The sequence below is a fragment of the Cellulomonas humilata genome (assembly GCF_030814415.1).
GTDB lineage: Bacteria > Actinomycetota > Actinomycetes > Actinomycetales > Cellulomonadaceae > Cellulomonas > Cellulomonas humilata_A.
Genome location: NZ_JAUSVB010000002.1, coordinates 339,682 through 397,352, shown reverse-complemented (window position 1 = coordinate 397,352; position 57,671 = coordinate 339,682). Strand labels below are relative to the sequence as shown.

Here is a 57,671-nt window from a genome sequence, read left to right as displayed (position 1 = left end):
CGGTCACCGCGGCGTCGAGCTTGATCACGCCGTAGCTCCACCCTCGCCTGCGGTACGCGACGGACGGCTGGGCGGTCTCGGCGTCGATGAACAGGAAGAAGTCGTGGCCGACGAGCTCCATCTCGTAGAGCGCGTCGTCCACCGTCATCGGCTGCGCCTGGTGGACCTTCTCGCGGATGACGACGGGCGAGTCACCGAGCGTCGTCTCGACCGCGGCGTCCGGGTCGACGGGTGCGGGCGCTGCCGGTTCCGGCTCGGGCGGGCGCACGTCGACGGGCGCGATCGGAGTGTGGTTGCGGTGGTCCTTGCGCCGGTCACGCGTTCGCCGCAGTCGCTCGAGGAGCTTCCCGAGAGCCAGGTCCAGGGCCGCGTACCTGTCGTCCGCGCACGCCTCGGCGCGGATCACGGGCCCGCGGTCGACGACGGTGAGCTCGACACGCTCACTGCTGCCTGCCTGTCGGGGGTTCGTCTCGTGCGACACGACGACATCGATGCGCTGGGCGCGGGGGGCCAGCTGCTCGACTTTCGCGAGCTTCTGCTCGACGTGCGCCCGGTACTTCGGGAGCACCTCGGTGTGCCGGCCGGCAACCACGATCTCCATGTGAGCCTCCTGAGAGGGTCAGGGGCGGGTCATGCCCGCCCGAGGGTGACAGTGCGATGGGCTGCCCCTGGGGGCAGTCGGGCGGCGTCACCTCCTCCCGCGGCGGGCCCGGTCGACCCTGTGGGGGTCGGGACCGTGCGTGCCAACGGCTCAGGACCCCACGCTAACCCCGCACCCGTCCGCGAACCAGCCGCCGAGCCCGGGATCATCCTGTGAACCCTCCTGGACGGGGTGGCAGCCGCGGCGCGCCGTGCGGACCGGGGGTCGACGCGAGCGTGACGGCGCCGACGACCCGGGCTCCGGCACGCTCCAGCGCTGAGCGGCACGCGGCGACGGTCGCGCCGGTGGTCAGCACGTCGTCCACGACGAGGACGTTCCGGTCCGCCAGTCGCTCCGCGTGCCGCGTCGGCACCCGGACGTGGCCGGCGAGGTTGCGTGTGCGCTCCCGGGCACCCAGCCCGACCTGGTCGTGGCCCTGCGTACGGACGAGCACGGGCGCCGCCTCGGCGGGCACTCCCCCGTGCAGGAGACCGTCCGCGACGCCCGCCGCGAGCGCGTCCACCAGGTTGCCGCCGCGGCGTCGGCGCGCCGCGGCCGTCGACGGGCAGGGCACAACCAGCAGCGGCCCGGCACCCACGTCCGAGCGCAGCCCGCGGGCAGCGCCTGCGAGGGCCGCCGCGAACGGACGAGTCAGGTCCAGCCGACCGCGGTCCTTCCAGGCGACGACCGCCCGGCGGACGTGGCCGGTGCAGTCGGCGAGCGTCCACACCGGCAGCGGTCCGTGACCGTCCAGCCGGTCGAGCCGGGGAGCACGGTCCTCGCACCGCCACAGCTCTCCCGCGAGGCGCCGGGCGCACGAGGGGCACCAACCGACGTCGTCGGTCCCGCAGCCCGCGCACTCGACCGGCACGAGCAGGCCGAGCAGCTCACGCAGGAACGTCATGGGCGCAGCATGTGCGCCGACGGCGCCACCCCGTCCGTCGCGTGGGGACGACGGTGGGCTGTGGACGGCTCGTCAGCCCGGGAAGGACGGGTACGACGCACCCGTCACGCCCATGATCTGCGCCCACGTGGAGCCGACGAACCTGCGCAGCTCGCCGTCGGTCGTCGTGACGTAGATGACCGTGCTCCCGGCGAGGTCGGCCAGGTTCGCGACCTCGGGCAGCGCCCTGGTCGGCCCGGCGACCGGGACCAGGTGCACGGCCGCGTTGCCGACGGACCGTCCGACGACCGCGAGCGTCGACTCTTCCGCCCACACCACCGACGACGCGTCCACCAGCGACGCCCCGGCACGCACCGGGGACCCCAGCTGCTGCGGGGCACCCGACTCGTCGCGCGAGATCGCCGCGACGTCGACCTGGACGCCGTCGGCGCCCGCGGAGACGACCGCGATCCGGACCCCGTCGCGCGCCACCCGGACCGCCCGCACCGCCCGGCCCTCGAGCCAGTCGGCGGCGACCTGCACGGGCGGTGCACCGACCCGCGCCGCGACGAGCCCGGTGGACGGCTGGGCCGTCCAGGCCCAGTCGAACCGGTCGACCGAGGGGGCCACCAGGCTCGAGCCGCTGAACAGCTCCTGCGGGCCGACCTCGGTCGTCGGCACCGTGGTGAGCGTGCCTGCGCCGGACAGCATGACGCGCACCGAGCCGTCCTCGTTGCGGGCCGGGCTGCGCGGATCGACGGCGTCGAGGGTGTCCAGGCCGGGCACCGGCTTGATCTCGCCGTCGACGAGCGCGACGAGGCGGTCGTCCTGCAGGAACTCGAGGTTGCCCGGCGGACCCGAGCCGCTCTCGAGGTTCGCCGAACCCTCGAGCGGCACGTCGCGGGCGAACACCTGCACCGTGCTGATGCCCGGCACGGGCTTCAGGCTCGCGTCGATCTGGGCGAGGAGCAGGTCACGGTCGGCGCGGGTCACCGCGAGCGCGGGCTCCAACCGGACCTCTGCCACACCCTCGGCGTCGACGGGCACGGCCTCCGGGTTGAGCTCGACGCCGTCGGGCACGGCCGTCACGACCGCGTCCTGCAACCAGGTCGACGGCCCGGCGAGCAGCCCGAGGACGATGGACGTGCTGAGGTTCTTCGTCGGGAACCAGCGCTCGTCCGGGACCAGGAACTGCTGGTCCGGGGAGAGGAAGTACAGCGACGCCGATCGATAGAGGCGGGCGAAGTCCTCCTGCTGGAGGATCAGGCCGGGCGGCGTCTCGGCGATCCGCCACTCGTCGGCGTCGTTGCGGACCATCCCGAACGTGACCGACTCGCGCCCGTCCGGCGGGGCCTCGGCGTACACCCCCTCCTCGCCCACGCGGGCGACGACGGGGACGTCGATCGTGACCTCGGTCTCGGTCGTGGTGGGCGCGGGCTCGACCGGTCCCGAGACGAGCACGCCGGCAGACGGGTCCCAGGTCGCCTTGGCCTCGCCCGCCAGGTACTCCCGGGCGGTCGAGAAGTTGTCGGTGAATCCCGCGGCCCCGGCGGCGAGGAAGCCGTCCACGATCTCGGTCGGCGTGTCCCCCGGCTGCGGCCCCTCGGCGAGCACGTCGATCTCCGACGGTTCGGTGACCTCGGCATCGCCTTGCTGGACCGGTCCGGACGTCGGGATGGCCGTGCAGGCCGCGAGGACGACGGCCGTGCCGAGGGCGACGACGGTGCCGCGGAGCCGGCGCGCGATCATCGGACCTCCTGCCTGTCGTCGTCGGACAGCGCCTGGTCGAGGTCGTCGGAGCCCATGTCGGGCAGGGCGGCCGGGTCGTTGTGCGGACGGGCGACGATCCGCAGCGCACCGGTGATCGGCGACTCGTCCGGCTGCAGAGGCAGGGGCGACGTGCTCAGCCGGATCCCCGCACGGCGCGGGAGCGTGAGGCGGAAGCTCGCGCCCCGACCCGGCCGCCCCCATGCCTCGAGCCAGCCGCCGTGCAGGTGGGCGTCCTCGAGCGAGATCGCCAGCCCGAGGCCGGTACCGCCCGTCGTGCGGGCACGCGCGGGGTCGGCGCGCCAGAACCGGTCAAACACGTGCGCGGCCTCGCCGGGCGTCATCCCGACCCCTCGGTCCCGGACGGTGACGGCGACGGCGTGCGCGTCCGCGCCGACCGTCACCTCCACCGTGCTGCCCTCCGCGTGCTCGACGGCGTTGACCAGGAGGTTGCGCAGGATCCGCTCGACGCGGCGGGGGTCGATGTCCGCGACGCAGCGCTCCTCGGGCACCACGACGTGCAGCCACGCACTGCGCCGCTCGGCCAGCGGGGACGCGTGGTCGACGGCCTGGATCACGACGTCGCGCACGTCGCGGCCCTCGGCGTCGAGCACCGCGGCACCCGCGTCGAACCGGCTGATCTCGAGCAGGTCCGCCAGCAGGTCCTCGAACCGGTCGAGCTGGGTCTGCAGGAGCTCCGCCGAACGCTTCGCGGCGGGGTCGAAGTCCTCCCGCGAGGCGTGGATGACCTCGCCGGCCATCCGGATGGTCGTCAGCGGGGTCCGCAGCTCGTGCGACACGTCCGAGACGAACCGGCGCTGCAACGTCGACAGCTCCTCCATGCGGTGGATCTGGTCCTGGAGGCTGTCGGCCATCTCGTTGAACGATCGGGCCAGCGTGGCCATCTCGTCCTCGCCCTTCTCGGGCATCCGCTCGGACAGGTGACCGTCCGCCAGCCGCTCGGCGACCTCCGCCGCGCGACGCACGGGTCGGACCGTCTGCCGGGTCACCAGCCAGGTCATGCTCCCCAGCAGCACCACCAGGGCGACCGCCGCGAGCCCGAGCGTGCGCTGCAGGAAGTCGAGCCGGTCCTGCTCGGACTGCATGCTGTACAGGAAGAAGAGCTGGTACGTCCCGTCGACCGGGACCGTCACGTCCTGGCCCACCATCACGCCGGGCGACACCCCGCCGGTCTCCCGGGGGATCGCCACGGACTGCCAGTGCTGCCCGCCGCCCGCCGTCGCCAGGCGCAGCTCGCGGCTGACGAGCGGGACCAGGGCCTGGTCCGACGCCGCACCGGGGATGAACATGTCGCCGCCCTGCTGGCCGGGCGCACGCAGCAGGAACACCTCGCGGCGGTCGGACCCGCCCGTGCGCTGGGCCTCCGCGACGTCACCCTTGAGCCGCTGCACGTCGGTGCCGGTGGTCGCGGTCGAGGAGTCGAACGTCTTCTGCGCCTGCAGCGTCGACCGGGCGCTCTCCTGGAGCACCTGATCGAGCCGGGCGTTGAACAGGCCGTCGGCCATCCGGCCGCTCACGTAGGCGCCGACGAGCGTGAGCGCGACGAGGCCGATCGCCATCGTCGAGGTGATGACCCGGATCTGCAGCGACGAGCGCCAGGCCCGGGTCCACGAGCGAGCCCGGCGTCGCGACCGTGCCCGGACCAGCCGCCAGGCGCCGCTCACCCGCACCATGGGGCAGCTCCTGACGAGCTCACGTCGAGGCCACGCCCGCCTTGTAGCCGACGCCGCGGACGGTGACGACGATCTCGGGCTGCTCGGGATCGTTCTCGATCTTCGAGCGCAGACGTTGCACGTGCACGTTCACCAGACGGGTGTCGGCAGCGTGCCGGTACCCCCACACCTTCTCCAGCAGCACCTCGCGCGTGAACACCTGCCACGGCTTGCGCGCGAGCGCCACCAGGAGGTCGAACTCGAGCGGTGTGAGCGACACGGGCCGGCCGGCGCGCGCGACCCGGTGGCCGGGCACGTCGATCGTCACGTCGCCGATCGTGAGGTGCTCGGGTGCCGGCTCGTCGCTGCGGCGCAGGCGGGCACGCACGCGCGCCACGAGCTCCTTGGGCTTGAACGGCTTCGAGATGTAGTCGTCCGCCCCCGACTCCAGCCCGAGCACCACGTCGACCGTGTCGCTCTTGGCCGTGAGCATGACGATGGGCACGCCCGACTCGGCGCGGATCTGCCGGCAGACCTCGTTGCCGTCCTTGCCGGGCAGCATGAGGTCGAGCAGGACGAGGTCCGGCTGCGTGGCTCGGAACACCCCGATCGCCTCGTCACCGTCCTCGCAGAACACCGGGTCGAAACCCTCCGACCGCAGCACGATGCCGATCATCTCGGCCAGCGCGGTGTCGTCGTCGACCACCAGCACGCGTCCCTTCATGGCGGCATTCTCGCACCGCAAGGGCCCGCACCTGGGCCACCTGGCGCTACGACGTGTCCAGACGGCGACAGATCACCCGGTCGCGCATCCCGGGACCTGGTCGCCGTGGCACGATGATTCCTCCGTGGGGGGCCCGACGACGGTGCCCCCGACCGCCTGCACCACGACAGCCGAGGAGCCGCGCTCGCATGACGAGCCCGCACGACGACGCGCCGCGACCGCCCTCCTGGGCGGCGCCCGCCGGCCCGGCCGCACCGCCGCCGGAGACCGTGCCGCAGCCCGGCCCGCCCGCCGCACCGCCCCCGCCGCCGCCGCCGTCGGGCTGGGGACAGCAGCCGCCCGGCGGGTACGGGTCGTGGGGACCCACCGCGCCGCCGCCCCCCGGGCTGTCCTGGCGCCCGCAGGCGCTCCAGCCGGGGATCATCCCGCTGCGACCCCTGGGGATGGGCGAGATCTACGACGGTGCCTTCCGCGCCGTACGCGCCAACCCGCGCGTCATGTTCGGGCTCGCCGCCCTGGTGGTGACGCTCGCCGTCATCCTCCAGTCCGTCATCCAGTGGTACGTGAAGGGGATCCTCGCGCCGCAGCTCACGGAGCTCTCGGTCGACCTGGACCCGTCCGGGCAGATGGGCTTCGCCGAGCAGGTGGGCTCCTCGATCGGGCTGCTCATCGCGGCACCCGTCACCTCGATCGCGACGACCATCCTCACGGGCCTGCTCATCGTGTCCGTCAGCCGGTCCGTCCTGGGCCAGGTGGCGACGGTCGGTGAGGTGCTGCGCTCCTGGCGCGTCTGGCTCGTCGTCGGCTTCACGTTCCTCAGCGGGATCGCGATCCTGGCGGTGATCTCGGTCCTGGTCGCGGGTGTCACCCTGCTCGCGGTCAACGACCAGGTCGCGCTCGCCGTGCTGGTCGGCCTCGGGGGTTCGCTGGCGTTCGTCGTCGCCGCCGTCTGGTTCACCACCCGGACGCTGCTGGTGCCGCCCGCGCTGATGCTCGAGGGCAAGAAGTTCTGGCCGACGATCACCCGGGCGTGGCGGCTCACCCGCCGGACGTTCTGGCGCCTGTTCGGGATCTACCTGCTCACCACGATCCTGGCCGGGATCATCGCGCAGATCATCGTGTTCCCCGCGACCCTCATCGCACAGCTCGTCCTGCGGGACCCCACCGCGACGTCGTTCGGCTCGGTCGTCGTCATCGGGATCGCCACGATCATCGCGTCCACACTGTCCACCACCTTCGTGTCCTCCGTGGTCGCCCTGCTCTACATCGACGTACGGATGCGCCGCGAAGGACTGGACGTCGAGCTCGCTCGCGCGGCAGAGACCACCGCGTGAACCTGCTCGCCCGGGTGGTCGGCGGTGTCCCCGTCGACCCCGACGCCGCGACGGCCCGGCGGTGGGCCGTCGAGGAGCTGCTCGACCCCGTCTACCACGAGCAGCGCTCGTTGCTCACCCGGCTCGTGGACTGGCTGGCCGAGCTGCTGGCCGGCCTGCGCACCCCGGCCGCGTTCGACCCGTTCGCCGTCCTCGCCGTGGTCGGGGTGCTGGTGGCGGTCGTCGTGATCGCGTTCCTGGTCGCCGGTCCCGTGCGGCTCGGCCGCCGTGGCGGCGCAGACCGTTCCGTCCTGGCGGACGACGACGCCCGGACCTCCGCGGAGATCCGGGCCGCTGCCGACGCCGCTGCCGCCGCGGGCGACTGGGCCGTGGCCGTGCTCGAACGGTTCCGCGCGATCGTCCGTGGGCTCGAGGAGCGGACGGTGCTCGACGAGCGCGCGGCCCGGACCGCGCACGAGGCCGCACTGGCCGCCGCGGCCCGGCTGCCGGCGCTCGCCTCCGAGCTGGTCGCGGCCGGCCGGACCTTCGACGACGTCGCGTACGGCGACGTGCCTGCGACCGCGCAGGACGAGGTCCGCCTGCGCGGGCTCGACGCCCGGGTGCAGGACGCGCGTGCGATGACCGGCTCCGAGGTCACCGACCTGAGCGTGGCGGTGCCCCGATGAGCACGCCGGTCGTCACGGCGCACGAGGTGGTCGTCGGTGACGGCACCTCGGCCCGCAGCAGGTCGGCCCGGCGCTGGCGGCGGGCGCGGTGGCCGCTCGGTCTGCTGGCGCTGGTCGTCGTCGCGGGCATCCTCTCGGCCCTGCCGGAGCCGCGGACGTCGACACTGACCCTCGCTCCGGACAACCCTGGCGACCTCGGCGCCCGCGCCGCGGCGCAGATCCTCGGCCGCGAGGGTGTGGACGTGCGCTACGTGCGCCACATCGCCGACGTCGAGTCGCTCGCCGTCCCCGGCTCGACCGTGCTCGTCGTCGGCGACTACCTGCTCACGGACGAGCAGGTCGAGGCCCTGGGCGCCACGGAAGCGGACCTGGTGCTCGTCGACGCGGGCTGGGCGCTGGGGGTGCTCACCCCCACGCTGGCGTCGAACGGTGGCTACGCGTCCGCACCCGAGGTCCGCTCGGCGCAGTGCGAGGACCCGGACGCGGTCGCTGCCGGATCCATCACCGCGAGCGGCGGACTGATCGCCACCGGCCCCGGTGCGGTCGTGTGCTTCCCCGCCCCGGGCACGACGCCCGACCAGGGCGGCGCCTACGCCGTCGCCGAGTCCGACGGGCGCCGGATCGTCGCGGTGACCGACATGGCGCCCTTCACCAACCAGCACCTCGCCGAGCAGGGCAACGCGGCACTCGTCCTGCGCGCCCTCGGCCGGCACGAGCGGCTCGTCTGGTACATCCCGTCGCTCGACGACGCGGGGGCGGGCCGCGAGTCCGAGGCAGCCCCCGGCGAGCTGCTGCCACCCGTCGTCCCGATCCTCGCGCTGCAGCTGCTGCTCGTCGTCGTGGTCGCCGCGCTCTGGCGCGGACGCCGGCTGGGTCGCCTCGTCACCGAGCGGCTGCCGGTCGTGGTCCGCGCGGGCGAGACCACGCGGGGCCGCGGGCGCCTGTACCGCCGCGGACGGTCCTACGGGCACGCCGCCGCCGCCCTGCGCGCCGGCACGGCCGCACGCAGCGCGGGCCGCCTCGGCCTGCCCCGGTCCGCAGCCGCGCCGCTCGTCGTCGACGCGATCGCCCGCGCAGCCGGCCGCCGCCCGGCCGACGTCGAGGCGCTGCTGTACGGACCCCCACCGACCGACGACCGCGGGCTGGCCCGGCTGGCCCGTGACCTGGACCATCTCGAGAGCGAGGTTCACCGAACGTGAGCGACCAGAGCCCCACGTGGGGCGCGACTGCACCGACCGTCCCGCCGCACCACCAGCCGTCCGAGGAGCTCCGCGCTGCCCTGGGTGCCGTGCGCACCGAGGTCGCCAAGGCGGTCGTCGGTCAGGACGCCGCCGTCAGCGGCCTGGTCATCGCGCTGCTGTGCCGTGGTCACGTGCTGCTCGAAGGCGTCCCCGGCGTCGCCAAGACGCTGCTCGTGCGGGCGCTGTCGGCCGCGCTCGACCTGGAGACCAAGCGGGTCCAGTTCACCCCTGACCTCATGCCCGGCGACGTGACGGGTTCGTTGGTGTACGACGCACGCACCGCCGAGTTCTCGTTCCGCGCGGGGCCGGTGTTCACCAACCTCCTGCTCGCCGACGAGATCAACCGGACGCCGCCCAAGACGCAGGCGTCGCTGCTCGAGGCGATGGAGGAGCGCCAGGTGTCGATCGACGGCACCCCCCGCCCGCTGCCCGACCCGTTCCTCGTCATCGCGACGCAGAACCCGGTCGAGTACGAGGGCACCTACACGCTCCCCGAGGCGCAGCTCGACCGCTTCCTGCTCAAGCTGGTGCTGCCGATGCCCGAGCGCCACGAGGAGATCGAGGTGCTGACCCGGCACGCCGCCGGCTTCGACCCCCGGGACCTCGCCGGGGCCGGACTGCGCCCGGTGGCGACGCCGGAGATGCTCGCGCGCGCCCGGGCGGAGGTCGGCCGCGTGCAGGTCGCTCCCGAGGTCCTCGGCTACGCGGTCGACGTGTGCCGTGCCACCCGGCAGTCGCCCTCCCTCTCGCTCGGCGTCTCCCCGCGTGGCGCCACCGCCCTGCTGGCGACGTCCCGCGCCTGGGCGTGGTTGTCCGGTCGCGGGTACGTGACGCCGGACGACATCAAGGCGCTGGCGCACCCGACGCTGCGGCACCGCGTCCAGCTGCGCCCCGAGGCGGAGCTCGAGGGTGTCAGCACCGAGAGCGTCCTCGACACCGTGCTCGCGTCCGTGGCCGTCCCCCGCTGACATGGCGGTGACCTGGCGCGCGGTCGTCCTGGCCGCGCTCGGCCTGCCGGTGGTACTCGTCGTGCCCGCCGGCGCCACGGTGCTGCTGTGGACGCTCCTCGTGGTGGTCGCGTGCATCGTGGACGTGGCGCTCGCCGCGTCGCCCCGGCAGGTCGCGATCCGCCGCGAGGTGCCGGCCTCGGTCCGCCTGACCGAGCCGGCGACGTCGACCCTCACGCTGACCAACCTGGGCGGTCGCCGGCTCCGGGCGCTCGTGCGCGATGCGTGGCCCCCGTCGACCGCCGCGCAGTCGGACCGGCACCACGTGGACGTGCGACCCGGGGACGGCGCGCGGGTCCGGACCGTCCTCGTGCCCACCCGGCGCGGCGACGCGCACGCGGACCGCGTGACGATCCGCACCTTCGGACCGCTGCGGCTCGCCGGCCGCCAGGCGTCGCTCACCACTCCCGGTCGGCTGCGCGTGCTGCCCGAGTTCGCCTCGCGGCGGCACCTGCCCAGCCGCCTCGCCCGGCTGCGGGAGCTGGACGGGCGGGCGTCCGTGCAGGTCCGCGGCCCGGGGACCGAGTTCGACTCGCTGCGGGAGTACGTGATCGGCGACGACGTCCGCGCGATCGACTGGCGTGCGACGGCCCGGCGCTCCGACGTCGTCGTGCGCACGTGGCGGCCGGAGCGCGACCGCCGCGTGCTGATCGTGCTCGACAGCGGCCGCACCTCTGCCGTGCGGGTGCTGGACGCCCCCCGGATCGACGCGTCGATCGAGGCCGCGCTGCTGCTCGCCGCGCTCGCCACGAAGGCCGGCGACCGGGTGGAGCTTCTGGTGTTCGACCGCCGGGTGCGCGGCCGGGTGGCCAGCGCGACGGGTGCCGGGGTGATGGCGGCCTTCGCGGACACGCTCGCCGTGGTCGAGCCGGAGCTGGTGGAGACCGACTGGCCGGGCATCGTGGCTCAGGTTCGTCAGCGGCTGAGCCAGCGTGCGCTCGTCGTGCTGCTCACCGCGCTGGACCCGTCCGCCATCGAGCAGGGCCTGCTCGGGGTGGCTGGGCAGCTCACGGAGCGGCACCAGGTGGTGCTCGCATCGGTGTCCGACCCCGAGGTGGACGCCCTGCGCACGGCCCGCACCGGCGCCGCTGCGGTGTTCGACGCGGCCGCCGCCGAACGGGTCGGCCTCGAGCGCGCGGCCGTCGCCGTCCGGCTGCGCCAGCGTGGCGCCGAGGTGGTCGACGCCCTGCCCGACGACCTGGCGCCCCGCCTCGCCGACACGTACATCGCGCTCAAGGCGGCCGGACGGCTCTGACGGGTGTGGGCGCGTCCGGGTAGGTTCCGGCTGTGCCCGACCTGCTCACCCGCGCCCACCTCAACCGCGCGCTGCTCGCGCGCCAGCACCTGCTCGAGCGCCGGTCCGGGCCTGCGATCGAGATGGTCGACCACCTGGTGGGGCTCCAGGCGCAGAACGCGTGGTCGCCGTACGTCGGGCTGTGGAGCCGCGTCGCGGGGTTCCGCACGGAGGAGCTCGGTGAGGCGTTCTGGGACCGCACCGTCACCCGGATCGCAGTGATGCGCAGCACGATCCACCTCGTCACGGCGGCCGACGCCCTGCTGCTGCCCGGCCTGATCGCCCCGCTCCACGCCAAGGACCTGCTGGTCAACACCCAGCACAGCGCCGCGCTGCGCACGGTCGACGTCGCCGAGGTCACCGCCGCCGCCCGTGCTCTCGTCGAGGCGGAACCCCGCGTGACCACCGAGCTGGGACGCCTCCTCGCCGAGCGCTGGCCGGGCGTCGGCCCGAGCACGCTCGCCTACGCGGCCCGCGGGACCCTCCCCCTGGTCCAGGTGCCGCCGCGGGGCGTGTGGGGGCGGTCCGGGGCGACGACGTGGACCACCGCGTGGACGTGGTTCGGCCCGGAGCAGACCGCCGCGGCTCCCGACCTGGCCGACCCGGACGTGCTCGCCGTCGAGCAGGAGCGCTTCGTCCGGCGCTACCTCGGCGCGTTCGGCCCTGCGTCCGTCGCGGACCTGCAGAACTGGTCGGGCCTCACCGGGATGCGGTCGGTGGTGGACCGCCTCGACCTGGTCCGGTACCGCGCCGACCCGTCCCCGGGTGCCGTCCGCGAGCGCGAGGTCCTCGACCTGCCCGGGCTGGCGCTGCCCGACCCGGACGTCCCGGCACCCGTGCGCTTCCTGGCCGACTACGACAACGTGCTGCTCGGGCACGCCGACCGCACGCGGATCATCTCGCCCGAGCGTCGCCCGTACCTGGCCAGCCCGAACGGCGTCGTGCCGGCGACGTTCCTGCTGGACGGGCGCGTCGCGGGCACCTGGGACGTCCCCCGGGACCCGAAGCAGCGCGGACCGGTGACCCTCACCGTGCGGCCGTTCGCGCGTCCGACGGCCTCCCAGCGCGACGAGCTCCAGGCGGAGGCCGAGGCGCTGGTCGAGGTCATGGCCTCGACCGCTGACGAGCGTCGGGTCGTCGTCGTCACCCCGGACGGGTCTCAGCCGGCGGTCGCCAGCACGTAGCCCGCGCGGTCCGCCTCGAGGTCGCCCGTGTGTCCCGCCAGGACGGCGCGCCGACCGAGCACGATCGTGTAGGTCCAGAACGCTGCCAGGGCGATCACCCCGATGCCGACCTTGACCACCCACGGCAGGGTCGACCCCGTGACGAACCCCTCGATCAGGCCCGAGACCGCGAGCACGCCCACGAGCCCGATCGCCACAGTGAACAGGGCACGCGCCTCCTGCGCGAGCGCCTTGCCGCGGGTGCGCGGGCCCGGGTCGATCCAGGTCCAGAAGATCCGCAGACCCGCAGCGCCGGCGACGAACACCGCGGTCAGCTCCAGCAGTCCGTGGGGCGCGATGAGCTGGAGGAACACGTCCAGGTACCCGTGCGCGGCCATCATCCCGCCCGCGGCCCCCACGCTGATCGCGTTGTTCGCCAGGAACCACACGGGTCCGATCCCCGTGATCCCGGTGGCGATGCAGACGGCGGTGAGGAACGCGTTGTTGGTCCACACCATCGTCGCGAAGCCCGCGCCGGGCGTGTAGTACTCCGCGAACGAGTTCTCGACGTACTCCTGCTGCTGGCTCGGCGTGCCCATCGACGCGAGCGCGTCGGGTTGCGTCGCCACCCAGACGCCCGCGGTCACGCCGAGCACGAGGAAGGCCACCATGACGCCGACCGTCCACCACCGGATCCGGTAGAGGGCCGCGGGCAGGGCCACCACCACGAAGGCGGTGACGTCGCGCCAGCTCGGCTCGTGCGTCCCCGCGATGGCGGCCCGCGCCCGCCCGACGAGCATCGACAACCGGGTCACCATCTCGGGGTCCGGGGCGGCGGAGCGCACGCTCGAGAGGTCCGTGGCGACGCTCTGGTAGAGACGCACCAGCTCGTCCGCCTCGGCACCGCTGCGGCGGCGCAGCCGGACGAGCTCGTCGAGCCGCGCCCAGTCGGTCGCGCGTGCCCGTTCGAAGGCGTCCAGGTCCATGGCGCACAGCCTGCCATCCCCGCAGCCCGGCACCGGCTAACCTGCCCAGCATGGACGGCATCCTCACCGGCGAAGGCGTGCTGCTCGATGCGCGTCCGACCTCCGCGGCGACGCGTCTGCTCGCGGCGCTGCTCGACCTGCTCGTCCTGGGCGTGGGTGTGGTCGTGCTGCTCATCGCGCTGGGCGCGCTCGTCCCGGACGCCTCGGAGGAGCTCTTCCGGATCCTGGGTGTGCTGCTGCTCGTGACCATCTGGGTCGTGCTGCCCACGACCGTCGACACGCTGACCCGCGGCCGGTCGCTCGGCAAGCTGGCGATGGGCATCCGGATCGTCCGCGACGACGGCGGCCCCCTGGTCTTCCGCCAGTCCCTCATCCGGGCGCTCGTCGGCATCGTCGAGCTGTGGCTCACGTTCGGCACCGTGGCGCTGATCTGCTCGATCGTGCACCCGCAGGGCAAGCGCGTGGGCGACATCCTCGCGGGCACCTACGCGGTGCGCGTGCGCGGCGCCGCCAAGGTGCGCAGCCCCGTCATGATGCCGCCGCAGCTCGCCGGCTGGGCGCACTCCGCGGACCTCGCACGCCTGCCCGACGGCCTCGCCCTGTCCGTGCGGCAGTTCCTGGGCCGGGCCACCGCGCTGCATCCGGCCTCACGCGTGCAGCTGGGCTCCCAGCTGACCACCGAGGTGCAGCGCTACGTCAACCCGCTGCCCCCGCTGGGCACCCACCCCGAGGCGTTCCTGGCCGCCGTGCTGGCCGAGCGGCGGGACCGCGAGCTCACGGCGCGGCTGCGCGCCGGGCAGCGGGACGCCGCGGAGTCGTCGCAGCTGCACCGACTCCCCCACGGCGTCCCCGACCCCGCGAACTGAGGACCGCTCAGTACCGGTAGTGCTCGGGCTTGTAGGGCCCGGCCACGTCGATGCCCAGGTACTCGGCCTGCGACTTCGTCAGCTCCGTCAGCCGGACCCCGAGCGCATCCAGGTGCAGCCGCGCGACCTTCTCGTCCAGCACCTTGGGCAGCCGGTACACCTCGCGGGCGTACTCGTCCGGCTTGGTGAACAGCTCGATCTGGCCGATGACCTGGTTCGAGAACGAGTTGCTCATGACGAACGACGGGTGCCCGGTCGCGTTGCCCAGGTTCAGCAGGCGGCCCTCCGAGAGCACGATGATCGAGCGCTCGGGGCGGTCGTCCGACGGGAACGTCCACTCGTGCACCTGCGGCTTGATCTCGGTGCGGGTGATCCCGGGGACGGCGGCCAGGCCGGCCATGTCGATCTCGTTGTCGAAGTGCCCGATGTTCCCCACGACGGCCTTGTTCTTCATGCGGGCCATCTGGGCCGCCGACACGACGTCCTTGTTGCCGGTCGTCGTGATGACGAAGTCCGCCTGGTCGATGACGTCGTCGAGGCGTGCCACCTGGTAGCCGTCCATCGCCGCCTGGAGCGCGCAGATGGGGTCGACCTCGGACACGATCACGCGGGCGCCCTGGCCACGGAACGCCTCGGCCGCACCCTTGCCGACGTCCCCGTAACCGGCGACGAACGCGACCTTGCCGCCCATGAGGACGTCCGTGGCGCGGTTGATGCCGTCGGGCAGCGAGTGCCGGATGCCGTACTTGTTGTCGAACTTGGACTTGGTCACGGAGTCGTTGACGTTGATGGCCGGGAACAGCAGCCCGCCCGCCTCGGCCAGCTGGTAGAGCCGGTGCACGCCCGTGGTCGTCTCCTCGGTGACGCCCTTGATCTGGGCGGCGATCGACGTCCAGCGCTGCGGGTCCGCGGCGAGCGACCGGCGCAGCGTGCCGAGGATGACCAGGTACTCCTCGGAGTACCCCGGCTCGCCCGGCTGCGGGTCGGACGGCACCGCACCGGCGGCCTCGTACTCGACGCCCTTGTGCACGAGGAGCGTCGCGTCGCCACCGTCGTCGAGGATCATGTTCGGGCCGGTGCCACCCGGCCACACGAGGATCTGCTCGGTGCACTCCCAGTACTCGTCGAGCGACTCGCCCTTCCACGCGAACACCGGCACGCCGGCAGGCGCGTCCACGGAGCCGTGCGGGCCCACGACGACCGCCGCGGCCGCCTCGTCCTGCGTCGAGAAGATGTTGCACGAGGCCCAGCGGACCTCGGCGCCCAGCGCGACGAGCGTCTCGATGAGCACCGCGGTCTGCACCGTCATGTGCAACGAGCCGGCGACGCGGGCTCCCGCGAGGGGCTGCGTGGGGCCGAACTCGGTGCGCAGGGCCATGAGGCCGGGCATCTCGTGCTCGGCGAGGCGGATCTGGTGGCGACCGGCCTCGGCGAGGGTCAGGTCGCGGACCTTGTGGTGGCCGGGGAGCTCATCGAACGAGGACATCTCACTCCTGGGGGTGCGCAGTCGGAAGCGGGCGCGACGCACAAGGGCTTGCGCCCTCGGTCGTTCGCGCCGGCGCGACCCCTCTCGGTCTGCGGGCATCACCCACGCCGTCCGGGCCATGCTAGCCCCGGGGTGAGCGGCGTCACACGTCGTTCGGCAGAGTTGTCAGCCCTGGCGGACCGGCACGCCCTCGTCGACCAGGAGCACCGGGATCCCGTCGCGCACGGGGTAGGCCAGCGGGTTCACCGGGTCGGTCGACACCAGCGTCGGCTCACCGTCCGGCCCCACCCCGTCGACGAGCGTCGCACCCGTCACAGGGCAGCGCAGGAGCTCACGTGCCCACGGTTCCAAGGACCGCCCCGACCCGGCCATCAGCCCTCTCCGTCCTGTCGCACCAGCGCGAGCACGTCGTCGCGGACCTTCTCCATGATGTCCTCGTCGGCCGCCTCGACGTTGAGCCGCAGCAGCGGCTCGGTGTTGGAGGCCCGCAGGTTGAACCACCACTGCGGCTGACCGTCCCAGTGCGACACCGTCAGGCCGTCCAGCTCGTCGACCTGCACCGGCCCGGCACCCTGCTGCGTCACGTACGCCTCGACGACCCGCGCCCGGGCGGCGGCCACGTCGGCGACCCGGGAGTTGATCTCCCCGCTGGCCGAGTAGGGCTGGAACTGCTCCGCCAGCGCGGACAGCGGGTGGGGCTGACCGCCGAGGGCCGCGAGCACGTGCATCGCTGCGAGCATCCCGGTGTCGGCGAAGAAGAAGTCACGGAAGTAGTAGTGCGCGCTGTGCTCGCCGCCGAACACCGCGTCGTTCTGCGCCATCTCGGCCTTGATGAACGAGTGGCCCACGCGGGTGCGGACGGTGGTCGCGCCGGCGGCCTTCAGGAGGTCGGGCACCACCTGGGAGGTGATGAGGTTGTGGATCACCGTCGGCGTGCGGCCGGCCGCACGCTCGCGCTCGACCTCCCGCAGCCCGACCAGCGCCGTGATGGCCGACGGGCTCACCGGGTCGCCGTGCTCGTCGATGACGAAGCACCGGTCCGCGTCCCCGTCGAACGCGAGGCCGAGGTCCGCGTCGTGCTCGACGACCGCTGCCTGCAGGTCCCGCAGGTTCTCCGGCTCGAGCGGGTTGGCCTCGTGGTTCGGGAAGGTGCCGTCCAGCTCGAAGTACAGCGGCACGATGTCGAGCGGCAGCTCGGGCAGCCCGGCACCGGTGCCCAGGACGGCGGGCGCGGTGAACCCACCCATGCCGTTGCCCGCGTCGACGACGACCTTCAGCGGGCGGATGCCCGACAGGTCCACCAGGGAGCGCAGGAACGAGGCGTACTCGGCGAGCAGGTCGCCCTCCTCGACGCTCCCCCGCTGCGCGGCCTCGACCTCGGGCACCGACCCGGCGAGGTAGTCACCGGCCAGCTCGCGCACGGTGGTCAGTCCGCTGTCCTGGCCGACCGGGCGAGCGCCGGCGCGGCAGAGCTTGATCCCGTTGTACTGCGCCGGGTTGTGGCTCGCGGTGAACATCGCACCGGGGATGCCCAGCGAGCCGGACGCGAAGTACAGGCCGTCCGTCGACGCCAGGCCGATCAGGAGGACGTCCACACCCCGGGCCGCGAGGCCGTCGGCGAACGCCGCCACGAGCTCGGGTCCGGACGGGCGCATGTCGTTCGCGACGACCACCCGGGGGCGGGCCGTGGCTTCGGGGAGCACGACGACGTCGGCGAACGCCGCACCGATCGCTCGGGCGACGGAGGGGTTGAGCTCAGCGGGGACGAGACCCCGGACGTCGTAGGCCTTGATGAGGGCAGTCAGATCGACACGGTCGGCTGCAGGGGAGGTCACCCGGGCATCGTACCGGGGCCACCGACCGACGGAGCCGTCGCTCCTGCTGCGCTGCAGGTCAGGCGTCGCCACCGACGACGTCGGCACGGTCGAGCGGGACGCCGGTCCCGTCGAGCGGGAACCAGTTGCGCTGCTCGCACGACGGGCACGAGACGAAGACCACCTGACGACCGTCCGCCAGAGCCATGCGGATCCGGGTCAGCTCGGTCTCGCCGCACTGCAGGCACGCGGAGGTCCCGGGAACACCCGGGCCGGACGGCTGGCTGATCGAGCCGAGCGGCTCTCCCGCGCGCTCGGCACGGGCGCGGGCGGCCTCTCCCTTGCGGCGGGCCATGTCAGCCCTCGCCCCGCAGGACGCGCAGGTGCCCGCGGCGCGGTGCGTCGGCCGGCACGGCACCGACGGCTTCGGGCATTGGCGGCGGCTCCGGCTCGGTACGTCGGCCCGCCTCACGCACGGCGTCCGCGAGCGCGAGCAGGTCGTCGCGGCTGGGCGGTGCGGGCGAGAACTCGGGCGTGAGCCGGACGACCTCCCACCCGCGCGGGGCCGTGAGGCGCTCCGCGTGCTCGACGCACAGGTCGTACGAGTGCGGCTCGGCGTGCTGTGCCAACGGGCCCAGCACCGCGGTCGAGTCGGCGTACACATAGGTCAGCGTGGCCACGGCCGCACGGCCACAGGCCGTGCGCGAGCACTGCCTCACGGATCTCACGCGCTGACCGTACCCCCGAGGGGCGACAGGCCGTGTCCCCCACGCCGTCGCCGGTCCGCGATCTACAGTGCAGTGGTGAGCTCAGCACCGCCCCCGCCCGCCCGCCGACCCGCCGGGATCGGCCGCCGCTCGGTCGCGCTCCCCACGACGGCCGTGGTCCCGGTCCGTCGCCGTGACCGGCGCGGACGCGGGCCGCGGGGGCCGCTCATGCCGAGCACCATGCCCGCGTACCGCACCCGGGCCGAGCGGTTCGACGACCTCGTGCTCGACGCCGTCGAGCGGATCGAGCGGACCTGGGCCCGTCAGCTGCAGGGCACGGAGTTCGCCGTCGAGGACGTGCCGCCGTCCAACCCCGCGCCGTGGGAGCACGGGGGCGTCCCCCTGGGCCGCTACTTCCCGCCGGACGCCGGGCTTCCGGCCCGGGTCGTGATCTACCGGCGGCCCGTGGAGTCCCGCGCGACCGACCCGCTCGACCTGGCCGACCTCGTGCGGGACGTCGTCGTCGAGCAGGTCGCCCACCTGCTGGGCCGCTCGCCGGAGGACGTCGACCCGCGGTACGGCGACGCCGGCTGACGGGTGCAGGTGATGGCCCGCAGGCCCACTACCCTGTCCGCACGATGAGCGACTCCCTCCCCGTCCCGCCGGCGCCCGCCTCCCGTCCCGACGTCCGCGTGGTGTGCGTCGTCTACCACCCCGGCGACGAGCTGGCGGTGTTCGCCCGGACCCTGGCGACCGCGTCGGTGGCGTCCGTCGAGCTCGTGATCGTCGACAACGGGACCGACCCCACGGTCGCGCGCGCGGTGGCCGACGAGGTCGGGGCACGCCTCGTCTCGCCCGGCGCCAACCTCGGCTACGGCGGCGGCGCCAACGTCGGTGCGGCGGGCGCCACGGCACCGTGGATCGTCGTCGCCAACTCGGACATCGAGTGGCAGCCCGGGTCGCTCGACGCGCTCGTCGACGCCGGCCGGTCCGACCCGCGCGCGGGGTCCGTCGGCCCCGCGCTTCTCAACACCGACGGGACCGTCTACCCGTCCGCGCGCGAGCTCCCGTCCCTGACCCAGGGTGCGGGGCACGCGCTGTTCGTGCGGTTCTGGCCGGGCAACCCGTGGACCCGTCGGTACCGGGCGCACGAGCTGGACGCCGGGGCGCGCCGAGCCGCCGGGTGGCTGTCGGGGGCGTGCCTGCTGCTGCGGCGCGACGCGTTCGAGGCCGTCGGCGGGTTCGACGACGGCTACTTCATGTTCTTCGAGGACGTCGACCTCGGCGAGCGGCTCGGCCGCGCCGGGTGGACCAACCTCTACGTCCCGCAGGTGCAGGTCACGCACGTCGGCGGGACCTCCTGGCGGGCGAAGCCGGCACCCATGATCTCCGCGCACCACGCGAGCGCCGCCCGGTACGTCGGGCGCAGGTACCCGCACTGGTACCAGTGGCCCGTGCGCCGCGCGGCGGTCCTCGGGCTGCGGCTGCGCGAACGCGCGGAGCTGCGCGCCGCGGGGTGAGTCAGCGGGTGCCGAGCCGCGGGTCCTCCCGCACGGCGACGTCCGGGGTGGTGCGCGGCACCGGCACCGGGTCGAGCACCGAGACCAGGACGCCGTCGGGCTGGTCGGACTCGGCGACGAGCGCCCAGGCGATCGCCACCTCGGAGCCCTCGTCGGTCACCAGGTCGACGCCGACCACGCCCGCCCGGACCGACGGGTCCAGCGTCGCGGCGGGGTCCGTGACGACGATCTCGCCGGCCGCCTTGGCCAGCTGGTCGACCGACCATGCACCGGTCGTGCCGGCGGCGAGCCGCAGCCGACGCTCGGTGAGCACGGAGCCGTCGGAGCCGAAGAACCGGAGGGTCGCGGTCGCGGACCCGCCCGCAGCCGGGTCCGCGCCTGGGGCGACGGCCCCCACCACGAGCGTTCCCCGGGTTCCGGCCGGAACCGCGACGACGCCGCTACGGCCCACCGCGGTGGACGCCGCCCAGGCGCGTTCGACGCTCGGCACGTCGTCCAGCTCACCGACCGAACCGGGGCGGGTCAGGACGGCGGAGGCCAGGACCGGCTGGTCCGCGTCGACGACCGCCGTGTAGGTGCCGGCCGGGAGCCCGCCCAGGGGGACGTCGGTCACCTCGCCGGGCACCAGATCGACCGACGCCGCGCCCGGCAGCTCCGTGACCCCCGCGGGGCCGAGCAGCGTGACGTGCGCCGTGGTGCCCGTGTCCCCCGGCGCCAGCAGGCGGAGCGCGGGGGCGGACAGGTCACCCACCGCGGAGTCGACCACCGCGAGCCCCGGGACCACCTGACGTCGGGCCGGCGCGGATCCGGGGACCACCAGCTCGGTGCCCGCCGGGGTGAAGCCGTCGATGGCCGAGTCCTGCACGTGCACGCCGACGCGGCCGCCCGTGGCGGACACGTGCAGCGCGAGCCGTCGCTGCTCTGCGGCGATGCCCCCGAGGACCACGACGCGCTGCGCGCCGGGCGCCACCAGGAACCGCTCGCCGGTGAGGTCGGCCGGACCGGACGGACCCCAGATCTCGAGCGTGATCTCGGCCGGCGTCGAGCCGGCGTTGCTCAGCACGAGCTGGGCGGTGCTGGACAGGTCGGTGGCGCCACCGAGCAGCCAGGCGTCGGCGGTGGGCTGCTGGCACGAGGCGGCCGCCAGGCCACGCAGGTCGCCGGCGGTGACCAGCCCTGCGCTGACCGCGGCCACCCGGGCGGGTGCGCTCCCCGGCTCGGCACGGACGACCTGCGGCGCGGTCACGCCCTGCACGACTGCCGCGGTGCCGCCGGGTGCCAACGTCGCGGTCACGGAGGACCGGTCGAGCGGCGCCACCGTCCCGGCGGTGCTGCCGTCGGCGTCCGGGACCGAGGTCACCACGGTGACGGTCGTGACGGGGTCCACCGGGGTCGGGTCGAACGCGGAGTCACCCCGGCCCGTGTCGTCGGGCTGGATGAGCGGGCCGGCGCACACGAGCGTCGACGCCGTCGGTGGGACGGGGACCACGGTCGTCGGCACGCTGTCCGTGCCCTCGGCGGGGAACCGTGCACCGGCGACGACCACGACGACGGTCAGCCCCAGGACGGCCAGACCGGACACTGCCCGGGCGGTCCGCCCGAGCCACACCTGCGAGCGCGTCACGACCGGTGCCGCGCCGGCCGTGCCTGCCTCGCTCACGTGCGCACCCCCCGCCGCCGGCGCACCGGTACCGCCAGGAGGACCGTCACCAGCGCGACGAAGCCCTGCAGCGCGAGCCAGAGGCCGCGGTCGGGGTCGTCGTACCGGACGACCAGCTCGCCCGAGTCGGCCCCGAGCGCGAACGTCTGCCGCCACCCACCGTCCACCGACCGCAGCGAGCGGCCGTCGAGCGAGGCGTGCCAGTGCGGGTCGGCGCGCTCCGCCAGCACGAGGAGCCGGTCCGCGTCGCCGGCGGCGACCACCGTGTCGACCGTGCGGTCCGTCGACGCCAGCGCCACGGCCGGGGCGGCCGGATCGGTCACGTCGGAGGTCGCCGGGAGGGTTCGCGCCCAGGCGGGGACGATCGTCGGGGCGACGCTCCCAGCCGCTGCGTCGAGCGGCGTCGTCGCCTGCACCCGCCACAGCGTCCCGGTCGCGTTCTGCGTCACACGCTCGAGACCGGCCGTCGAGTCGAGCCGGCTGACGAGCTCCTCGCGCTGCGCGGTGGCGACCTGCGGAACGACGCCCGCGAGGTCGTCGGGCAGCGGCGGCACGACGACGTCGGCCACGGCGAGCGCGGCCAGCTCGCCCGCCACGTCACCCGTCGCTGCGGACGCCAGGCGGGCGACGAGCTCGTCGACCTCGCGCGTCGCGGCGTCGGTGGCCGTCACGTCGGGCGTCAGAAGGTCGCCCTGCAGGGTCCGGGTGGTCTCTGCCGCCGCCTGGTCCACCAGCTGCGGACCGTCGGCGCGCATGAGCTGCCAGGTCACCGTCGACGCACCGTCTCCGGAGTCGTCCGTCGTCGGCTCGATGCTCACCGCGAGCACCCGCGAGGAGAGTGCGGAGACCTGCGCCTGCTGGCCGACGGCCGGGACGATCGCACGCTCGACCGCGCGCAGCCCGACGGCGTCACCGCTGCGCGCCTGCCACGTCCACGAGCCGAGCCAGACCGCGGGCACCACGACAGCAACGACCGTCAGGAGCGCGACGAGTGGCTGCCGCCACCCGAAGGTGTAGGCCGCGAGCCGCTCGCGCAGACGGTCCGCGCCGAGGACCGCGGCGGCGAGCAGACCGATGCCGGCGAGCGAGAGCGCGGGGCCTGCCCATCCGTACGCGACGACCCCGTCCGAGACCGCGACCGGGATCGCGACGACGAGCGTCGCGGTGGCCAGACCGAGGATCGCGACCAGCCACGCGGCGCGGACAGCCCGGGCGACCGGTGAGCCGCGCAGGAGTGCGAGCACCGCCAGGACCAGGACGACCGCACCGAGCGCGAGCGGCCAGGCCGCGGCGACGGCGGCTGGCAGGTCGCCCGGCGCGAGCGAGGACGCGTCCGTCGGGACGCCGAGCAGCCGGCTGAGCGGGTCGGCCGCGGGCGACACGCTCGCCAGGCCGGGGTCGGCGACCAGCAGCCGCCAGCCCGCCAGGCCTCGCCCGGCGGCCTCGACGAGCGCGGGACCGAGCAGGACCAGCGCCGGCACGGCCACGAGCAGCACGCGCCCGCGGCGCCTCGGGGCGCACAGCGCCACGACGCAGAGCGCGAGCAGGCCGGGGACGAGCAGGCTGGGTGCACCGGCGACCGTGAACGCGAAGGCGATGGACGCGCCGGCCGCTGCGGCGATGGAGCCCGTGGGGTCCGGCGCACCGACCCGCTCGGGCACGGCCGGCTCGGTCTCGCTCGGCGCGTGCTCCTCCCCGGAGACCCTGGGTGTCGGCACGGTCGGGGTGCCGCGCACCGGCGTCTCGACGTCACCCTGGTCGATCTCGTCGTCCTCGGCACGCCGCGCGGTCGCGACGCCGGACAGGACCTGGTCCACCCGCTGCGCGCCGACGGCACGGGCGACCCCCAGGGCGACCCACGGCAGGGCGACGTGGGCGACGACCGCGCCGAGCCGACCGTCACCGAGGCCCAGGAGCAGCGCCGGTGCACCCGCCCAGACGATCGCGGCCCACGCGCGCACGCCGACCGACCTCGTCGCGGCACCGGCCGCCGCCCAGGCGCCGAGCCCGGCCAGCACGATCGACCCGAGCAGCAGCACCGCCACGGCGGTCGACGACGAGCCACCGGACAGCGCGGTCGGGACGGTCAGAGCGCTCAGCAGCGCGTCAGCCGGCCCCGGTCCGCCCAGCCCGTCGGCGACCCAGCCCGACGTCGCGGCGGACCAGAGGTCACCGAGGCGCGCGGCACTGGGCAGCAGCGCAGCGCCGACGAGTCCTCCTCCCGCGAAGGCAGCGGCCACGAGCGGACCCAGGCCGACGCCCGCCACGGCGACGAGGGCGACCGTGACCACGGCCAGCGAGACGCGTCGGCGCGTGGCGAGGGCGGCCAGCTCGCGCAGCTCCAGCTCGCTCGGCGCCTGCGTGACCCGACGGGCCTCGGCCCGCGCGAGGCGGCGGTCCCGGGCCTGCGACCAGACGTCGCGCCAGCCTGCCTGCAGCGGCCGCAGCGCACGGCGCGGCAGGCGACGGCTCCGGGTCGCGCGCACGCGGGAGCGGGCGACGCCGTCCGGCCGGGCCAGCGCGACGAGCGCAGCCCGGACCTCGTCGACGGCCAGGCCGGGCTGCTTGGCCGCGAGCTGGCCGAAGGCACGCAGCACCGCGCCGAGCAGCGCAGCGACCGCGACGACGGGCACCAGGATCAACGGCGCGGAGATGAGGCGGCTGTGCACCAGCGCTCGGCGGCGGGCGGCGAACGACCGACGGGGGTCGGCGCGGTCGTCCTCGCCGTCGCCGTCCCGGTCGACGGGTCGGCTGCCGGGGTCGATCGCGTCCGTGCGCAGGCCGAGGTAGCCGGCCTGCGCGTGCCGGACCACGGCCGACGGCACGACGATGACCCGGTGCCCGGCCAGCCGTGCCCGGCGGGACAGGTCGAGCCCGTCGCCGAACGGGCCGAGGAGCGGGTCGGTGCCACCGAGCTCGGTCCAGACGTCCCGGCGGACGAGCGCGCCGGCGATCCCGACGCCGAGGACGTCCTCGCGACCGTCGTGCTGGCCCTGGTCCAGCTCGCCCGGCTCCACGTCGGTCATCCGCCGGCCGGACCGGGACGAGCGCACCCCGACCTCGAGCAGGCGCTCCGGATCGGTCCACGTGCGCTGCTTGACGCCGGCGACGGCGACCGACGGGGCGTGGCTGACCGCGCGCACCAGCTCGGCGAGGGCGGTCGGTGCGGGCGCGCTGTCGTCGTGCAGCAGCCACAGCCAGGTGGTCGGGTGCCCGTCGTCGGCCTCCAGGGCGCGACGGACGGCGTGGCCGAAGGTCCGCGCGCCGGGCGTGCGCACGACGCGCAGCGCGGGCATCGAGGAGCCGCCGGCAGCGGTGAACGTGCTGTGCAGGAGCTGCTCGACGGCCTCGTCGCCCGTGTCGGAGACGTCGACGAGCAGGACGCGCAGCGGGCGGCGGCTCTGGGCCGCGAGGGCCGCGACGGTCGCCGCGAGATACGGGGTCCGGCCGCGGGTGACGACGACCGCGGACACCGGCGTCGTCACCGGTGTGGAGGAGGTCGCGGTGGGCAGATCCACCGGCAGGAGGGTGTCAGTCATGCTCGGAACATCATGCCGTCGCGCGGGACGAGCCCCGCGCGCGACACTCCCACCCGGCGCCGTCGGTCAGACGACACGCCGCTTGAGCTTGCGCCGCTCCCGCTCGGACAGCCCGCCCCAGATACCGAAGCGCTCGTCGTTCTGCAGGGCGTAGTCGAGGCACTCGGAGCGCACGTCGCAACCCGTGCACACCTTCTTGGCCTCGCGGGTCGAGCCGCCCTTCTCGGGGAAGAACGCCTCAGGGTCGGTCTGCGCGCACAGGGCGCGCTCCTGCCAGCCCATCGGGCCCTCGTCCTCGAGGGCGCCGAAGATCGGCAGGACGTTGGAAGCGTGCGTCTGTGCACTCTTCCGTGCGTCCGACGGGAAGATCTCGTCGTTGTCGAGCAGATTCCACATGCGTGCCTCCGTGCGGGTTTCGTGCTGGTCCACTGCTCGTTCCAAGGCTCGGCGTGCGACGCTCTCCCGAGAGCCGCGGGTGGTGCTCGCTCATGAATCCGTTCTAAGGAATTACACGCGTGTCGTTCGCGTTGGTCAAGCGGAGACGTGGTAACTGTCCGGTTTTGTCGGGTGAACTTGCCCCGGACGGGTGATTCGGGCGTGTCGATCTAGGGTGGAGCGTGCCTCCGACGACCACTGCCGACCTCCTGCGCCTGCTCACCCGCGACCCTGGCCGGCCACGGCTCACCTGGTACGGCGACGGCGGCGAGCGCGTCGAGCTCTCCGGCGCGGTCCTGGAGAACTGGGTGAACAAGACGGCGAACCTGCTCGTGGAGGAGTTCGACGCCGAGCCGGGGACGCGCGTGCGGCTCGACCTGCCCGGCCACTGGCGAACCGTGATCTGGGCCCTGGCCACCTGGCGGGTCGGCGCGTGCGTGAGCCTCGTGCCCGAGGAGGCGGACGTGGTCGTGACCGACCGGCCCGACGCGAGCCCGGGCGCGACCGAGCTCGTCGCAGTCAGCCTGCCCGCGCTCGCCCGCCGGTACGACGGCACGCTGCCCGCCGGGGCGGTGGACGCCGCGACGGCCGTCATGACCTACGCCGACGCGCTGGGCTGGACGGCGCCGGCGCAGCCGGACGAGACCGCGCTCGTCGGGGCCGAGACCGTCACGCACGCCGACCTGCTGACGACGGCCGTCACCCCGGAACCTGGTCGCGTGCTGCGGGTCGCACCCGACCGGACCGGCACGGTCGACCTGCTGGCTGTGCTCGGCACCCTGGCGGGCGACGGGTCGCTCGTCCTCGTCAGCCCCGAGGTCGGCCGCGTGCTGCTCGACGACCCCGACCGTCGCGCGCGGCTCGTCGGGACCGAGCGGGTCACGACGGACCTGCTCGGGACGGCGGGATAGGGGCACGTTCTCCGGGGCAGCCCGCCCGGAGGAGGCGCGGCCCGCGGTGTTAATGTGCACCGTTTGCACAGCGGGGCGCGCGAGCGGCCGACGGACGACCAGAGAGCGGTGGCTTCCACGATGGCAGGCGACGCGACCGTCCTGGTCACCGGTGCGGGCGGCTACATCGGCCGGCACGTCGTCACCGCCCTGCTGGACCGCGGAGCCCGGGTGGTGGCCGTCGACCGGGCGGCCCGCGTCCCGGGCGGGTCGCGCGTCGACCCGCGCGCGACGGTCCTCGGGGTCGACATCTTCGACGCGGACGAGGCCTCCTACGAGGCGCTCCACTCCCCCGACGTCGTCGTGCACCTCGCCTGGGAGGCGGGTTTCCACCACGGCTCGCCCGCCCACATGTCGCGGCTGTCGGACCACTACCGGTTCCTGACGCGCCTGGTCGCGGAGGGCGCGTCGCACCTCACCGTGGCCGGCACGATGCACGAGATCGGCTACCACGAGGGCGAGATCGACGCGGACACCCCGACCCACCCGCAGACCCTCTACGGCATCGCCAAGAACGCCCTGCGCGAGGCGCTGGAGGTCGAGCTGCGCGGCGGTCCGGTCACGTTCCAGTGGCTGCGCTGCTTCTACATCTACGGGGACGACGAGGCCAACAGCTCGATCTTCACCAAGATCGCCCAGGCGGCCGAGCGCGGTGACCCGACCTTCCCCTTCACCACCGGCGCCAACAAGTTCGACTTCGTCGAGGTCCACGAGCTGGCCGCCCAGATCGCGGCGGTCGCGTCGCAGTCGCAGGAGACGGGCATCATCAACTGCTGCTCCGGGACCCCGGAGTCGCTCGCCCACCGGGCCGAGTCGTTCATCGCGGAGCGCGGCTACGACATCCGGCTCGAGTACGGTGCCTTCCCGGACCGCCCGTTCGAGTCCCCCGCCACGTGGGGCAACGCCGACGTGATCCGCAGGATCATGGCCTCCGCCACCTAGGAGCCCGGGGCGGTCGCGAGCGCCGCCCGGATGCACGTCCGAGACGTCGCATACTGCACACTAGGTTCCCATGCGCGGAATAATCTTGGCCGGCGGCTCCGGTACACGACTGCACCCGATCACTCTCGGAGTGAGCAAGCAGCTCGTCCCGGTGTACGACAAGCCGATGATCTACTACCCGCTCTCCACGCTCATCCTGGCGGGCATCCGTGACGTCCTGATCATCACGACGCCGCACGACGCCGAGCAGTTCCAGCGCCTCCTCGGTGACGGCTCGCAGTTCGGGATCTCCATCACGTTCGCCACGCAGCCGGAGCCCAACGGCCTGGCGCAGGCGTTCGTGATCGGCGCGGACTTCATCGGGTCGGAAGGCGCGGCCCTGGTCCTCGGCGACAACATCTTCTACGGCCCCGGCCTCGGTGCGAAGCTCCAGCGGTTCGAGGACGTCGACGGTGGCGCGGTCTTCGCCTACCGGGTGGCCAACCCGACGGAGTACGGCGTCGTGGAGTTCGACGAGGCCGGCCGCGCGCTCTCCCTGGAGGAGAAGCCCGCCAAGCCGAAGAGCAGCTTCGCCGTCCCCGGTCTCTACTTCTACGACAACGACGTCGTCGCGATCGCGCGGGACCTGGAGCCGTCGGCACGCGGCGAGTACGAGATCACCGACGTCAACCGGCACTACCTCGCCCAGGGGCGGCTGCGCGTCGAGGTCCTGCCGCGCGGGACGGCGTGGCTCGACACGGGGACGTTCGACTCGCTGCTCGAGGCGTCCGACTACGTGCGCACGGTCGAGCACCGGCAGGGGCTCAAGATCGGGTCGCCGGAGGAGGTGGCCTGGCGCCGCGGTTTCCTCTCGGACGACGACCTGCGCGTCCGCGCCGAGAAGCTGGTCAAGTCGGGGTACGGCACGTACCTCCTGGAGCTGCTGGAGGCCGGCTCGTGACGGCGGCCACCACCTCGGAGTCCCCCAGCCTCGCCCTCCCGCCGGCACCGCGACCTTCCGGCCGCAGCCGGCTTCTCACGTGGGGCGCCTCCGAGCTGCAGGGCCGCAACAACGGGCTGAACCTCATCCGCCTCGTGCTGGCCTACTCGGTCCTCGTCGCGCACGGGTGGTACCTGGCGGGCAAGGGCGTCGGCCCGCAGCTCAACGGCCAGAACATGGGCGGCTGGGCGGTGATGGGCTTCTTCGCCATCTCCGGCTACCTCATCACCGGAAGCCGGCTGACCAAGCCGCTCGGTGACTACCTGGTCCTGCGCATCGCGCGCATCTTCCCGGCCTTCCTCGTGTGCCTCGTCGTGACGGCGCTCGTCTTCGCGCCCCTCGCGTTCGTCAAGGCGCACGGGAGCCTCGACGGGTTCTTCACCACGCCGTTCACCCCGGCCAACTACATCTTCGCCAACGCGGGGCTGCGGATCATCGCCTTCGACGTCGCGGGCACCCCGACCGGCGTGCCGTACCCGGCCGCCTGGTCCGGCTCCCTGTGGACGCTCTACTACGAGTTCCTCTGCTACCTCATCATCGCGGCGCTGCTGTGCTTCGTCTGGGTGCGTCGTCGGCCGTGGGTCGTCTTCGTGGCCATGCTCGTCAGCATCGTCGGGTACGGCGGCTGGCCGCAGATCGCCCCGTACTTCGGCGGCAACGCCGACCTCATGTACCTGCTGCAGCTGATCCCGTTCTTCCTGGCCGGCTCGTTCCTGTACATGGTCAAGGACAAGTTCTCGTTCACGTGGCCGCTGGCCCTGCTGGCCGCCGCTGTCGGCTTCCTGATCGTGCTCAACGTCCCCGGCTGGGGTCCGCAGCTGGCGGCACCGCTCCTGGCCTACGTGATCATGTGGGCGGGTGCTGTGATCCCCGCGCCCAGGCTGGTGCAGAAGCACGACGTCTCGTACGGCGTGTACATCTACGCGTGGCCCGTCCAGCAGCTCCTCGCGCTGGCAGGGCTCTACACGCTCAACCTCGCGGTCTACGACCTCCTCGCGATCGTCTGCACCCTTCCGCTCGCCATCGCGAGCTGGTTGCTGATCGAGCGACCGGTGCTGCGACGAGCCCGCAAGGTGACCACGCACGCACGCCCGCCCGCCGTCCTGGCACCGGTGAACGGGTACGCTCCCGTGGTCGAAGAATCGACCGAGAGCACGCCGTCGAGCGCGGCGCAGACGATGACTGGGAGCGGGCAACCCCGATGACGACCACCAAGCGAGCTCTGATCACGGGTATCACCGGGCAGGACGGCAGCTACCTCGCGGAGCTTCTCCTGTCGAAGGGGTACGAGGTGCACGGGCTCATCCGCCGGGCGTCGACCTTCAACACGCAGCGCATCGACCACATCTACCAGGAGTCGCAGGACCCGAACCACCGGCTCTTCCTGCACTTCGGGGACCTGACCGACGGCTCGCGCCTCGTCACGCTGCTCAACGAGATCCAGCCCGACGAGGTCTACAACCTCGCCGCGCAGTCTCACGTGCGCGTCAGCTTCGACGAGCCCGAGTACACCGCCGACTCGACCGGCCTGGGCTCGATCCGCCTGCTCGAGGCCATCCGGGCCGCCGGCATCTCGCCGCGGTTCTACCAGGCCAGCAGCTCCGAGATGTTCGGCGCTACCCCGCCCCCGCAGGACGAGGACACGCCGTTCTACCCGCGCTCCCCGTACGGCGTCGCCAAGGTCTACTCGTACTGGATCACGCGCAACTACCGCGAGGCGTACGGGATCTTCGCCTGCAACGGCATCCTGTTCAACCACGAGTCGCCGCGACGCGGTGGCACGTTCGTCACGCGCAAGATCACGCGTGCGGTCGCGCGCATCGCCGCGGGCCAGCAGACCGAGCTGTACATGGGCAACCTCGACGCCGTGCGCGACTGGGGCTACGCCCCCGAGTACGTCGAGGCCATGTGGCGGATGCTCCAGCACGACGAGCCGCAGGACTTCGTCATCGCGACCGGGACGGCGTACTCGGTCCGCGACTTCCTCCAGTTCTCGTTCGAGCGCGTCGGCCTCGAGTGGGAGAAGTACGTCAAGTTCGACGAGCGCTACCTGCGCCCGACGGAGGTCGACGCCCTGATCGGCGACCCGTCCAAGGCGCAGCGCCTCCTCGACTGGACCCCGAAGGTGCACACCCCGCGCCTCGCCGAGATCATGGTCGACGCCGACATCGCCGCGCTCGAGACCGAGGGTCGCCACTACGTCGACGAGGTCCAGCAGGCCTAGGCGGTCCGCCCGGAGGTCGCCCGCGGGCGTCCCGACGACGTGCTCACCACAGACAAGCTCGGAGGCCGCACGTGCGCGTGCTCTTGACCGGCGGTGCCGGGATGCTCGGCAGCACCCTCGTCGAGGGATGGGCGCAGCAGCGCCCGGACGACGAGCTGATCGTGGTCACCCGCGACGTCGTCGACCTGCGCGACCGTGCGGCCACCCGGGCGCTGCTCGAGCGGGAGCGCCCCGAGGCGGTCGTCCACGCGGCCGCCAAGGTCGGCGGCATCGCCGCCAAGCTCGCAGAGCCGGCCACGTACCTGCTGGAGAACCTGCTGCTCGACACGTCGGTCATCGGTGCGTGCATCGAGGCCGGCGTCCCCGACCTGCTGTACGTGGGGACGGCCGCGGTGTACCCCGACCGGTACGAGCGGCCGTTCGTCGAGTCCGACGCCCTGTCCGCCCCTCTCGAGGGTGCGAACGAGGGCTACGCCCTGGCGAAGGGCGCGGCCGCTCGGCTGTGCGCCTTCGCCAGCCAGCAGTACGGCCGGAACTACCGCGCGGCGGTGCCGTCGAACCTGTACGGCCCGCACGACCACTTCGGGCAGAGCGCGCACCTCGTGGCCGCCGCGATCGGCAAGATCCACCGCGCACACCTGGCGGGCGACCCGACGGTCCCGGTCTGGGGCGACGGCACGGCGCGGCGGGAGTTCACCTACGCGCCGGACCTGGCCGCCTGGCTGATCGACCAGGTCGGCCGGCTCGCCGACTGGCCGGACGCGCTCAACCTCGGGTGCGGGACCGACCACTCCGTGCGCGAGTACTACGAGGTCGCGCGGGACGTCGTCGGCTACCGCGGCACGTTCACGTTCGAGACCGACAAGCCCAGCGGCACGCCCCGACGCCTCATCGACTCCTCGGCGGCGCGCGCGCTCGGCTGGACCACCCCGACCTCCCTGTCGGACGGGATGGCCGCCACGTACGCGGCGTACCTCGCCCACCACGACCGCACGCTGACCCCCTGAGCACCGAGAGAGACCATGCCTGACGCATCCCCCACGTTCCCCCTGGCCACCTCCTCCTGGGACGAGGCCGAGCTCGACGCGCTGCAGCGCGTGATCGCGAGCGGTCGCTTCACCATGGGTCCGCTGGTGGCGGAGTTCGAGCGCCGGGTCGCCGACGCGTTCGGCTCCGCGCACGCCGTCATGGTCAACTCCGGCAGCAGCGCCAACCTGATCGCGGTCGCGGCTGCGGTGCTCGACCCCCGCAGCGACCTCAACGCCGGCGACGAGGTCATCGTGCCGGCGGTGTCGTGGGCGACCACGTACTACCCGCTGCACCAGTACGGGCTGCGCCTGAAGTTCGTGGACATCGACGTCGACACGCTCAACCTCGACCTCGAGCAGGTGGAGGCGGCGATCGGCCCGCGCACCAAGGCGATCTTCGCGGTGAACCTCCTGGGCAACCCGAACGACTTCCGGCGGCTGCAGGCGATCGCCGACGAGCACGGGCTGCTCGTCCTCGAGGACAACTGCGAGTCCCTGGGCGCCACGTTCGAGGGCCGGTTCGCCGGGACCTTCGGTGCGATGGGCACGCTGAGCTCGTTCTTCTCGCACCACATCTCGACGATGGAGGGCGGCCTCGTCCTGACGGACGACGACTACCTGCGCCAGATGCTCGTGTCGCTGCGCGCGCACGGGTGGACGCGCGAGCTGGCCGTCGACAACGTCGTGCACCCGAAGTCCGGGGACGCGTTCGACGACCTGTTCCGGTTCGTCCTGCCCGGGTACAACGTGCGCCCCCTCGAGATGTCGGGGGCGCTCGGCATCGAGCAGATCGCCAAGGTTCCCGGCCTCGTGCAGGGCCGACGCGCGAACGCCGTCTACTTCCAGCAGAAGCTGGGTGGCCTGGATGACGTCCGGCTGCAGAAGGAGACCGGCGAGAGCAGCTGGTTCGGCTTCTCGCTCGTCCTCGAGGGTGCGCTGGCCGGCCGACGTGCCGACGTCGTCGCCGCGCTCACGGGTGCCGGCATCGAGTGCCGCCCGATCGTGGCCGGCAACTTCACGCGCAACCCCGTCATGCGCTACCTGGACGCCGACGTGCCGGACGCCCTGCCCGCGGCCGACAAGATCCACGCGGACGGGCTCTTCGTGGGCAACCACCACTACCCGGTCGAGCAGCAGATCGACCTGCTGCACGACACGCTCGCGGCACTGAGCTGACCGCCGGCGCGGTCTGCCCCCTCGCGGGGGCGGACCGCGTCAGGGCAGGGGCGGCAGCGGCTGCGTGTCGATCCACGCCGCCAGGCGTGCGATCCCCGCGCGCAGGTCGTGCTCCGGGGCCCAGCCGAGGGTGCTCGCCGCGACGGTGACATCCGCCCACGCGTGGCGCACGTCGCCCTCGCGGAACTGCCCCGTGACGTGCGGCGCGGGGGCGTCGTAGTACGCCGCGATCAGCTCCGCCGCCGTGGCGATCGTCTGGTCCTCCCCCGAGCCGACGTCTACGGGCCCCGAAGGCGCCGCCTCGACGGTCGCCGCCAGGTGCACCGCACGCGCGACGTCATCGATGAGCACGAAGTCGCGGCGCACGGCACCGTCCTCGTACAAGGGGATCGAGCGGCCGGCCTTCGCCATGCGGCAGAACAGCGACATGATCCCGGTGTAGGGGTTGATCAGCGACTGCCCGGGTCCGTACACGTTCTGCAGGCGCAGCACGACCGCCTCGACGCCGCGGGCGCGGCACCACACCGTGAGGATGTGCTCCTGCGCGAGCTTCGTGGCGCCGTAGACGCTCACCGGCGCCGGGAACACCGTCCGTGCGTCCATCGCGGTCGCGGTGGCCCCGGGGAAGTCCCAGACGCCGTCCTCGAGGGTCTGCCGGGTGCGCTGCGGCGGGTACCAGGTGTCGCCCGAGCCGGTCAGCCAGGCGCCCTCGCCGTAGACGGCGCGGCTGCTGGACAGGACGATCCGGCGCGGGAGGGTGCCGCGGCGCGTGAACGCGTCGAGCATCTGCGTCGTGCCCACCACGTTGACCGAGGCGTGCCGCGTGGACTCCTCCAGAGACTGGCCGGTCCCCGTCTCCGCCGCGAGGTGCACGACGACGTCGGGCGTGACGTCGGCGAGCAGCCGGTCCCACGTCTCGGGGACCGTGATGTCGCCGACCACCAGCTCGACGCGCGGGTCGAGGCCCGCCGGTCGCGCAGCGGACGGATGGATCTGCGGGTGCAGGTTGTCGACGGCGACGACGCGGTCGAACCGGTCGGCCAGGGCGGTGGAGATGGCCGACCCGATGAACCCGGCGCCGCCGGTCACCAGGGCCGTGCCCGGTCGCTGTGTGGTGCCAGAGCTCACGCTGTGCTCGATCTCGTCGGTGGGTGCCGGCCCGCCGGCGCGAGCCCCGGGCAGTCTCTCACGCAGCCTCGGACGGCCTCAGGCGGAGGTGCGCGTCCCGGCGAAGGCGTGGTGGGCGAGCATCTTGGCGGCATCCGCGTCGCGGTCGACGAGCACGCGCGGCAGCAGCGTGAGCGCGTGCGCACGGGACGTGAGGTGCCACCGGGCGGCGCGCGCCGCCCGTCGCCAGCCGAGCGCCGACATCTGCTCGGCGGCCTCCGCGAAGTAGCGTCGCTCGCCGTCGAACCGCGCCCCGCCCCCCGCGGTCGCCGAGGACGCGCTGGCGCCGTGACGGCGGTACTGGAAGCACACGTCGGGGAGCAGCAGGAGCGGACCGCCGGCGCACACGATGTCGATCTCCAGCGCGAGGTCCTGGATGATCGGGTACCCGTCGCGGAAGCCCGCGGCCTGGATCGCCTCGCGGCGGAACACGATGGACGGCCAGTACAACCAGTTGGCGCGCAAGAGGCTGGACGCCAGCTCCTCGCCGGCGAGCAGCCGCGGCTGGGGCGCGCGCGGCATCGACAGCTTCTGCTTGACCGTGTCCGCGAGGGTGCTGGTCACCGTGCCGGTCTCGTCGATGATGTCCACGCCCGGCTGGATCATGTGCGCCTGCGGGAAGCGGCGGTGCGCGTCCAGGACCGTCGCCACGTACGTCGGCAGCAGCACGTCGTCGCAGCCCAGGAGGACGATGAGCTCCTCCGTGGCCATGCCGACGCAGCGCCGGTAGTTGTCCGTGATCCCGAGGTTCTGCTCGTTGCGCACGTATCGGACGCGCGGGTCGTCGATGCCCGCGAAGTACTCGGCCACGGTCGGGTCCGGGTAGGCGTCGTCCACCACCGTCAGCAGCCAGTCGTCGTCCGTCTGGGCCTGCACGCTGCGCACCGTCTCCTTCAGGAGCGCAGGGTCTCCCCAGAACGGCACGAAGATGTCGAGCGGCATGGCAGGTCCTTGTCGTGTTCGTGGGCTGCGGGGTGGATGGGCCACACTACGACCTCATGCAACCGATTCGCGAAGCGGGCCAGGCGTGACCGACCCGGGAGCCGCCGCCCTGCCGGACCCCGCGCGGACCGCCTCCGAGCGCACGATCTCGGGCGGTGGCGCCGCCGGGGTCGGGATCGCCTCGATCGTCGCCGCCGGCTGCGGCTACCTCGTTCTCCTGCTGGCCGCGCGGTCGCTCGACCCGGCCCGGAACGCGGACTTCCTCGTGTTCTGGTCGCTCCTGTTCGGCGTGTTCGGCGTCCTCGGGGGCGTGCAGAGCGAGTCCACCCGCGCGTCGCACGCCGCGGAGAGCCGCAGCGGCGGAGCCCGGATCCTGCCGTGGGGCCTCCTGCTCGGCGGGCTCGCCGCGGTCGTCGTCGGAGCGACCGCACCGTGGTGGGGCGAGCAGGTCCTCGGCGACGCCTGGATCCCCGGCGTCGTCGCGGTCGGGCTCGGCGCCGTGCTGTTCGCCGGGCACTCGGCCGTCGCGGGCATCCTCGCCGGACAGCTGCGCTGGGGGACGTACTCGGTGCTCGTCGGCGCCGAGGCCGCCACCCGGCTGCTGCTCGTCGTGGTGGTCGTCCTCGCCGGTGCCGCGACGGACCAGCTGGAGCTGGCGGTCGCCGTGGCCGCAGGCGCGTGGATCGTGCTCGCCGCGATCTCGCGGCCGGTCCGCTCCGTCGCCGGAGCCGTCGCCGACGTCGCCGCGCCGCGGCTGCTGGCCAACACCGGCAAGGCTGCCGTCGCCGCCGCGTCGAGCGCCGCGCTCGTCGTGGGGTTCCCGGTCCTGCTCCGGCTCACGTCGGGAGACGTGGAGTTCGCCGACGCGGCACCGCTGATCCTCGCGATCTCCGTCACGCGGGCCCCGCTGCTCATGCCGCTGGCGGCGTACCAGGGGGTGGCCATCACGCACTTCATGGCCAACCGCGACCGCGGCCTCGGCGCCCTGAGCCGCGTGCTCGTGCTCATCACCGTGCTCGGCGCGGGCGCCGCGGTCGCCGCCGCCCTCATCGGGCCGTGGCTCCTGCGCCTGCTGTTCGGCGACGCCTACGGCGTGCCCGGCCCGGTGCTCGCGGGCCTGACCCTGGGCGCGACGGCACTCGCCTTCCTCACGATGACCGGCGCCGCCGTCCTGGCGACCGGGCGGCACACCGTCTACGCCCTGGGCTGGCTCGCGGCGACGACGACCTCGCTCGCCCTGCTGTTCACGCCGCTGAGCATGGAGGCCCGGGCGGTGCTCGCGCTCACGATCGGACCGCTGGTCGGCATCGTGATCCACGCGGTGGCGGTCCAGCGCTCGACGCGGGTGGCCTGACCCCCGTGCACGGGTGCCCGTGACGCGACGGTAGGCTTCCTCCGGCCTCGGACCGTCGTCCCTGGCCGACAACCAGGAGAGGTGACCGTGACGGACGCGCGCAAGCCGGTCCTCTGGCTGCACAGCCATTTCATGCTCCCCTTGGGCGGCACGAAGTTCATCTACGAGGTCACGCGTCGCCTCGCCGAGCGTCGGCCCGTCGAGGTCATGGTCGAGGGCGCCTCCCCGTTGTGGCGCGAGCGCTACGCCGAGGCGGGGATCCCGCTGCGCGAGATCGGCGGCGCGACGTCGCAGTCCATGGCGTACTGGGCAGCCTTCCCGGCCTACCTGGCCCGGGACCGGCGTGCGGTGACCGCCGCCGCGGCGGACGCCAGCGCGATCGTGTCGAGCTTCTTCCCGATGCCCGACGTCGCGACGCACGCCGCCAAGACGCACGGCCTGCGGCACGTGAGCCTGTGCTTCGAGCCGTTCCCGTTCTTCCACGACGCCGAGGTCATCGGCATGTACCCGCGACCGAAGCAGGCGCTCCTCGCCTTCCTCCGGACCGCGTACGGGCGGGTGGACACGCGAGGGATCCAGGACGCCGACGCGCTCCTCACGCTGAACGAGGCCACGGCCAAGCAGCTGGAGCTGACGTACGGCCGCACCGACGCCGAGTGCACCTACGCCGGCGTGGACACCGGGTTCTTCCGTCCGTACGCGGACGACGAGGTGGCGGACCTGCGCCAGCGCCTCGGTGACGGCCCCCGGGTGGTCCACTCGACCGACTTCTCGCCGATCAAGCGCACGGACCTCGCGATCGACGCCTTCGCCGTCGCCGTCCGCTCCGTGCCGGACGCACGCCTCGCACTGACCACCACGCGCGAGGACCCGCCCGAGCTCGAGCGGATGATGGCCCGGGCCAAGTCGCTCGGGGTCGCCGACAAGATCGACTACCTCGGCTTCCTGCCCTTCGTCGACCTCCCCCGGATGTACTCGATCGCCGACGTGCTCCTGCAGACCGGCACGTCCGCCGTGTCGGGCGCCACGACCATGTCGCTGCCGGTCAAGGAGGCCCTCGCCTGCGGGACCCCGGTCGTGCGCTCGGGCGTGACGGGCGAGGACGTCGAGGACGGCGTGAGCGGCTACCTGGTGGACCCCACCGACAGCGAGACGACCGGCGCACGCCTGGCGACGATCCTCGGCGACCGCGCCCAGGCGCACGCCATGGGCGAGGCGGGACGCAAGCGCATCACGAGCACGTACACCTGGGACCGCGTCGTCGACGTCGTCGAGCAGTCGCTGGAGCCCCGGTGACGTCGCCCGTGGCGGGGTGTCCGTCGGGGAGGACGACCGCGCGTGGTCGCTAGGATTCGAGGATGCCCGTGACCCCCGAGCCTCGCCTGCTCATCATCGTCCCGGCGTGGAACGAGCAGGCCACGGTCGCGTCGATCATCGACGAGATCCACACGACCCTCCCCTCCGCGGACGTGGTCGTGGTCAACGACGGCTCCACCGACCGCACCGCCGAGCTCGCCAAGAACGCCGGCGCCCGCGTTCTCGACCTGCCCATCAACCTCGGGGTCGGCGGCGCCATGCGCGCCGGCTATGTGCTGGCCCACCGCCGCGGGTACGACTACACCGTGCAGCTCGACGCCGACGGCCAGCACGACCCGGCGGAGGTGCGCGTCCTGCTGGAGACGATGGTCGCGGAGTCGGCGGACATCGTCATCGGTGCGCGGTTCGCGGGCGTCGGCGACTACACCGTCCGCGGGCCTCGGCGGTGGACGATGTCGATCCTGTCGACCGTGCTCTCCCGGGTCACCGGGACCCGTCTGACGGACACGACGTCGGGCTTCAAGGCCTGCAGCCGGTCGGCCATCGCGCTCTTCGCGTCCAACTACCCCGCCGAGTACCTGGGGGACACCATCGAGTCGCTCGTCATCGCCTCGCGCGCCGGGCTCACCGTCCGGCAGGTGGGGGTGCGCATGCGGCCCCGAGCCGGCGGACGTCCGTCGCACAGCCCCGTCAAGGCGGCGATCTTCCTCGGACGCGCCCTGCTCGCCCTCCTGATCGCCCTGTCGCGGCCCAGCGAGCCCGTCGCCGCCGAGGGAGCACGCGCGTGAGCGGGTACCTGTTCGCACTCGCCCTCTGCGTCCTCGTCGTCGGGCTCCTCTACTACCTGCTGCGGACGCGGCGGATCCGGGAGAAGTACGCCGGCATCTGGATCGCCCTGGCCACGGCCGTCGTCGTCCTCGGGATCTTCCCCCAGGTCGCGTTCTGGCTCTCGGACCTCGTCGGCGTCGAGACCCCCGTCAACCTGGTCTACGCCGGCGCGTTCCTCGTGCTGCTGCTCGTGTGCATCCAGCTCTCCACCGAGGTCTCGAACCTCGAGGAGGAGACCCGGACGCTCGCCGAGGAGATCGCGCTGCTCCGGCTCGACCTGAACGAGCTGGCCGAGCGGGTGCCCGACTCGACCGGCACCGACTCTCCCGTCACCACGGACGGCGCCTGACCGTCTGGGCTGCACCGCCCGGACGGTCACGTCCCGTCAGGGCGCGGGGACCACGTCGTAGATGTAGAACGTCCCGCCGCCCTCACTGATCGACTCGACCTCGTCCACGCACGGCTGGTCGATCGGCTGCTGGCTCAGGACGTGCTCGATGTGCTTCTGCGCCACGGGCCCGCACGAGTCGAGCTTGACCTGCACGACGTCGGCCGTGACCAGCACGATCTCGGGAGCGTCCGGGTTCGCCGTCCAGTTGACGTGCGCGTAGCGGTTCCACGCGTCCTCGTCGCCACCGTCGGGGTCCAGGTCGTCCCACATCTCCTGCGAGGGCCACCCCTGCACGCCGCTGTAGGACTCGACGCCGGTCTCGCGCAGGACGGCCGTCGCCGCGAGGCCGTCCACGGCGACCCACGACCCGGGGTTCTCGGCGTCGACCTCCTCGATCGCCTGCCCGACCGCGGTCTCCCGCATGTCGAAGACGCCCTGGTAGATGGGGTTCACCCACCCGGCCACGACGAGGGCGACCAGGGCGACCAGGATCCCGGGGACCGTCGCCCGACCGCGGGAGAACAGCCCGATGGCGACCGCGAGCACCACGAGCAGCACGACCCAGGCGATCGAGGCCTCGAGCACGGCCGGCGCGTTGCGCACCAGACCGCGGTAGACCACCCAGTGCGTCAGCAGCACCGCCGCGACCGACGCGACCGTGGTCCACACCGGGACCCGGACGTCGGAGAGCTCCCGCAGGCGCCCCACGACGAGGCCCAGCAGCAGGATCGATCCCACGCCCATGCCGATCACGATCCGCGGCATCACGACACGGTCGAGCAGGAGCAGGTGCGCCACCGCGTCCCACCCGGGCACGTAGATGAAGGCGAACATGAGACCGAGCGAGGCGAGCACGCCGACCATCGCCCAGTCGAACCCGGCTCCGCGGCGCCAGCGCGACCAGAGCAACCACAGGGCCGAGGGCACGAGGTACAGGCCGAAGAAGATGAAGCTCGACCCCTCGGAGGCGTTCGCGGCGAAACCGGTGGTGTCCGCCGCGCGCAGTCCGATGCCGAAGATGCCCGCGTACATCGCGAGCCACGAGAACGACCCCGACGCCCCGGTCGGCGAGAGCCGCTGCCCCGGGTAGACCGTCGAGACGACGGCGTCGATGGTGTCCCGTCGCGTCACCAGGAAGACGGCCAGCACGATGCCGGCGACGACTGCCCCCACCGCGAGCGGAGCCATCCGCCGGAGCCGTTCCGGCCACGACAGCGAGCGCGCCATGACGATCCAGCCGACGACGAAGCCCACCGCCGGGTACAGGCACGGGATGAGGTAGGGCGGGTACAGCGCCACGACGGCGACCACGACCAGGTAGGAGACGATCGCCGCGATCACCCACCGGTGCCAGGTGCGGTCGGTGCGCAGCATGAGGATCGTGCCGGCGCACGCCGCGATCGCGCAGGCGGGCGGCCAGAAGCTGCCCGAGCCGAACCACCACTGGAAGAACGGTGCGGCGGCGAACGCGCCCGCGACGGCGAACGACGCCAGCGGACGGCGCCACAGCGTGCAGAGCAGCACGAACAGCGCGGCGGCCATCGTCAGGAAGGGCAGCCACCACTTCAGCGCGTACGCGTTGTCGAGCGGCAGGACGAAGAAGCCCCACATGTGGGGGCGCAGGAGGACGGACCACTCGCGGTACGGCAGGTCCCAGACGATCGTCGTGTCGAACCCGCCGGGGAACAGGCCGCTCTTGTACGGCAGACCCTCCTCGACCTGCGACACCGTCAGCGGTGCGACGACCAGCCACTCGTCGCTGCGGATGGCACGCGGGACGCCGCGCAGGAGTCCCGGGTCGCGCCCTCCGAACATGGCGCTGTACAGCAGGCCCATCGACGAGCCGTTGATGCCGAACGCGACCAGGACGAGGAGCAGGACCGCGTACGCCGCGAGCCCGACCAGCAGCTGGCGCCGCAACGGCGTGGTGCTCGGCTGGATGAGCCGGAGGTACAGCGACAGCAGCGCGTACCGCGCGCGGTCGACCCTGCCGCGCTCCCGCGGTGACTCGACGTCAACCATCAGTTCGTCGACTCCTCGTGGACGGCCGGTGGGCCCCGTGGCGGGCCCCCGCGAGGATACCCGCCGAACGTGGGCGAGAGTGCCGGGTCTGCGAGTGTGCACCACGGTCCGGGGGGTCCTGCGTGGTGGAATGGCGACTGCTGTGTGTCGCGGTCGTGATCAGGGGAGAACCACCATGCTCGGAACAGCCGCACGACTGCTCGTCGTCGCTCTCCTGGTGGTGGGTGGCCCGGTCGTGGCCGCCGACCGGGAGCCGGCCGCCGCCGCTCCACGCGCGAGCGAGGTCTCGGTCGACGAGCTGAACCTCACGGGTGTGGACGACGAGGCACTGGCGGAGCTGCCCGAGCAGGCTCCTCCGGTGGCCGAGGACGCCGTGGTCGAGGACGCCGTGGTCGAGCCGCTCGCGGACGCCGCGACCACCGCCGACGCCGCTGCGCCGTCCTCCGCGGCCCGGATCGTGGGTGCCGCGTACCTGCAGCCGAACCGGCGCACGGGTGTCGCTCCCGATCCGTCTCCCTCCGAGACCCCTGTCCCGACCACGACCCCCGAACCCACGCCGACGCCGGTGCCCAGCGAGTCGAGCAGCCCGGACGCTCCCCCGCCCCCTGCCCCGACCCCGACGCAGCCTCTCGACGACACGCTGGTCCCGGACCCCGACGTGCTCACGGCCGAGCTGGAGGTCGACCCGTTCACCGTCCTCGGCCTCAGCTGGCGGGACACGGCCGAGCTCACCGACCCGGTGATCCGCTACCGCGTCCGCCAGGCGGACGTGTGGAGCGACTGGGAGGCGGTCGGTGAGTCCGACATCGCGCCCGACACGGGGAGCAGCGACGACCGCGGGAGCCGTCGCGGGGCGACCGACGCGATCGTGGCGCTGGACGCCGACGGTCTCCAGATCTGGGCCGAGGCCGCGACCGGCACCATCTCCGGCCTCAAGGCCGTCCTGATCGACCCGGGCACCGACCCGGCAGGCACCGCCGCGACGACGCAGGGCTCGTCCACCGCGGGGGACGCCGTGATCCGCAACGCGGCCGTGCTGCCGGCCGCACCGGCTGCCGGTCCCGCCATCGTGACCCGCGCCGCCTGGGGTGCCGACGAGTCGCTGCGGACCTGCAACGCGGACCTCGCGCCGACGACGCTCGCGGCGGCAGTGCACCACACGGCCTCGACCAACGCCTACAACCCCGAGGACGTCCCCGGCCTGCTGCGGGGCTTCCTCGCGTACCACACGCGTCCCGAGGCGGACGGTGGTCGTGGCTGGTGCGACATCGGCTACAACTTCCTGGTCGACAAGTTCGGCCGTGTGTTCGAGGGGCGGGCCGGAAGCATCACCAAGGCGGTCGTCGGCGTCCACACCGGCGGGTTCAACAGCCGCACCATCGGCGTCGCGGCAATCGGTGACTACAGCGCCGCCGCCCCGTCGGGAGCCCTGCTGGAGTCGCTGAGCCAGGTGATCGCCTGGAAGTTCAAGACGTTCCGGATCCTCGGCGGCAGCACGGTGACCATGGTCTCCGGCGGTGGCGCGTCCAAGTACCCCGAGGGCACGGTCGTCACCTTCCCCACCGTCTACGCGCACCGGGACGCCCAGCTCACCGCGTGCCCCGGTCAGAACCTGTTCGACCAGATGCCATACCTGCGGTCGCGGGTGGCCGACCTCGCGAACGCCGCGGTGTACGCGTCCCCGATCTGGTCCCTCGACAGCTTCGGGTCCAACTCGTCGGGCATCTTCGGCGGCGGCTGGATCCTCGACCCGGAGAGCACCGCGTCGCTCGAGCTCACGGTGACCGTCGACGGCGCCCCCACCCGGGTCGTCGCGGCGATCAACCGGCCCGACCTCGCCGGCCCGTTCCCCGGGAACGGCACCCAGCACGGGTTCAGCTTCGCGATACCGGCCTCGGGGGGCACGCACGAGGTGTGCATCACCGCCGGCAACGTCGGGGCCGGCAACGACGTGATGCTGGGGTGCGACTGGAAGACGGTCGCCAACGGGACGCCGTTCGGCTCGCTCGACGTCGTCTCCACCACCGCGTCGTCCATCCGGATAGCGGGCTGGGCGCTCGATCCGGACACGACCGCGCCGATCACGCTGCACGTGTACACCCGTGACAACCTCACCGCGGTCGTGGCGAACAACTACCGGCCCGACGTCGGCGCGATCTTCCAGCGCGGGGACAACCACGGCTTCGACGCGACGCTGCCTGCGTCGGCGGGCGTCCACCAGGTGTGCGTGTACGCCATCAACCAGCCCGCCGGCATCAACCAGCAGCTCGGCTGCCGCACAGTCCAGGTGGGCACTCCCCCCGTCGGTGTCGTGGACGCCGCCGTGTCGGCGGGCGGTGCGGTCACCATCTCCGGCTGGGCGTTCGACCCCGACACGTCGGCGTCGATCGGCGTCCACTTCTACGTCGACGGCGGGTGGGCCACCGCCACCACGGCGGGCGGCTCCCGCCCGGACGTCAACGCGGTCTACCGGATCACCGGCAACCACGGGTACTCCGTAACGATCCCGCTCGCCGCCGGGCCGCACCTGGTCTGCGCGTACGCGATCGACACCAGCGGGGGCATCAACCCCGAGATCGGCTGTCGCATCGTCACGGTGGTGAATGCGGCTCCGGCAGGCGTCGTCGACTCCGCGGTCGCATCGAGCGGCGCGGTCACCGTGACGGGGTGGGCGTTCGACCCTGACACGACCGCGTCGATCGGCGTGCACTTCTTCGTCGACGGAGGCTGGAGGTCCGCCACGACGGCCACCGGTCCCCGCCCGGACGTCAACGCGGTCTACGGGATCGGCGGGAACCACGGATACAGCGCCACGTTCCCGATGGCCGCCGGTCTGCACCGGGTCTGCGCCTACGCGATCGACACCGGTGGCGGCACCAACCCGGAGATCGGCTGCCAGATGGTCACCGGTCGGTGACCGCCCGGCGGCCGGTCCCCGGTCCGGTCACCAGGACTGGACCCGGTCGCCCCAGCCTCGGCTCTCCATCGCGGCCTTGACCGGGTTCAGGTACTCGGGTCCCACGACGACGATGACGTCGGGGTTCGCGGCGAGCACCTTGCGAACCGCCGTGATCGCGTTGTCGATGCTGATCCCGTCGGGCGCGTCGTCGGGCAGCAGGCGCTGCGTCTCGTCGATCCACCGTCCGGTCAGCGCGTCGAACCACTGGGCCGCCATCATGGGCGGGATCTGTCCGGCCCACGGGTACGGCAGGAAGGTCCGGGGGCCGTCCGACTCGGGGCGCGGTTCGCGGGCCGCGTCGATCAGGTTGACCGCGTCCGACGCCGGGACGGGCGCCAGGGCGAGCGCCACGAAGTCGGCACGCGAGAGCCCACCCGGGGCCACACCGCCACCGAGCGTCGTCGGCAGCTTGGTGGGAAGCCCGTAGACCAGGAGCGCGGCGACGCCGGTGAGCACGAGCGCCGTCCCACCGACGGCGCGGACCGGCAGAGACCGGCGAGGTCCGACGGGGCGCAGGACCATGACGAGCGCGACCACGAGGACGACGGCCGAGACGAGCTGCAGGGCGATCGCGTACTTCCAGAAGTAGTAGGCGACATCGCCCTGCGCCTGGATCTGCGAGATGGCGAGCACCGTGGCGAACACGACCCCGGCCAGCGGGACCAGGCCCACCCATGCGGTGCGCTCGGCGTCGCCGGCCCACGGGCCCCGCGTCCGCCGGGTCTGGACGAACAGGAGGGCGCACGCTGCGACGGCACCGACCGACGTCAGCACCAGCTGCCCGAACGGGACGGACGTCACGCCGCCGCCCAGTCCGAGCAGGTTGCCGAGGCCAGGCTGGTGCCGCAGCATCGTCCAGGCCTGGCCCAGCCCGATCAGCGTCACGACCGTGATGATCGCGGGCGCGACCCAGGTGCGGCGGTCGGTGCTCCACCGGAGCCGGGAGCGCGGGAAGAAGATCGCCACCACGCCGAGCGCACCCATGGACAGCAGCAGCGACCAGTTGTGGGCGATGCCGACCGCCGCACCGCCGAGCGCCGCGAGGAAGACCGGCGACAGCGGCCGGGTCATCTGGATGACGAGCAGCGGGATCGCCGCCACGAAGGTGACGGCGAGGACGAAGTTGGGGAACCCGTCGTGGATGAGCATCCCGCCGGGACCCAGCGTGAACGTCGCCACGACGAACATCACGGCCGGGAAGGCGACCAGGGGCCGGCGGCGCAGCGCGGGCAGCGAGGTGATCCCGGCGAGCACCATGACCACACCGAGGAGCACCACGAGCATCATCGACCGGCCGTAGGCACCGAGGAGCGCGCCGGGGTCCACGCCGGCGTCGGCGGGACCGAGCAGCGCCTCGAGCAGCGTCGCCGTGACGGTGTGGAACCCCTGCGGGTACTGCGCGTACGACCACTGGCCCAACGGACCCGATGGGATGTGGCTGATGACGACGCCGTGGTTGTAGATCATCGCGGCCATGTCGAAGTGCGCCGAGTTGTCCCACCCCCGCAGCAGTCGCGACAGCGTGACCTCGGGGCTCGAGGCGCGCAACGACGGCAGGTAGACCCAGGTGGCGACGAGCGCGCCCAGCACGAGCACGCCGTCGGCCCACCGCACCCGCGGCAGCAGCAGACGCGCGCGGCTCAGGACCCGCGGGCCGGCCACGAGCCAGGCCACGACACCACCGGTCACCATGGCGAGCAGGAGTCCGGCATGCCCGCCCACGCCCGACAGCGGGAGGCGCCACCACCACAGCAGCGGGATACCGCCGAGCAGGACGGGACCGGCGATCAGCAGCCGGCGCGAGAGCTCGCGCGACGTCGGGGCCAGGACGGTGACCAGCGCGAGCAGCCCGAGGAGGAGCTCGCCCGGCACGTCAGCGATCGCGAGCACCCCGAGCACAGCGACAAACGCGACCGCTCCACCGACCAGCGACCGGGCCCAGAACGGGACGTCCAGCGCTCGCGAGGGGCGGACCGGCGCACCATCACCGCGATCTGGCGCGGCGTTGGCGTCGTCGAGGACGGCGGCGGGGGTGGTGTGCACAACGCCCCAGAATAAGGCACTGCCCCCGACCGACCGACCAGCACGCGCTCCGATTCGGGCATCGATGCACGATTGCGACATCGGCGCAAGCGGGTTCGGGTGAGACACGCGGCGGAACCCAGGAAGTGGGCGTTCGATGGCTACCGTGGGTTCGTCCCCGCTCACCCCGACTGCGTCGAGGCACCATGTCCTTCCCCGATCGTCCGCCGCGCGCCGCCTGGCTGCTGCCCGTTCTCGTGCTCGTCGCCGCGTGCACCGGGTCACCGGGCGACAGCGCCGAGCAGTCGGATGGACCGAGCCCGTCGACGTCCGCGTCGCAGCCCTCCACGACGCCCGACCCGATCGCGACGACGACCGCACCGTCGACGCCCTCGGTCGAGCCTGTCCAGACCCCGGTCCCCGGCGCCGAGCCGACGGCCGCGCCGGCGGACCCGCGTCAGCAGGCGACCCTCGTCATCACGTCGCTGGTGTGGAACGGGACGAGCGGTGCCGTCGAGGCCAGCGGGTACGCCTCGGTCGTCGAGAACGACGGCGTCTGCACCCTCACCCTGACGAAGTCGTCGCTGACGGCGACGGCACGCTCGACCGCCTACGCGGACGCCAGCACGACCTCGTGCGACCTCCTGACCATCCCCCGATCGGAGCTCGGCTCCGGCACCTGGAACGCGATCGTCGACTACGGGTCGTCCGCATCGCTCGCAACGTCCGCACCCCTGACGATCGAGGTCCCGTGACCATGCCCCCCACCGCCGCGCACCGCGCGAACCGCATGCTTCGAGCCCTGGTCGTCACCGTGCTCGCCGTCGGCCTCGCGGCCGTCTCCTCCCCCGCTCCCGCGTCGGCGGCCGACACCGGGGCGTTCGACCCGGGCCTGATCATCAGCGACGCGATCTTCTTCGACTCCACGACGATGCGCGCCTCGGACATCCAGGTGTTCCTCGACCAGATGGGGGGATCGTGCGTGCCCGGCGCGGACGGCACCCCCTGCCTGAAGAACTTCCGGCAGGACACGACCTCGCGGGCGGCGACCGACAGGTGCCCCGGTGGATACGTGGGAGCCGTGAACGAGAACGCCGCCAGCATCATCGAGAAGGTCGCCCGGGCGTGCGGGATCAACCCGCAGGTCATCCTGGTGACCCTCCAGAAGGAGCAGGGCCTCGTGCGCGGGTCGGGCTCGGGCCTCTACGCCAACCGGTACCGCAGCGCGATGGGCTACGGCTGCCCGGACACGGCCGCGTGCGACGCGCAGTACTACGGATTCTTCAACCAGGTCTACTCGGCCGCGTCGCAGTTCCGGAACTACGCGCTGAACCCGACGCGCTACGGCCACCGCGTGGGGATCGTGAACAACGTCCTCTTCCACCCGAACGCCGCGTGCGGGAGCGCACCGGTCCTGATCCAGAGCCAGGCCACCGCCGGCCTGTACAACTACACGCCGTACCAGCCGAACGCCGCGTCGCTGCGCGCGGGCTACGGGACGGGCGACTCGTGCTCGTCGTACGGCAACCGCAACTTCTGGAACTACTTCACGGACTGGTTCGGCCCGACCACGCAGCGCGCCCCGATCGGCGTGCTCGACGCCGCCACGGGCGGCCCGTCGACGGTGACGGTCTCCGGCTGGACCCTCGACCCCGACACCACGGCGTCGCTGTCGGTCCACGTGTTCGTCGACGGCGGCTGGGCGGGCGCGGCGACCGCGTCGATCCCGCGGGCCGACGTCGCCGCCGTCTACGGCAAGGGCGAGCTGCACGGCTACCAGATCTCCGTCCCGGCCGCGGCGGGGACCCACCGGGTCTGCGCCGTCGCGGTGGACGGCAACGGCGGCCGGAACACCGAGCTGGGCTGCCGCTCGGCCACGGTCGTCAACAAGCCGCCGCTCGGCGCGCTCGACACGGTGACGGTCAACGGGTCCGAGGTGACGCTCGCCGGCTGGGCGTTCGACCCGGACACGTCTGCGCCGATCGGCGTGCACTTCTACGTCGACGGCGGCTGGGGCGGCGCGGTCGACGCGACCCTGCCGCGGGCCGACGTCGGTGCGATCTACCGCAACGGCGACAACCACGGGTTCTCCATCACATTGACGGTCACTCCCGGGAGCCACTCCGTCTGTGCGTACGGCATCGACACCACCGGTGGACCCAACCCGGGGATCGCCTGCCGGAGCTTCACCACGGCGGCGGCCGTGCAGAAGGCGCCGATCGGTGTCGTCGACGCCGTGACGGTCAACGGTGCGACGGCGTCCGTCTCCGGCTGGGCGTTCGACCCGAACACGGTCTCGCCCATCGGGGTCCGCGTGTACCTCGACGGCGTCGCGGTGGCGAACGGGAGCGCCAATGCCTCCCGGCCGGATGTCGCTGCGGCCTACGGCAACGGCGACCTGCACGGGTACACCGTCGCGTTCCCCGCAACGGCTGGGCCGCACAGGGTCTGTGTGCGCGGGCTGGACTCCAGTTCTGGCGCCGAGACCGAGCTCGACTGTCGGTCGTTCACCGGGGCCGCCCCAGCAGCCGTCAACGCCTTGCCCACCGGCGTCATCGACGCGATCTCGGTCTCCGGCACCACGGCGACCGTCTCCGGCTGGGCGTTCGACCCGGACACCACCGCACCGATCGGCGTGCACTTCTACATCGACGGTGGGTGGGCCGGTGCCACGACCGCCGACATCTCGCGGCCGGACGTCGGGGCGGTCTACGGCAAGGGCGACCTGCACGGCTACACCGTCGCCCTCCCGTCGACGCCGGGCCAGCACACGCTGTGCGCCTACGGCATCGACGCGAGCGGTGGCCCCAACCCGGCGTTCGCGTGCCGGGGCTTCACCGTCGGGTGATCCCGGAGGTTTACGAGGTGGGCGCCAGCACGATCGGCGCCGCCTCGTCCCACCGCTGCGCCCAGTCGCCGATCGGCTCGACGCCGACGGCGCGCAGCGCGTCGTGCCCCAGGACCGAGTAGGCCGGCCGGGGCGCGGGGCGGACGAACGCGTCGCTCGTCGTGGGTGCGACCGCCGTCGCGTCCAGCCCGGCGGAGCGCACCGCGGCAGCGGCGAACCCGTGCCACGACGTCCGGCCCGACGAGGTGCCGTGGTACGTGCCGGCCGGCGCTCCGGCCACGACGAGCCGGTGGATCAGGTCGGCCAGGTCCGCCGTCCACGTCGGCTGACCCAGCTGGTCGTCGACGACGTCGATCGCGCCGCGCTCGCCCAGCACCCGGACGATCGTCGTGGGGAAGCACGGGCCGTGAGCGCCGTACAGCCACGCCGTGCGGACCACGAGGTGGTCGGGCGCGACGCTGCGGACGGCCCACTCCCCCGCGCACTTGGTGCGCCCGTACGCGGACCGGGGGGCGACCGGGGCGTCCTCGGCGTAGGCGGTCGACGCCTGCCCGTCGAAGACGTAGTCCGTCGAGACGTGCACGATCCGGGCCCCCGCGGCGTGCGCCGCGCGAGCGATGTGCTCCGCGCCGACCGCGTTGACCGCGAACGCCGTCGACTCGTCCGACTCGGCCGCGTCGACTGCGGTGTATGCCGCACAGTTCACCACGACGTCGAACCCCTGGGCGATCCCCGCCGTGGCGCCGGCGTCCGTCACGTCGAGCTCGGCGCGGCTCAGAGGCGTGACGTGCTCGCCGCGTTCGCGGAGCATCGTGCACAGGTCCTGGCCGAGCATCCCGGTCGCACCCACGACCAACCAGCGCACGTCGACTCCGTCTCCTCGACCGCCTCGCGCGGTGACCCGGTCGCCCGTCTCGTCGGACGACCCGGACAGGCTAGTCGACCTCGGTGCGCTTCTTGCCGCCGAGGGCCGCCTCGAACGCGGCGAGGTGGGTCCGCGCCGCACGCTGCCAGGTGAACTCGTCGGCGCGCGCGACCGCCGCCGCCGCGAGCTCGGCGCGGTGCTCCGGCCCGTCCAGCAGCGAGCGCAGCCCCGCGGCGATGGACGCGTCGTCGGTCGCGCAGTAGTCGACCGCGTCGCCGCCGACCTCAGGCATGGACAGCTCACGGGTGGTGAGGACCGACGCTCCGCAGGACATCGCCTCCAGCACCGGCAGACCGAACCCCTCGCCGAGCGTGGGATACGCGACGACCTCGGCGCCCGAGAGATATCCGGCCAGGTCAGCCAGCGGCAGGTACCCGGTGCGGCGGACGAGCAGCCCGTCCGGGACCCGGGCGACCTCCGGGTCGACCTCGGCGTCCCAACCGGGTGCACCCGCGAGCAGGAGAGCCGGCGGCTCGGGCCGGTCGCGCACCGCCTCGACCCAGCCGCGCACCAGAGCGGGCACGTTCTTGCGGGGCTCGAGCGTGCCGAGGAACGCCACGTACGGACGCTCGCCCAGGCCGAGCGTCGCCCGGACGCGGTCCTTCTCCTCCTGCGTGACGGGGTGAAAGAGCGTCCGGTCCACGCCGTGGTAGGCGACGTAGAACGCGTCGCGGGAGCTGTGCGTGTAGCGGACGACCTCGTCCCGGGTCGCCCGCGACGGGACGACCAGCGCGGCAGCCCGACGCACCGCGGTGCGGGTGGCCGCACGGAAGAAGCGCGCCTTGACCTGCGAGTGCAGCTCGGGGTGGCTGAAGAACGTCGCGTCGTGCAGGGTCACGACGACGGGCACGGGCGAGCGCCGTGGCATCGTGTAGTGCGGGCTGTGCAGGACGTCGGCACCGGTCGACCGGACGAGCGACACCAGACCCGTCTGCTCCCACAGCAGGCGCGCCGGCCGGCTGCCCACGCGCTCCGGCGCCGCGACGACCTCCGCGGAGGGGACGAGCGCGGAGAGGACCTCGGCATCCCGGTCCTGGCTCACGACCACCAGCGTCGCGCCCTCGTCGGCGAGCGCCGGGAGCAGGGCGTCGACGTACCGGCCGACCCCGCCACGGTCGGCCGGGATCGCTGTCGCGTCGATCAGGATCTTCATGTGCTCCGTCTTCGCATCGCTTCGCTGCCCGTCCCGGCAGCCCCCGCGAGAGTACCCAAGTCGTCGCGACGACACGTGACGGCCTAGGCTCGCCCGGTGCCCCCGACCGAGCCCACGCACCTGCGGGTGGCGATGACCGTCGAGCAGCTCTGGCAGCCCTTCCCCGGAGGCTCGGGGACCTACGTCCGGTCGCTGGCGACGTCCCTGGCCGGCACTGACGACGTCGACGTGGTCGGCGTGGCGGCCCGGCACACGACCCCGCCGCCGTCCGGTGACCTGCCGATCCCGGTACGGACCTCCTGGCTGCCACGGCGCGTGCTCTACGACGCGTGGCACACGACGCGCCGGCCGCGGAGCTCGGTCCCCCGCGACGCGGACGTGGTGCACGCGACCACGTGGGCGATCCCGCCCCGGACGGCCCCGCTCGTGGTCACCGTGCACGACCTCGCGTTCCTGCGGGCACCGGAGCACTTCACGCCCCGCGGCAACCGGTTCTTCCGCCGCGCGCTCGAGATCGTCGGCGCCGAGGCGGACGTGGTGCTCACGCCGTCGGAGCTCACGGCGCTCGACTGCGTCGACCACGGCATCGAGCGTGCTCGGCTCCGGGTGGTCCCGCTCGCGGCGGACGTGCTCGACGTGCCGACCACCACGCTCGCCGAGTTCCAACGCGCGCACGGGCTCTCCGAGCGCCCCTACGTGCTGTGGTGCGGCACGGTCGAGCCGCGCAAGAACCTCCCCACGCTCCTGCGTGCGTTCGGGGACGTGGCCGCCCGCAGCGACCTGGACCTCGTCCTCGTCGGACCCGTCGGCTGGGGATCCGTGGACCTCGAGGCGCCGGCCGCGGTGCTGGGCGACCGGCTCAAGGTCCTGGGCCGACTGTCGCACGCCGACCTCCACGCGGCGTACGCCGGGGCGCGCGCGTTCGCGTTCCCCTCGACGTGGGAAGGCTTCGGGCTGCCCGTCCTGGAGGCGATGGGGCACGGGGTCCCGGTCGTGACCAGCCGCGGGACCTCGATGGCGGAGTTCGCCGCCGACTCCGCCCTGCTCGTCGACCCCCTGGACAGCGACGCCCTGGCGGAGGCGCTGCTCGACGCGTCCGGTCCGCAGCATGACGACCTGGCCGTCCGCGGCCTGGCGGTGGCGGAGCGCCACACCTGGGCACGCACGGCCGAGCAGACGGTCGCCGCCTACCGGGCCGTGCGCTGACCCCTACGGCGTGTCGGTCGGGTCGAGCTCGCCGTCAGGGTTGGGTGCGCGCAACCGCGCAACCCGCCCGCGCGCGCGCCGGACGAGCTCGGACGCCCCACCCTCGGCGAGGTACTTGCGCGCGAGCGCGACGTCGCCCCGGACGCTGACCCGCGGCGGGGCCGGACGCCGCCGGGCGCGGGCCGTCGGGAGCACGTCGGCGAGGTCCGCCGCGCGGCGGGGGAACCGGCAGAACTCCAGCACCGGCTCCAGCACGGAGCTCCAGCGGTAGGCGCTGGCGAAGGCCTGCACCGACTCCTTCGCCGCCGCTGCGGCCACCGGGTCGTAGAGCAGCTCCTCGAGCGCCGCCTCGAGCGCGTCGACGTCACCAGGCGGCACGGTGCGCCCGAGACGGTGGCGCTCGATGAGGTCACCGAACGTGTCACCCGTGGTGGCGACGATGGGCAGCGACGCCCACAGGTAGTCGAGGATCCGCGTCCGGAAACTGAACGCCGTCTCGATGTGGTGGTGGTGGGTGGAGACGCCGATGTCCGCATCGAGGAGGTAGTCGGCCCGCTCCTCGTACGGGACCCAGCCCTCGTTGAAGAAGACGTGCGTGTCCACCAGGCCGAGCGAGGCCGCAACCTCGCGGGCCTCCGTGGCCACGCGCATCGCCGGGACGCCCGGGTTCGGGTGCTTCAGGCCCATGAAGAACAGCCGGACCTCGGGGTGCCGCTCGGCGAGCCGGCCGACGGCGCGGATGAGCGTGACGGGGTCGAACCAGTTGTAGATCCCGCCGCCCCACAGCAGCACCTTGTCGTCCGGACCGATCCCGGGGACGGTGCCGCGGATCGCGTGCCGACGCTGCACCGGGGGCGCGTCCGGGATGCCGAACGGTACCACCTGGAGCAGGGAGCCGAGCGCCTCGTCCTCGTCGTAGGTCGACGGGTTGACGCGACCCTGACCCGCCAGCTGGCCGAGCCAGAAGTCGCGCTGCTTGTCCGACGCGCACAGCACCAGGTCCGCCCGCCGCAGCTGCGCGTTGAGCACCCGCGTCGTCTCGGTCACGGCATCGACGCGTCCCGCAGGCCCGAGGTCGCGCGCCTGCTCGAGCTGTTCGAGGTGCATCGGGTCGTACACGTCGGCGACGAGGATCTTCGAGGAGCGCGCCAGCCACGGCGCCTGCTCCATGAGGAACCCCTGGAAGATGATCACGTCGGCCCAGAAGGTCGGCTCCCGCAGGCCCGTGCCGCCGGCGTACTCGACCGAGAAGTCGGGGTGCGACGTCTCGGCACCGCGCGTCGACAGGAGCCGGACGTCGTGCTCGGGCGCCAGGGCGGTCGCCAGCTCCCAGGCCCGGATGGCCGGACCGGCCATCGTCGGCAGCAGGGGCTCCCCCGTCACGACGAGGATCCGGTGCCGGGTGGAGAACGTCTCCTCGATCTCGAAGGCGTCGACGATCGCCTGGTACCCCTCTACGTAGTACGGCTGCGGGTACGCCGGCTCCATGACCTGACGGAACAGCGGGAGCAGCTCGTGGTCGCTGCGCCGGCGCTTGGCCTGGAGCTCGCGCCGGGACGCCGCGAGGGTCGGGAGCTGCTCGACGAAGTAGTCGATGGCGAGCGGGCCGGTGAGCGCCATCTTCGGGATCGTCACGTCCGGCTCGGCGTCGCCACCGGGTGAGCGCTGCAGGTCCAGCTGGCTCGGGTCGAGGTCCGTCCGGGCCACCGACCGACGGACCGCGAGGGCCATGGCGCCCGGCAGGGCCTTGGCGAGCGCCTCGTCGCCGAGGTTCTTGTACAGCGACAGGAGAGCGTTGCGCTCGAGCAGGTAGCTCTCGCGGAAGTTGCCGAACTTCTTCATCGTGACGTGGTGCCGGTGGAACGCGACGGAGCCGGGGACGTACCGCACGCGGTACCCGAGGAGGTTCAGCCGCCAGCCCAGGTCGACGTCCTCGTAGAACATGAAGAACCGCTCGTCGAACCCGCCGACGTCCCGGAAGGTCTCGGTCCGCACGAACATCGCCGCGCCGGTCCCGAACAGGACGTCCTTGGCCGTCTCGAACGCTCCCGTGTCCGGCTGCTCGACCTCGCGCTTGTAGCCCATGCCGAACCACGTGAGCGAACCGTCGACGTAGTCGACCGCCGTGCCTTCCCAGTCCAGGACCTTGCTGGCGACGGAGGCGACGACGGGGTCCGCCTCGAACGCGGCGACGGCGGCCGAGATCCAGTCGGGGCCGGGCCGCGCGTCGTTGTTGATGAACGCGACGTACTCCCCCGTGGCGTGCGCGACGCCGAGGTTGCAGCCGCCCGCGAAGCCGGTGTTGGAGCCGGCCTCCACGACGAGCACGTCCGGCAGCTCCGCGTGCAGCCGCTCCGCGCTCCCGTCGCCCGACTCGTTGTCGACGACGATCAGCTCAAGCCGGTCGGCCGACCAGTCCACGTCGGCGAACGACTGCAGGCAGACCAGCGTGTCCTGCGCACCGCGGTAGTTCACCACCACGACCGACACGACTCCGGGCCGGGTCGCCGGCGGCGCTGCGGACGGACGGCTCACGGGACCTCCAGGTGGGGCGGACGGATGCGTCCGATCGGCCGCCGGCTGGTCGCGCGGCCCGCCGTGCATCCTATCGGCGCACGGCCTGGGTGCTCGGCCGCCGGTACCGGCTGCATCGGAATTGTTGGTTACCCTGAGGCGATCCTCGCTGCCAGGCCGGACACCGAGAACGACACGAGGGGACAGATGGACACGACTGCGGAAGACCGCGCGGCAGCCCTCGCGCTGGAGCCGATGCGGTCCGCAGGACCGACCTCCGGGTTCTTCCGTGGCACCGTGCAGAGCGTCCGGGACATCGTCGCCCAGCGTGAGCTGCTGCACCTGCTGATCCTGCGGGAGCTCAAGTCGCGCTACAAGGACAGCGTCCTCGGCTTCGCGTGGAGCCTGATGCGGCCGCTCGCCCTGCTGCTCATCTACTACGTGGCCCTGGGCCAGTTCCTGGGCGCCGCCAAGTCGATCCCGTCGTTCGCGATCTTCGTCTACACCGGTCTGACCGCGTGGACCCTGTTCAACGAGATCGTCCTGCAGGGCACGGGGTCGATCGTCGCGAACTCCGGGCTGATCAAGAAGGTGTACCTGCCACGCGAGGTGTTCCCGCTCAGCGTGGTGGGCTCGGCGCTGTTCAACTTCGCGATCCAGCTGGTGATCCTGCTGCTGGCCACCGTCGTCGCCCGCGAGGTCCCGCTCGGTGAGCGCTGGTGGTACTTCCCCCTCTCGCTGGCCGTGCTCGTCGTCTTCGGCACGGCGTTCGCGATGCTGCTCTCCGCGGTGAACGTATATCTGCGAGACGTGCAGTACATCGTCGAGATCTTCCTCATGGTCTTCTTCTGGGCCTCCCCGATCGTGTACTCGTGGGCCCTGGTCAGCAACGCGATCGACGATCCCGCGCTCGAAGCGGTCTACCTGAGCAACCCGGTGACGCTCGCGGTGCTCGGCTTCCAGCAGACCTTCTGGGTGGCCGGCGACGGTGAACCGGTGCCGCCGGACCTCGGCACCCGGCTGGGGATCGCGCTGGCCGTCGGCATCGTCGTCCTCTGGCTCTGCCAGCGAGCCTTCGCCCGGCTCCAGAGCAACTTCGCGCAGGAGCTGTGATGAGCACGACACCCGTCATCCGTATCGAGGACCTGTCCAAGCGCTTCGTGATCCGCAAGGAGAAGTCGCTCAAGGAGCGGCTCCTCAACTTCGGGCGGTCCAACCTCCACAAGGAGGACTTCTGGGCGCTGCGCGACGTCGACCTGGAGATCGAGGCGGGCACCACGGTCGGCCTCGTCGGACCGAACGGCTCCGGCAAGAGCACCCTGCTCAAGACGATCGGCGGGATCATCCAGCCGACGACCGGCAGCGTGCTCCTGCGAGGCAGGCTGGCGGCGCTCCTCGAGCTCGGTGCCGGCTTCCACCCCGACCTCACGGGCCGGGAGAACGTCTACCTGAACGCGTCGATCCTGGGTCTGAGCCGTCAGACGACGGACCGCTACTTCGACGCGATCGTGGAGTTCTCCGGGATCGAGCGGTTCATCGACACCCAGGTGAAGTTCTACTCGTCGGGCATGTACGTCCGGCTCGCGTTCGCCGTGGCCGTGCACGTCGACCCCGACATCCTCCTGGTCGACGAGGTGCTCGCGGTCGGTGACGAGCCGTTCCAGCGCAAGTGCCTCGAGCGCATCCGCACCTTCCAGAAGGAGGGCCGGACGATCATCCTCGTGTCGCACGGGCTCGACCAGGTCGCGGAGTTCTGCGACCGCGCGGTCGTGCTGGAGAACGGGCGGGTCGCTGCCGACGGTGCACCCGAGGACGCCCTGATGGTCCTGCGTGCCGACTTCGAGGTCGCCCGCCAGGCCGACCTCGCGCGCCTCGCGGCGGCGTCACCGCAGGACGCGGCGGCGGCCGCCCGGTTCACGGGCATCAGCGTCCGGTCCGACGACAGCGAGGGCGGGCGCCCCGTGGTGGACGAGGGCGAGACCATCACCATCGCGATGGAGGTCCGTTCCGACGCGGAGCTGCGCGACTGGAGCATCGAGGTGGGCATCGCGACGCCGCTGGGGAACCCGCTGTTCGTCACGACCACCGAGATGCTGGGCATCGACCTCGCCCCCCTGCAGGGCACGCGGCAGTTCACGCTGACGCTCCCGGAGGTCCACCTCGGCTCCGGCGACTACGCGGTGCGCACGACGCTGCGGTCCGGCGACGGCGCCGAGATCCACTACGTCCCCGTCGGGGCGCAGTTCAGCGTGCGGACGGCGGGCAGCAGCCGCGGCCACGTCTTCATGCCGGCGATCTTCGAGGCGCACTGACAGCAGCGCCCGGTCCCGACGAGGGGACCGGGCACTCCGTCAGAACTCGGCGCGGAAGCCGACCGGGAAGTACGGGTCGCGCTCGGGCGTGCCCCACCGGCGCATGATCGTGTCGTACTCCCACTGGTGCACCGTGGAGTCCCGCGTCAACGACTCGAAGTGGTATAGCGTGACGTCCGACATCCAGAGCAGCCGCAGGTCCAGCGAGCCGATCTTGCGCGAGAAGTCCACGTCGTTGAAGTTGCCCGGCAGCCCCTCGTTGAAACCGCCGACCCGCTCGAACGTGTCGCGGGTGACCGCGATGCACGCGGCCGTGAGGCCGGAGCACTCCCGGCTGACCAGGAAGGCCCGGAACGGGCCCTCCTCGTCGCCGCCGCCCTTGAAGCCGGCGTGCGTGAGGTCGCCGCTCGCATACACGTGCCCGCCGTGCTGCAGGCTGCCGTCCGAGAAGAGCAGTCGTGCACCTGTCGCGCCCACACCCTCCTCGAACAGCGGAGCGGCCAGCTCGGCGGCGAAGTTCGGGCTGACGAGCTGCATGTCGTCGTTCAGGAAGACGACCACCTCGCCCGAGCTGGCCAGGTAACCCACGTTGCACTTGGCGCTGAAGTTGAACGGCTCGAGGAACGGCACGAGCACGACGCGGTCGCCGGCGATCGCCCGGAGCTCGGCGAGGACCGACGCCGGGGTCGGCTCGTCGTACACGATGACGATCTCGAGGTTCTGGTGCGTGCTCACCGTCACGAGCGAGCGGACGAGCTCGACGACGAGGCACCGGGTCTCGCCCCAGACCAGCGCGTTGCCCCCGCGGGTGGGGATGACGATGCTGACGGTCAGGTCCGGGTCGATCTCCCGCACGACGCGGTAGGTGCCCGGCTGCGGGCCGAGCTCCGCCCGACCGCGGATCCCCCGCCGCTCGAGGCTGCGCTGCACGGCCTGCAGCCCCGCCATCCAGGCGTACGGCTTCGCCTCGCTGTCGTGCGCGGTCGACCCCTCGATCGCGCGCCAGTG

At 73.1% G+C, this 57,671-nt stretch carries 48 protein-coding genes (2 of these 48 only partly in view); 26 read left to right on the top strand and 22 right to left on the bottom strand.

What is annotated here, in order from left to right:
* The 5 genes from hpf to mtrA form a co-directional block, all read right to left on the bottom strand.
* On the bottom strand, window positions 1–601 hold the 5' portion of the coding sequence (gene hpf, locus J2X26_RS07940) for a ribosome hibernation-promoting factor, HPF/YfiA family (protein WP_056585262.1). 29 nt of this gene lie to the left of the window's left edge; the window shows 601 of its 630 coding nt (coding positions 1–601); it begins with the start codon at window positions 599–601; its stop codon lies beyond the left edge, outside the window.
* 205 nt (window positions 602–806) lie between these two features.
* Window positions 807–1,544, bottom strand: coding sequence for a ComF family protein (locus J2X26_RS07935; RefSeq protein WP_307491258.1), 738 nt, complete (start codon window positions 1,542–1,544; stop codon window positions 807–809).
* Between the two features lie 72 nt (window positions 1,545–1,616).
* On the bottom strand, window positions 1,617–3,272 hold the full coding sequence (locus J2X26_RS07930; protein WP_307491256.1) for an LpqB family beta-propeller domain-containing protein: 1,656 nt from the start codon (window positions 3,270–3,272) through the stop codon (window positions 1,617–1,619).
* A complete protein-coding gene (gene mtrB, locus J2X26_RS07925) occupies window positions 3,269–4,984 on the bottom strand; it encodes an MtrAB system histidine kinase MtrB (RefSeq protein WP_307491254.1) in 1,716 nt (571 codons plus the stop codon). The genes J2X26_RS07930 and mtrB overlap by 4 nt, the downstream gene beginning before the upstream one ends.
* 19 nt (window positions 4,985–5,003) lie before the next feature.
* Entirely contained in the window at window positions 5,004–5,687 is a 684-nt protein-coding gene (gene mtrA, locus J2X26_RS07920; protein ID WP_055912929.1) for an MtrAB system response regulator MtrA, read from the bottom strand.
* Between the two features lie 188 nt (window positions 5,688–5,875).
* Here mtrA and J2X26_RS07915 point away from each other — a divergent pair, with 188 nt between their 5' ends.
* The 6 genes from J2X26_RS07915 to J2X26_RS07890 are packed head-to-tail and all read left to right on the top strand — an operon-like array spanning window position 5,876 to window position 12,412.
* Window positions 5,876–7,021: a glycerophosphoryl diester phosphodiesterase membrane domain-containing protein gene (locus J2X26_RS07915; RefSeq protein WP_307491250.1), complete on the top strand. Its 1,146-nt coding sequence runs from the start codon at window positions 5,876–5,878 to the stop codon at window positions 7,019–7,021.
* The gene (locus tag J2X26_RS07910) at window positions 7,018–7,686 is read left to right on the top strand and encodes a DUF4129 domain-containing protein (RefSeq protein WP_307491248.1); all 669 of its coding nucleotides are present in this window, start codon (window positions 7,018–7,020) and stop codon (window positions 7,684–7,686) included. The genes J2X26_RS07915 and J2X26_RS07910 overlap by 4 nt, the downstream gene beginning before the upstream one ends.
* Window positions 7,683–8,885: a DUF4350 domain-containing protein gene (locus J2X26_RS07905; protein WP_307491246.1), complete on the top strand. Its 1,203-nt coding sequence runs from the start codon at window positions 7,683–7,685 to the stop codon at window positions 8,883–8,885. The genes J2X26_RS07910 and J2X26_RS07905 overlap by 4 nt, the downstream gene beginning before the upstream one ends.
* A complete protein-coding gene (locus J2X26_RS07900; protein ID WP_439897828.1) occupies window positions 8,882–9,895 on the top strand; it encodes an AAA family ATPase in 1,014 nt (337 codons plus the stop codon). The genes J2X26_RS07905 and J2X26_RS07900 overlap by 4 nt, the downstream gene beginning before the upstream one ends.
* 1 nt (window position 9,896) lies before the next feature.
* Window positions 9,897–11,189 carry a DUF58 domain-containing protein gene (locus J2X26_RS07895; RefSeq protein ID WP_307491245.1) on the top strand — a complete coding sequence of 431 codons (1,293 nt, stop codon included), beginning with the start codon at window positions 9,897–9,899 and terminating at the stop codon, window positions 11,187–11,189.
* A 32-nt stretch (window positions 11,190–11,221) separates the two neighbouring features.
* A complete protein-coding gene (locus tag J2X26_RS07890; RefSeq protein WP_307491243.1) occupies window positions 11,222–12,412 on the top strand; it encodes a winged helix DNA-binding domain-containing protein in 1,191 nt (396 codons plus the stop codon).
* Here the strand turns inward: J2X26_RS07890 and J2X26_RS07885 are convergent.
* Window positions 12,388–13,377 (bottom strand): stage II sporulation protein M, encoded by a 990-nt coding sequence (locus J2X26_RS07885; protein ID WP_307491241.1) that lies wholly within the window; start codon window positions 13,375–13,377, stop codon window positions 12,388–12,390. The genes J2X26_RS07890 and J2X26_RS07885 overlap by 25 nt on opposite strands.
* A 50-nt stretch (window positions 13,378–13,427) precedes the next feature.
* Here J2X26_RS07885 and J2X26_RS07880 point away from each other — a divergent pair, with 50 nt between their 5' ends.
* Window positions 13,428–14,243: an RDD family protein gene (locus tag J2X26_RS07880; RefSeq protein ID WP_307491240.1), complete on the top strand. Its 816-nt coding sequence runs from the start codon at window positions 13,428–13,430 to the stop codon at window positions 14,241–14,243.
* Between the two features lie 7 nt (window positions 14,244–14,250).
* Here J2X26_RS07880 and ahcY read toward each other — a convergent pair whose 3' ends face one another.
* From ahcY to J2X26_RS07855, 5 genes are all read right to left on the bottom strand, one after another.
* The gene (ahcY, locus tag J2X26_RS07875) at window positions 14,251–15,729 is read right to left on the bottom strand and encodes an adenosylhomocysteinase (RefSeq protein ID WP_307491238.1); all 1,479 of its coding nucleotides are present in this window, start codon (window positions 15,727–15,729) and stop codon (window positions 14,251–14,253) included.
* A gap of 165 nt (window positions 15,730–15,894) precedes the next feature.
* Entirely contained in the window at window positions 15,895–16,101 is a 207-nt protein-coding gene (locus tag J2X26_RS07870; RefSeq protein ID WP_307491236.1) for a Trm112 family protein, read from the bottom strand.
* Window positions 16,101–17,564: a phosphomannomutase/phosphoglucomutase gene (locus J2X26_RS07865; RefSeq protein ID WP_307491235.1), complete on the bottom strand. Its 1,464-nt coding sequence runs from the start codon at window positions 17,562–17,564 to the stop codon at window positions 16,101–16,103. The genes J2X26_RS07870 and J2X26_RS07865 overlap by 1 nt, the downstream gene beginning before the upstream one ends.
* A gap of 58 nt (window positions 17,565–17,622) precedes the next feature.
* A complete protein-coding gene (locus tag J2X26_RS07860; RefSeq protein ID WP_307491234.1) occupies window positions 17,623–17,898 on the bottom strand; it encodes a hypothetical protein in 276 nt (91 codons plus the stop codon).
* A 1-nt stretch (window position 17,899) separates the two neighbouring features.
* Entirely contained in the window at window positions 17,900–18,271 is a 372-nt protein-coding gene (locus tag J2X26_RS07855) for a DUF3499 domain-containing protein (protein ID WP_307491233.1), read from the bottom strand.
* A gap of 75 nt (window positions 18,272–18,346) precedes the next feature.
* Here J2X26_RS07855 and J2X26_RS07850 point away from each other — a divergent pair, with 75 nt between their 5' ends.
* On the top strand, window positions 18,347–18,844 hold the full coding sequence (locus J2X26_RS07850; RefSeq protein ID WP_307491232.1) for a metallopeptidase family protein: 498 nt from the start codon (window positions 18,347–18,349) through the stop codon (window positions 18,842–18,844).
* A gap of 44 nt (window positions 18,845–18,888) precedes the next feature.
* On the top strand, window positions 18,889–19,770 hold the full coding sequence (locus J2X26_RS07845; protein ID WP_307491231.1) for a glycosyltransferase: 882 nt from the start codon (window positions 18,889–18,891) through the stop codon (window positions 19,768–19,770).
* Between the two features lies 1 nt (window position 19,771).
* Here J2X26_RS07845 and J2X26_RS07840 read toward each other — a convergent pair whose 3' ends face one another.
* The 3 genes from J2X26_RS07840 to J2X26_RS07830 form a co-directional block, all read right to left on the bottom strand.
* A complete protein-coding gene (locus J2X26_RS07840) occupies window positions 19,772–21,430 on the bottom strand; it encodes a DUF5719 family protein (RefSeq protein WP_307491230.1) in 1,659 nt (552 codons plus the stop codon).
* On the bottom strand, window positions 21,427–24,969 hold the full coding sequence (locus J2X26_RS07835; RefSeq protein ID WP_307491227.1) for a glycosyltransferase: 3,543 nt from the start codon (window positions 24,967–24,969) through the stop codon (window positions 21,427–21,429). Before J2X26_RS07835 ends, J2X26_RS07840 begins: the two co-directional genes overlap by 4 nt.
* A gap of 66 nt (window positions 24,970–25,035) precedes the next feature.
* Entirely contained in the window at window positions 25,036–25,365 is a 330-nt protein-coding gene (locus J2X26_RS07830) for a WhiB family transcriptional regulator (protein WP_055912877.1), read from the bottom strand.
* Window positions 25,366–25,586: 221 nt separating this feature from the next.
* On the opposite strand from J2X26_RS07830, the gene J2X26_RS07825 reads away from it, so the two are divergent.
* The 7 genes from J2X26_RS07825 to J2X26_RS07795 all read left to right on the top strand — a co-directional run bounded on the left by J2X26_RS07825 (window position 25,587) and on the right by J2X26_RS07795 (window position 32,703).
* Entirely contained in the window at window positions 25,587–26,315 is a 729-nt protein-coding gene (locus J2X26_RS07825) for a TIGR03089 family protein (RefSeq protein ID WP_307491225.1), read from the top strand.
* Between the two features lie 120 nt (window positions 26,316–26,435).
* A complete protein-coding gene (locus J2X26_RS07820; protein WP_307491223.1) occupies window positions 26,436–27,296 on the top strand; it encodes an NAD-dependent epimerase/dehydratase family protein in 861 nt (286 codons plus the stop codon).
* 70 nt (window positions 27,297–27,366) lie between these two features.
* Entirely contained in the window at window positions 27,367–28,236 is an 870-nt protein-coding gene (gene rfbA / locus J2X26_RS07815) for a glucose-1-phosphate thymidylyltransferase RfbA (RefSeq protein ID WP_307491221.1), read from the top strand.
* Window positions 28,233–29,480, top strand: a complete 1,248-nt coding sequence (locus J2X26_RS07810; RefSeq protein WP_307491220.1) for an acyltransferase family protein — start codon at window positions 28,233–28,235, stop codon at window positions 29,478–29,480. The genes rfbA and J2X26_RS07810 overlap by 4 nt, the downstream gene beginning before the upstream one ends.
* Entirely contained in the window at window positions 29,477–30,499 is a 1,023-nt protein-coding gene (gene gmd / locus J2X26_RS07805; protein WP_307491219.1) for a GDP-mannose 4,6-dehydratase, read from the top strand. The genes J2X26_RS07810 and gmd overlap by 4 nt, the downstream gene beginning before the upstream one ends.
* A 71-nt stretch (window positions 30,500–30,570) precedes the next feature.
* Window positions 30,571–31,506, top strand: a complete 936-nt coding sequence (locus tag J2X26_RS07800) for an NAD-dependent epimerase/dehydratase family protein (RefSeq protein WP_307491217.1) — start codon at window positions 30,571–30,573, stop codon at window positions 31,504–31,506.
* Between the two features lie 15 nt (window positions 31,507–31,521).
* Window positions 31,522–32,703 (top strand): DegT/DnrJ/EryC1/StrS family aminotransferase, encoded by a 1,182-nt coding sequence (locus tag J2X26_RS07795; RefSeq protein WP_307491215.1) that lies wholly within the window; start codon window positions 31,522–31,524, stop codon window positions 32,701–32,703.
* A gap of 39 nt (window positions 32,704–32,742) precedes the next feature.
* Here J2X26_RS07795 and J2X26_RS07790 read toward each other — a convergent pair whose 3' ends face one another.
* Together J2X26_RS07790 and J2X26_RS07785 are read right to left on the bottom strand one after the other, a co-directional pair.
* Window positions 32,743–33,831 (bottom strand): NAD-dependent epimerase/dehydratase family protein, encoded by a 1,089-nt coding sequence (locus J2X26_RS07790; RefSeq protein ID WP_307491213.1) that lies wholly within the window; start codon window positions 33,829–33,831, stop codon window positions 32,743–32,745.
* A 78-nt stretch (window positions 33,832–33,909) separates the two neighbouring features.
* Window positions 33,910–34,812: a glycosyltransferase gene (locus J2X26_RS07785; RefSeq protein WP_307491211.1), complete on the bottom strand. Its 903-nt coding sequence runs from the start codon at window positions 34,810–34,812 to the stop codon at window positions 33,910–33,912.
* A gap of 85 nt (window positions 34,813–34,897) precedes the next feature.
* On the opposite strand from J2X26_RS07785, the gene J2X26_RS07780 reads away from it, so the two are divergent.
* From J2X26_RS07780 to J2X26_RS07765, 4 genes are all read left to right on the top strand, one after another.
* Window positions 34,898–36,166: a hypothetical protein gene (locus J2X26_RS07780; RefSeq protein ID WP_307491209.1), complete on the top strand. Its 1,269-nt coding sequence runs from the start codon at window positions 34,898–34,900 to the stop codon at window positions 36,164–36,166.
* Between the two features lie 87 nt (window positions 36,167–36,253).
* Window positions 36,254–37,462, top strand: a complete 1,209-nt coding sequence (locus tag J2X26_RS07775; protein WP_307491207.1) for a glycosyltransferase — start codon at window positions 36,254–36,256, stop codon at window positions 37,460–37,462.
* 62 nt (window positions 37,463–37,524) lie between these two features.
* Entirely contained in the window at window positions 37,525–38,271 is a 747-nt protein-coding gene (locus J2X26_RS07770) for a glycosyltransferase family 2 protein (RefSeq protein WP_307491205.1), read from the top strand.
* Window positions 38,268–38,660: a DUF2304 domain-containing protein gene (locus tag J2X26_RS07765; protein WP_307491203.1), complete on the top strand. Its 393-nt coding sequence runs from the start codon at window positions 38,268–38,270 to the stop codon at window positions 38,658–38,660. The genes J2X26_RS07770 and J2X26_RS07765 overlap by 4 nt, the downstream gene beginning before the upstream one ends.
* 36 nt (window positions 38,661–38,696) lie before the next feature.
* Here J2X26_RS07765 and J2X26_RS07760 read toward each other — a convergent pair whose 3' ends face one another.
* Window positions 38,697–40,724: a DUF7657 domain-containing protein gene (locus J2X26_RS07760; RefSeq protein WP_307491201.1), complete on the bottom strand. Its 2,028-nt coding sequence runs from the start codon at window positions 40,722–40,724 to the stop codon at window positions 38,697–38,699.
* A 175-nt stretch (window positions 40,725–40,899) separates the two neighbouring features.
* Here J2X26_RS07760 and J2X26_RS07755 point away from each other — a divergent pair, with 175 nt between their 5' ends.
* Window positions 40,900–43,641 carry an N-acetylmuramoyl-L-alanine amidase gene (locus J2X26_RS07755; RefSeq protein ID WP_307491200.1) on the top strand — a complete coding sequence of 914 codons (2,742 nt, stop codon included), beginning with the start codon at window positions 40,900–40,902 and terminating at the stop codon, window positions 43,639–43,641.
* A 27-nt stretch (window positions 43,642–43,668) separates the two neighbouring features.
* Here the strand turns inward: J2X26_RS07755 and J2X26_RS07750 are convergent, their stop codons facing one another.
* On the bottom strand, window positions 43,669–45,726 hold the full coding sequence (locus J2X26_RS07750; protein ID WP_307491199.1) for a hypothetical protein: 2,058 nt from the start codon (window positions 45,724–45,726) through the stop codon (window positions 43,669–43,671).
* 185 nt (window positions 45,727–45,911) lie between these two features.
* On the opposite strand from J2X26_RS07750, the gene J2X26_RS07745 reads away from it, so the two are divergent.
* Window positions 45,912–46,460, top strand: coding sequence for a hypothetical protein (locus J2X26_RS07745; RefSeq protein ID WP_307491197.1), 549 nt, complete (start codon window positions 45,912–45,914; stop codon window positions 46,458–46,460).
* Window positions 46,457–48,553 carry a hypothetical protein gene (locus tag J2X26_RS07740; RefSeq protein WP_307491195.1) on the top strand — a complete coding sequence of 699 codons (2,097 nt, stop codon included), beginning with the start codon at window positions 46,457–46,459 and terminating at the stop codon, window positions 48,551–48,553. The genes J2X26_RS07745 and J2X26_RS07740 overlap by 4 nt, the downstream gene beginning before the upstream one ends.
* A 10-nt stretch (window positions 48,554–48,563) precedes the next feature.
* Here J2X26_RS07740 and rfbD read toward each other — a convergent pair whose 3' ends face one another.
* Both rfbD and J2X26_RS07730 read right to left on the bottom strand, forming a co-directional pair.
* Entirely contained in the window at window positions 48,564–49,418 is an 855-nt protein-coding gene (gene rfbD / locus J2X26_RS07735; RefSeq protein ID WP_307491193.1) for a dTDP-4-dehydrorhamnose reductase, read from the bottom strand.
* A 70-nt stretch (window positions 49,419–49,488) separates the two neighbouring features.
* Window positions 49,489–50,631, bottom strand: coding sequence for a glycosyltransferase family 4 protein (locus J2X26_RS07730; RefSeq protein ID WP_307491191.1), 1,143 nt, complete (start codon window positions 50,629–50,631; stop codon window positions 49,489–49,491).
* A 96-nt stretch (window positions 50,632–50,727) separates the two neighbouring features.
* Between J2X26_RS07730 and J2X26_RS07725 the strand changes: the two genes are divergently transcribed.
* Window positions 50,728–51,837 (top strand): glycosyltransferase family 4 protein, encoded by a 1,110-nt coding sequence (locus J2X26_RS07725; RefSeq protein ID WP_307491190.1) that lies wholly within the window; start codon window positions 50,728–50,730, stop codon window positions 51,835–51,837.
* A 3-nt stretch (window positions 51,838–51,840) separates the two neighbouring features.
* On the opposite strand, the gene J2X26_RS07720 is transcribed toward J2X26_RS07725, so the two are convergent.
* The gene (locus tag J2X26_RS07720; RefSeq protein ID WP_307491188.1) at window positions 51,841–54,372 is read right to left on the bottom strand and encodes a glycosyltransferase; all 2,532 of its coding nucleotides are present in this window, start codon (window positions 54,370–54,372) and stop codon (window positions 51,841–51,843) included.
* Window positions 54,373–54,558: 186 nt separating this feature from the next.
* Here J2X26_RS07720 and J2X26_RS07715 point away from each other — a divergent pair, with 186 nt between their 5' ends.
* Complete coding sequence (locus tag J2X26_RS07715) at window positions 54,559–55,464, top strand: ABC transporter permease (protein ID WP_307491185.1); 906 nt, start codon at window positions 54,559–54,561, stop codon at window positions 55,462–55,464.
* Window positions 55,464–56,663, top strand: coding sequence for an ABC transporter ATP-binding protein (locus J2X26_RS07710; RefSeq protein ID WP_307491184.1), 1,200 nt, complete (start codon window positions 55,464–55,466; stop codon window positions 56,661–56,663). The genes J2X26_RS07715 and J2X26_RS07710 overlap by 1 nt, the downstream gene beginning before the upstream one ends.
* 39 nt (window positions 56,664–56,702) lie before the next feature.
* Here J2X26_RS07710 and J2X26_RS07705 read toward each other — a convergent pair whose 3' ends face one another.
* Window positions 56,703–57,671: the 3' portion of a glycosyltransferase family 2 protein gene (locus J2X26_RS07705; protein WP_307491182.1), read on the bottom strand. 603 nt of this gene lie beyond the right edge of the window; the window shows 969 of its 1,572 coding nt (coding positions 604–1,572); its start codon lies beyond the right edge, outside the window; it ends in the stop codon at window positions 56,703–56,705.

Excerpts from the sequence above, each read along its gene's own strand:
- J2X26_RS07935 (WP_307491258.1), bottom strand. The coding sequence starts at position 1,544 with ATGACGTTCCTGCGTGAGCTGCTCGGCCTGCTCGTGCCGGTCGAGTGC.
- J2X26_RS07930 (WP_307491256.1), bottom strand. The coding sequence starts at position 3,272 with ATGATCGCGCGCCGGCTCCGCGGCACCGTCGTCGCCCTCGGCACGGCC.
- mtrB (WP_307491254.1), bottom strand. The coding sequence starts at position 4,984 with ATGGTGCGGGTGAGCGGCGCCTGGCGGCTGGTCCGGGCACGGTCGCGA.
- mtrA (WP_055912929.1), bottom strand. The coding sequence starts at position 5,687 with ATGAAGGGACGCGTGCTGGTGGTCGACGACGACACCGCGCTGGCCGAG.
- J2X26_RS07915 (WP_307491250.1), top strand. The coding sequence starts at position 5,876 with ATGACGAGCCCGCACGACGACGCGCCGCGACCGCCCTCCTGGGCGGCG.
- J2X26_RS07905 (WP_307491246.1), top strand. The coding sequence starts at position 7,683 with ATGAGCACGCCGGTCGTCACGGCGCACGAGGTGGTCGTCGGTGACGGC.
- J2X26_RS07895 (WP_307491245.1), top strand. The coding sequence starts at position 9,897 with ATGGCGGTGACCTGGCGCGCGGTCGTCCTGGCCGCGCTCGGCCTGCCG.
- J2X26_RS07885 (WP_307491241.1), bottom strand. The coding sequence starts at position 13,377 with ATGGACCTGGACGCCTTCGAACGGGCACGCGCGACCGACTGGGCGCGG.
- J2X26_RS07880 (WP_307491240.1), top strand. The coding sequence starts at position 13,428 with ATGGACGGCATCCTCACCGGCGAAGGCGTGCTGCTCGATGCGCGTCCG.
- ahcY (WP_307491238.1), bottom strand. The coding sequence starts at position 15,729 with ATGTCCTCGTTCGATGAGCTCCCCGGCCACCACAAGGTCCGCGACCTG.
- J2X26_RS07870 (WP_307491236.1), bottom strand. The coding sequence starts at position 16,101 with ATGGCCGGGTCGGGGCGGTCCTTGGAACCGTGGGCACGTGAGCTCCTG.
- J2X26_RS07860 (WP_307491234.1), bottom strand. The coding sequence starts at position 17,898 with ATGGCCCGCCGCAAGGGAGAGGCCGCCCGCGCCCGTGCCGAGCGCGCG.
- J2X26_RS07845 (WP_307491231.1), top strand. The coding sequence starts at position 18,889 with ATGAGCGACTCCCTCCCCGTCCCGCCGGCGCCCGCCTCCCGTCCCGAC.
- J2X26_RS07835 (WP_307491227.1), bottom strand. The coding sequence starts at position 24,969 with ATGACTGACACCCTCCTGCCGGTGGATCTGCCCACCGCGACCTCCTCC.
- J2X26_RS07830 (WP_055912877.1), bottom strand. The coding sequence starts at position 25,365 with ATGTGGAATCTGCTCGACAACGACGAGATCTTCCCGTCGGACGCACGG.
- J2X26_RS07820 (WP_307491223.1), top strand. The coding sequence starts at position 26,436 with ATGGCAGGCGACGCGACCGTCCTGGTCACCGGTGCGGGCGGCTACATC.
- rfbA (WP_307491221.1), top strand. The coding sequence starts at position 27,367 with ATGCGCGGAATAATCTTGGCCGGCGGCTCCGGTACACGACTGCACCCG.
- gmd (WP_307491219.1), top strand. The coding sequence starts at position 29,477 with ATGACGACCACCAAGCGAGCTCTGATCACGGGTATCACCGGGCAGGAC.
- J2X26_RS07795 (WP_307491215.1), top strand. The coding sequence starts at position 31,522 with ATGCCTGACGCATCCCCCACGTTCCCCCTGGCCACCTCCTCCTGGGAC.
- J2X26_RS07785 (WP_307491211.1), bottom strand. The coding sequence starts at position 34,812 with ATGCCGCTCGACATCTTCGTGCCGTTCTGGGGAGACCCTGCGCTCCTG.
- J2X26_RS07770 (WP_307491205.1), top strand. The coding sequence starts at position 37,525 with ATGCCCGTGACCCCCGAGCCTCGCCTGCTCATCATCGTCCCGGCGTGG.
- J2X26_RS07760 (WP_307491201.1), bottom strand. The coding sequence starts at position 40,724 with ATGGTTGACGTCGAGTCACCGCGGGAGCGCGGCAGGGTCGACCGCGCG.
- J2X26_RS07755 (WP_307491200.1), top strand. The coding sequence starts at position 40,900 with ATGCTCGGAACAGCCGCACGACTGCTCGTCGTCGCTCTCCTGGTGGTG.
- J2X26_RS07745 (WP_307491197.1), top strand. The coding sequence starts at position 45,912 with ATGTCCTTCCCCGATCGTCCGCCGCGCGCCGCCTGGCTGCTGCCCGTT.
- J2X26_RS07730 (WP_307491191.1), bottom strand. The coding sequence starts at position 50,631 with ATGAAGATCCTGATCGACGCGACAGCGATCCCGGCCGACCGTGGCGGG.
- J2X26_RS07715 (WP_307491185.1), top strand. The coding sequence starts at position 54,559 with ATGGACACGACTGCGGAAGACCGCGCGGCAGCCCTCGCGCTGGAGCCG.
- J2X26_RS07710 (WP_307491184.1), top strand. The coding sequence starts at position 55,464 with ATGAGCACGACACCCGTCATCCGTATCGAGGACCTGTCCAAGCGCTTC.